Annotated in this window: 30 protein-coding genes and 1 pseudogene; 15 read left to right on the top strand and 16 right to left on the bottom strand. The window is 74.1% G+C overall.

What is annotated here, in order from left to right; translation table 11 throughout:
- From B5D80_RS26285 to B5D80_RS26270, 4 genes and pseudogenes are all read right to left on the bottom strand, one after another.
- A pseudogene (locus B5D80_RS26285) lies at positions 1–257 on the bottom strand (hypothetical protein); the annotation flags it as partial.
- The gene (locus B5D80_RS26280; RefSeq protein ID WP_088646632.1) at positions 254–967 is read right to left on the bottom strand and encodes a hypothetical protein; all 714 of its coding nucleotides are present in this window, start codon (positions 965–967) and stop codon (positions 254–256) included. The gene B5D80_RS26280 and the pseudogene B5D80_RS26285, both read right to left, overlap by 4 nt.
- Positions 964–1482 (bottom strand): phage tail protein, encoded by a 519-nt coding sequence (locus B5D80_RS26275; protein WP_088646631.1) that lies wholly within the window; start codon positions 1480–1482, stop codon positions 964–966. Before B5D80_RS26275 ends, B5D80_RS26280 begins: the two co-directional genes overlap by 4 nt.
- A gap of 12 nt (positions 1483–1494) precedes the next feature.
- Positions 1495–3510 carry a phage tail sheath family protein gene (locus tag B5D80_RS26270; protein WP_088646630.1) on the bottom strand — a complete coding sequence of 672 codons (2016 nt, stop codon included), beginning with the start codon at positions 3508–3510 and terminating at the stop codon, positions 1495–1497.
- A 339-nt stretch (positions 3511–3849) separates the two neighbouring features.
- Between B5D80_RS26270 and B5D80_RS26265 the strand changes: the two genes are divergently transcribed.
- The 3 genes from B5D80_RS26265 to B5D80_RS26255 all read left to right on the top strand — a co-directional run bounded on the left by B5D80_RS26265 (position 3850) and on the right by B5D80_RS26255 (position 6375).
- Positions 3850–4590: a YqjF family protein gene (locus tag B5D80_RS26265; protein ID WP_088646629.1), complete on the top strand. Its 741-nt coding sequence runs from the start codon at positions 3850–3852 to the stop codon at positions 4588–4590.
- 86 nt (positions 4591–4676) lie between these two features.
- Positions 4677–5339, top strand: a complete 663-nt coding sequence (locus tag B5D80_RS26260) for a HEAT repeat domain-containing protein (protein ID WP_088646628.1) — start codon at positions 4677–4679, stop codon at positions 5337–5339.
- 22 nt (positions 5340–5361) lie between these two features.
- A complete protein-coding gene (locus tag B5D80_RS26255) occupies positions 5362–6375 on the top strand; it encodes a HEAT repeat domain-containing protein (RefSeq protein ID WP_088646627.1) in 1014 nt (337 codons plus the stop codon).
- Between the two features lie 94 nt (positions 6376–6469).
- Here the strand turns inward: B5D80_RS26255 and B5D80_RS26250 are convergent, their stop codons facing one another.
- Complete coding sequence (locus B5D80_RS26250; protein WP_088646626.1) at positions 6470–6688, bottom strand: hypothetical protein; 219 nt, start codon at positions 6686–6688, stop codon at positions 6470–6472.
- A 169-nt stretch (positions 6689–6857) separates the two neighbouring features.
- Between B5D80_RS26250 and B5D80_RS26245 the strand changes: the two genes are divergently transcribed.
- From B5D80_RS26245 to B5D80_RS26220, 6 genes are all read left to right on the top strand, one after another.
- The gene (locus B5D80_RS26245; RefSeq protein WP_088646625.1) at positions 6858–8084 is read left to right on the top strand and encodes a sensor histidine kinase; all 1227 of its coding nucleotides are present in this window, start codon (positions 6858–6860) and stop codon (positions 8082–8084) included.
- Positions 8072–8728, top strand: coding sequence for a response regulator transcription factor (locus tag B5D80_RS26240; protein WP_088646624.1), 657 nt, complete (start codon positions 8072–8074; stop codon positions 8726–8728). Before B5D80_RS26245 ends, B5D80_RS26240 begins: the two co-directional genes overlap by 13 nt.
- A gap of 110 nt (positions 8729–8838) precedes the next feature.
- Positions 8839–9636, top strand: coding sequence for an ABC transporter ATP-binding protein (locus B5D80_RS26235; protein WP_088646623.1), 798 nt, complete (start codon positions 8839–8841; stop codon positions 9634–9636).
- Positions 9633–12119 (top strand): FtsX-like permease family protein, encoded by a 2487-nt coding sequence (locus B5D80_RS26230; protein WP_088646622.1) that lies wholly within the window; start codon positions 9633–9635, stop codon positions 12117–12119. Before B5D80_RS26235 ends, B5D80_RS26230 begins: the two co-directional genes overlap by 4 nt.
- A gap of 84 nt (positions 12120–12203) precedes the next feature.
- Positions 12204–13310 (top strand): winged helix DNA-binding domain-containing protein, encoded by a 1107-nt coding sequence (locus tag B5D80_RS26225; RefSeq protein WP_088646621.1) that lies wholly within the window; start codon positions 12204–12206, stop codon positions 13308–13310.
- A 32-nt stretch (positions 13311–13342) separates the two neighbouring features.
- Entirely contained in the window at positions 13343–13939 is a 597-nt protein-coding gene (locus B5D80_RS26220; RefSeq protein ID WP_088646620.1) for a GNAT family N-acetyltransferase, read from the top strand.
- Between the two features lie 31 nt (positions 13940–13970).
- On the opposite strand, the gene B5D80_RS26215 is transcribed toward B5D80_RS26220, so the two are convergent.
- The 4 genes from B5D80_RS26215 to B5D80_RS26200 are packed head-to-tail and all read right to left on the bottom strand — an operon-like array spanning position 13971 to position 17375.
- A complete protein-coding gene (locus B5D80_RS26215) occupies positions 13971–14576 on the bottom strand; it encodes a response regulator transcription factor (RefSeq protein ID WP_088646619.1) in 606 nt (201 codons plus the stop codon).
- A complete protein-coding gene (locus B5D80_RS26210) occupies positions 14573–15727 on the bottom strand; it encodes a sensor histidine kinase (RefSeq protein WP_088646634.1) in 1155 nt (384 codons plus the stop codon). The genes B5D80_RS26215 and B5D80_RS26210 overlap by 4 nt, the downstream gene beginning before the upstream one ends.
- Before the next feature lie 21 nt (positions 15728–15748).
- Entirely contained in the window at positions 15749–16480 is a 732-nt protein-coding gene (locus tag B5D80_RS26205; RefSeq protein WP_088646618.1) for an ABC transporter permease, read from the bottom strand.
- A 1-nt stretch (position 16481) separates the two neighbouring features.
- Positions 16482–17375, bottom strand: a complete 894-nt coding sequence (locus tag B5D80_RS26200; protein ID WP_088646617.1) for an ABC transporter ATP-binding protein — start codon at positions 17373–17375, stop codon at positions 16482–16484.
- 344 nt (positions 17376–17719) lie between these two features.
- Between B5D80_RS26200 and B5D80_RS26195 the strand changes: the two genes are divergently transcribed.
- Entirely contained in the window at positions 17720–21085 is a 3366-nt protein-coding gene (locus tag B5D80_RS26195) for a M12 family metallo-peptidase (RefSeq protein WP_088646616.1), read from the top strand.
- Between the two features lie 216 nt (positions 21086–21301).
- Here B5D80_RS26195 and B5D80_RS26190 read toward each other — a convergent pair whose 3' ends face one another.
- Positions 21302–21496, bottom strand: coding sequence for a hypothetical protein (locus tag B5D80_RS26190; protein ID WP_088646615.1), 195 nt, complete (start codon positions 21494–21496; stop codon positions 21302–21304).
- A gap of 457 nt (positions 21497–21953) precedes the next feature.
- On the opposite strand from B5D80_RS26190, the gene recD2 reads away from it, so the two are divergent.
- Entirely contained in the window at positions 21954–24170 is a 2217-nt protein-coding gene (recD2, locus tag B5D80_RS26185; protein WP_088646614.1) for an SF1B family DNA helicase RecD2, read from the top strand.
- 87 nt (positions 24171–24257) lie between these two features.
- On the opposite strand, the gene B5D80_RS26180 is transcribed toward recD2, so the two are convergent.
- Positions 24258–25856: an arabinofuranosidase catalytic domain-containing protein gene (locus B5D80_RS26180; protein WP_211291656.1), complete on the bottom strand. Its 1599-nt coding sequence runs from the start codon at positions 25854–25856 to the stop codon at positions 24258–24260.
- A gap of 203 nt (positions 25857–26059) precedes the next feature.
- A complete protein-coding gene (locus B5D80_RS26175) occupies positions 26060–27892 on the bottom strand; it encodes an RICIN domain-containing protein (protein ID WP_211291655.1) in 1833 nt (610 codons plus the stop codon).
- 327 nt (positions 27893–28219) lie between these two features.
- Between B5D80_RS26175 and B5D80_RS26170 the strand changes: the two genes are divergently transcribed.
- Positions 28220–29950: an amylo-alpha-1,6-glucosidase gene (locus tag B5D80_RS26170; RefSeq protein ID WP_088646612.1), complete on the top strand. Its 1731-nt coding sequence runs from the start codon at positions 28220–28222 to the stop codon at positions 29948–29950.
- Between the two features lie 116 nt (positions 29951–30066).
- Here B5D80_RS26170 and B5D80_RS26165 read toward each other — a convergent pair whose 3' ends face one another.
- Positions 30067–31080: a LacI family DNA-binding transcriptional regulator gene (locus B5D80_RS26165; RefSeq protein ID WP_088646611.1), complete on the bottom strand. Its 1014-nt coding sequence runs from the start codon at positions 31078–31080 to the stop codon at positions 30067–30069.
- A 368-nt stretch (positions 31081–31448) separates the two neighbouring features.
- Here B5D80_RS26165 and B5D80_RS26160 point away from each other — a divergent pair, with 368 nt between their 5' ends.
- Positions 31449–32894: an arabinofuranosidase catalytic domain-containing protein gene (locus B5D80_RS26160; protein ID WP_245854990.1), complete on the top strand. Its 1446-nt coding sequence runs from the start codon at positions 31449–31451 to the stop codon at positions 32892–32894.
- Between the two features lie 257 nt (positions 32895–33151).
- Positions 33152–35389 (top strand): ATP-binding protein, encoded by a 2238-nt coding sequence (locus B5D80_RS26155; protein WP_158224241.1) that lies wholly within the window; start codon positions 33152–33154, stop codon positions 35387–35389.
- Positions 35390–35392: 3 nt separating this feature from the next.
- On the opposite strand, the gene B5D80_RS26150 is transcribed toward B5D80_RS26155, so the two are convergent.
- Both B5D80_RS26150 and B5D80_RS26145 read right to left on the bottom strand, forming a co-directional pair.
- Positions 35393–36520, bottom strand: a complete 1128-nt coding sequence (locus tag B5D80_RS26150; protein WP_088646608.1) for a helix-turn-helix domain-containing protein — start codon at positions 36518–36520, stop codon at positions 35393–35395.
- Between the two features lie 164 nt (positions 36521–36684).
- Complete coding sequence (locus B5D80_RS26145; protein WP_088646607.1) at positions 36685–38154, bottom strand: RICIN domain-containing protein; 1470 nt, start codon at positions 38152–38154, stop codon at positions 36685–36687.
- A gap of 482 nt (positions 38155–38636) precedes the next feature.
- Between B5D80_RS26145 and B5D80_RS26140 the strand changes: the two genes are divergently transcribed.
- Positions 38637–39527, top strand: coding sequence for a hypothetical protein (locus tag B5D80_RS26140; protein WP_088646606.1), 891 nt, complete (start codon positions 38637–38639; stop codon positions 39525–39527).
- A 73-nt stretch (positions 39528–39600) separates the two neighbouring features.
- On the opposite strand, the gene B5D80_RS26135 is transcribed toward B5D80_RS26140, so the two are convergent.
- A complete protein-coding gene (locus B5D80_RS26135; RefSeq protein WP_088646605.1) occupies positions 39601–41160 on the bottom strand; it encodes a class I SAM-dependent methyltransferase in 1560 nt (519 codons plus the stop codon).
- Positions 41161–41219: the final 59 nt, after the last annotated feature.

Here is a 41219-nt window from a genome sequence, read left to right as displayed (position 1 = left end):
GTCGCCCCCGGCCCGGCCGGTGCCGCCGCGACGACCGCCGGAGCACCCGGCGACGGCGGCAGCGGTGACGGCGACTCCGGTGCCGGCGGCGGGCCGGTCGGCCGGGCAGGCGGCGGGGCGGCCGGCCACCGCTCCTGCTCGGTCAGGAAGCCGGCCGGTTCCGGCTCCTCCGGCTCGAACCGGCCGAGGGCGCGGGGGCGCAGCCGGGGCGCGGTCCCGACGGCCAGGGCGGCCAGCGCGGCCAGGTAGCCGCTCACGGGACCCGCTCCAGGTACGCCGCCCGGCGGTGCGGGCCCAACGCCAGCACCTCCGCCTCGGACCAGCCGTACGCGCGGGCCAGCCGGTGCACCTCGTCGAGCAGCCGGCGCACCCGGACGTCGGCGGCGTGCCACGCCCAGGCCGGCACGTCCAGCAGCGCCTCGGTGCCGCCGCCGCAGCCCGGACAGGTCAGGGCGACCGCGACGACGCCGAGCGGGTCGCGTTCGGCCATCGCGGCGGACACCGCCGGCAGCGCGGCGGACGGGTCGGCAAGCGGCGGGTCGGCGTCGAGCAGGCAGGCGTCGAGCAGCCACCGTTCGGCCGCCGCCGCGTCACCGGCCCCTGCCGCGCCGGCCAGGTCGGCGGGGGTGGGCAGCCGCAGGGTGAGCCGGTGCCCCCGCCACCGCAGGGTGAACGGGCCGGTGGCCCGGTCGGCCCGCTGCGGCGCGGCGGCCAGCAGGTCGGCGACGGTGAGGGTGACCTCCAACTGTTCCGGGCAGGTCGGACAGTCCACCGTGGTCGCCACCCGGCCACCGGTCCAGTCGCCGGCCGTGGCGAGCAGCAGCGCCGTCACCTCGCCCACCGGCAGCCGGTCGGCGTCGGGCCGGCCGAGCAGCAGCAACCCCCGGCGCGGCGCGGGCTGACCGAGCGCGTCGTCCCAGGCGTGGACCAGCGCCACCTCGGTCGACGGCGGGCCCACGACGGTCACGACCCGAGCCGGGGCTCGGCCGGTTCGGTGACCGCCTCGTCGCGCTCCCAGCCCTCGTTCTCCAGCTTGATGTGTTCGATCGCCACCGCGTTGGCGTTGGCGTCCAGCTCCGGCAGCGCCTGGTACTCCGACACCCAGCAGCGGAACAGCCGGTACGACAGGGCGACCTGCCCGGCCTCGTTGAGCAGCTCGATGGTGATGTCCCGGCGGAAGTCGGCAAGCGACACCTCCGCGCCGGCCCCGGCGTGCAGCGCCCAGATCCGGCCCGCCCACTGGGCGAACTCGGCGTCGTGGGTCAGCCCCCGTTCCAGGGTGACCGCCTCGAACTCGGTCCGCCCCGGCGACTTGTGACTGGTCGACGCGTTGCCGCCGTCGCGGTGCTTGACCACCTCGGTGGTCCGCTTCAACGCGCTGACCTTGCTGACCCCGGCCACGTAGCGGCCGTCCCACTTCACCCGGAACTTGAAGTTCTTGTACGGGTCGAAGCGCGTCGGGTTGACCGCGAACTGCACCATGACTCACACCTCTCAGGACGGGCTCTGGCCGGCGAGCTGCTGGATCCGCACGATGACGAACTCGGCGGGTTTGAGCGGGGCGAACCCGACGACCACGTTGACCACGCCGCGGTCCCGGTCGTCGCCGGTGGTGGTCTCCGCGTCGCACCGCACCAGGTACGCCTCCCGGGGCGTCCGCCCGGCGAACGCGCCCTTGCGGAACAGGTCCTGCATGAACGACGTCAGGTTCAGCCGCAGCTGCGACCAGAGCGGTTCGTCGTTGGGCTCGAAGACCGCCCACTGGGTGCCCCGGTAGACGCTCTCCTCGATGAACAGCGCGAGCCGGCGTACCGGCGTGTACTTCCACTGGCTGGCCAGCGCGTCCGCGCCGGCGGTGGTGCGGGCCCCCCAGTTGACCGTGCCGGTCACCGGGAAGGTGCGCAGGCAGTTGAGCCCCAACGGGTTGAGCACCCCGTTCTCGGCGTCGGTCAGCGGATAGACCAGGTTGGTTACCCCGCGCAGCTGCGCCTCGGTGCCGGCCGGCGCCTTCCACACGCCCCGCTCGGTGTCCTGCCGGGCGTACAGGCCGGCGAGGGTGCCGCCGGGGGCGACGGTGCGGGGCAGGAAGCCGTCGGTCGGATCGGGGATGCGCAGCCGGGGGAAATGGGCCACCGCGTTGGGGCCCTTGACCCCGAGCTGGTTGATCCAGTCCAGGGCGCGGTCCGGGTCGTCCACCCCGGGCGGCGGGTCGACCAGCAGGACCGCCCGGCGGCGCTCGCAGAGGTCGTAGGCGGCCGACCAGACGGCCTCCGGGTCCAGCCCGTTGTCGACGGCGGCGGGGTCGCCGTGCCGGGGGCGGGTGGCGTCGGGGATGCAGAGCAGGTTGAACAGGTCGGTCTTGAGCAGCGCGTAGATGCCGGTGTAGGCGGCCTCGCTGCCGATCAGCGCGCCGGTGCCGGGCAGGGTGGTGCCGTCGGAACCGGTGACCAGGTCGCCCTGGCCGAGCCGCTTGACGCCGAGCGGGCTGAACCGGCCGACGTTGGCGGTCGTCCCGGCCAGGCCCAGCAGGGCCGCGCCGTCGGCGACGTCCCCGGAGGGGGAGACCCCCGCGACGGTGAAGGCCGCGTCGAGGGCCGCCGGGGCGACCACCGCGTCCACGTCGCCGAGGACGCGCAGCCCGCCGGCGGCGGTGGGGGTCACCCGTACCCGCAGCCCGGCCGCGCCGTCGGCGGCGCCCAGCGCGGTGTTGACCTTCCGTTGCAGCAGCGCGGCCACCCCGGCGGGTGAGGACGGCAGCCGCTCGCCCTTGTCCAGCACGGTCACGGTCACCGGGGCGACCGCCGGCACGGTCTTGGCCGGGTCGTTCGGGTCCGGCTTGGTGGGCCGGTCGGGCTGCACGGTGAGCCGGTAGTTCTTCGCGGCGTCGACGGTGGGGGTGCCGAGAGCGGTGCCGACCGTGCCGCTGGGCACCGGCCGGCCCGCCCCGGAGGCCCCGGCGCGCGCCCGGACCAGCGCCGAACCCCGGTCCGGGTCGTTGAGCAGGGCCACCGCGTACGCGGCGGCGGCAGGGTCGGCGGACAGTCCGGTGAACCGTTCGGTGTCGCCGGTGGCGGTGTCGGTGACGGTGAGGTTGAACGACTTGGCGTCGGCGACACCGTCGTGGTCGACGTCGACGAGCAGTCCGCTGCCCCACGCGCCGGTGCTCGTCGCGTCCAGCAGCAGCGCGGACTTCGCTCCGGCGCCGACCTTGTCCAGCAGGGTCACCGAGGCGGCGCGGGCGTCGGCCCGGGGCACCCGCACGACCAGGGCGGCGGCCCCGCCGTTGCGGAAGAACTGTTGCACGGCCAGGCTGAGTTCGGAGTCCCGGTCGACCCCGCCGAACCGGCGCTCGAACTCGCCGAAGGTGTTCACCCGGACGGCACGGTGCTCCGGTCCGGTCCGGACGTACCCGACGAATGCGGTCACCCCGGTCGCCACGCCGATCACGGGGCGGACGGAACTCGCGACTTCCTCGATGTACACGCCGGGATAGGTCGGGGTGACGGGCATGGCTACCTCGTCTCGCAGTGGCGGGTCGGCTGGTGTCACCCTCCGCTCACACCGCACCCGCCTCTAGCGGGCACCCGACTACGCCGCGTCCACTACCCGACATCCCCGACCACCCGTTCCCCGGTCGGACATCGACGGGTCGTACCGGTCCGGTACCCGGGCCGTCGCGGGGGGACATGCGGTGAGGTGGCCGCCGGCATCCGCCGGTGCCCTCCGCCGAGGAGGCAAGCCATTTTTCCTGGACGGGTGGGTCCGTCGTCCCCCGCCGCCGGGGAAACGGCCCGCCGGACCCTCCGCCGACCGTTCCGCCGGCCGGTGGCGGTGGCGCAGGATGGGTGCGTGCAGATCGAGCCGGTCGACCCCGCACCCGCTTCGACGTTCCCCCGTACGCTGCTGCGCCAGCGTTGGGCCGACCTGACCTTCCTGCACTGGGCGGTCGACCCGGAACTCGTCGCGCCGCTGCTGCCGGCCGGCACCCGCCCGGACACCCTCGACGGAACCGCCCACGTCGGGCTGATCGGCTTCCGGATGGTCGGCGTCGGTTTCGGCCGGGGGCCGGCCGTCCCGTACCTGGGGACCTTCTGGGAGACCAACGTGCGGCTCTACTCGGTCGACCACACCGGTCGGCGGGCCGTGGTGTTCCGCTCCCTCGACGCGTCCCGGCTGATCCCGGTACTGGTCGCCCGGATCACCCTGGGGCTGCCGTACCTGTGGTCGGCGATGCGGCTGGACCACGACGGTGACCTGCGCAGCTACCGGTGTCGGCGGCGCTGGCCGGGGCCGGTCGGCACGACCAGCGAGATGGTGGTCCGGGTGGGTGCGCCGATCCGCCGGCCGACTGCGTTGGAGCACTTCCTCACCGCCCGGTGGGGCCTGCACACCCGGGCGTACGGGCGCACCCTGCACCTGCCGAACTGGCATCCGCAGTGGCCGTTGCACCGGGCCGAGCTACTGCACCTGGACGACGAACTGGTCACCGCCGCCGGCCTGCCGACGCCGACCGGACCGCCGGTCAGCGTGCTGTACTCACCAGGCGTGCCGGTCCGGTTCGGCCCACCGGTCGCCGTGCGCCCCCGGTGACCCCACCGGGTCGGGGGAACGCGGCGGGCCGCCGGTTGACCCTGACACGGTGTCAGGGTCGACACTGCGTCGGGGAGGTGGTCCGGATGACCAGATCGGAAGCGGACACGACGCGGGCGCTGCGGGGGCTGGCGAGTGGCGACCCGTCGGTGCGGCTGCGGGCCGCGCTGGCGATCGGCACCACCCCCGACCCGGCGTTCGTCGACCCGCTCGTCGACCGCTGCGCGACCGAACCGGACTTCTCCGTCCGCGAGATGCTGACCTGGGCGCTCACCCGGCACCCGGCGGAGGAGACGGTGCCCCGGCTCGTCGCCGCCCTGGGGTCGACCCGGGCACAGGCCCGCAGTCAGGCGTTGCACACGCTGTCCAAGATCGGGGACCGGCGGGCCTGGCCGGCGGTCACCCGGGCCCTGCTGACCGACGCCGACGACGAGGTGGCGCGCAGCGCCTGGCGGGCGGCGGTCGCCCTGGTGCCCGACGGCGCGGAAGCCGGACTGGCCGCGGTGCTGGCCACCCAGCTCGGGCGGGGTGACCGGGCGACGTGGCTGAGCCTCAGCCGGGCGTTGACCGCGCTCGGCGAGGTCGTCGCGCCGCTGCTGCACACCGCCGGGACCGACCCGGACCCCCGGGTACGCGCGCACGCCGCCGCCACGCAGCGGCTGGTGCGCGACCCGGACGCCGGATTCGAGTTCTCCCTCGGGGAGGCGACGCGCGTCGTGGCTCTCGGCGGGACCGGCGGGCCGGGGTGAACCGACGGGCCGGGGTGAAGCGGTGCTGATCGGCGAGGTGTCACGGCGCTGCGGCGTCAGCGTCCGGATGCTCAGGCACTACGAGTCGCTCGGACTGCTGAGACCGACCGGTCGTAGCGGCGTCGGGTACCGTGAGTACTCCGGCGCGGACCTGCGACGGATCTTCCACATCGAGAGCCTGCGTTCGCTGGGGTTGTCGCTGCGGGCGGTGGGACGGGCGCTCGACGATCCCGCCTTCACCCCCACGGAACTCGTCGACGACCTCATCCGGCGGACGCGGGAGCGGATCACTGCGGAGCAGGAGCTGCTGACCCGCCTCCGGCGGATCGACGCCGCCGGGCCCGCCGACTGGCAGGACGTCCTGCAGGTGGTCGCGCTCCTGCGGGACCTGGGTTCACCCCGCGCGGACCAGCGGCAACGCGCGGCGCTGGCCTCGGTCGGCGAGCTGCCGGTGCCGGTGGAGGCGCTGGTCACGGCGGCGCTTGACGAGTCCGACCCGAACGTCGCCGGGGCGCTGCGCTGGGCGCTGGCCCACGCGGGCGTCGACGGTCTGCCCCTACTGGCGGAGGGGCTCGACGCACCCGCGCCCGAGGTGCGGGAACGGGCCGTCCGGGCCATCGTCGAGATCCCGGGTGGGGACGCCACCGCGCTGCTCCGCGAAGCCCTGCGCCATCCGGACCCGGTGGTCGGCAGGTACGCCGCGCTGGCGCTCGGCGGCCGTGGCGAGCCCGCCGCCGTGCCGACGCTCATCGACATGATCGTCGCCGAGGTGAACGACGTCGACGCCGCCGACGCGCTGAGCGCGCTGGCGACCGATCCCGCCACGGCGGAGCGGATCGCCACGCGCCTGATCGACCTGATCACCCACGGCGACCCCGGGGCGTCGGCGCGGAGCCGGCTGACCCAGGCGCTCGCGGGTATCCCGGGGGACACGACGTCCCGGGCCCTGGCCGGGCTGACCGGGGACGACGACCGGGTCGTCGCGCTCACCGCGAGCTACCTGCTCACCCTCCGCAGCGCCCCCGACGGCCGCTGAGCGCCGGCCGGTGGTGGGCCGGTCCGCGGAGGCGGCGGCGACCGGCCCACCACCGGCCCCGCGCCGGGAACGGGCCGGCCGTCCCGTGCGTCGGTCACCGGGTGCGGCGGTGCCGGGCGATCAGCGTCCCGGCGCAGATCACCGCCAGCAGGCCGCACGCCGAGCCGGCCCACTGGTTGTCGAGCACGGTCGTCAGCACCACGTTGGCGGCGAGGCTGACGACCAGCACCAGCCACAGCAGCGGGCGGAGCCGGTCGGCCGCCGGCTGCGGCGGGTCGGCCGGGGCATCGGCGACACGGTACGGATCGGTCATGGCTGCCTCCTCGGGCGGCGGGAGTTCGACCAGGTCGACGCTAGGCGCGGCGGCGGGTCGGACACGATCCCGCCAGCACGACCGGCGGCGGTACAGCAGGCGCCACTTTCCGCACCGACGGTGCCGGGCCGCCCGCCCGGTGGCCTATGTTGGCGCGGGAGGTCTTCCGATGACACACCTGCGGCACCGGGCCCGTGCCACGGTCGACGGCGTCGCCCACCTCGTCGGCGGGCTCGGCACCGCGCTGCTGGCGCTGGCCACCCTGCTCCGGGTGCTCGTCGTGGCGACGGCCTGCCTGGTCTGGGTGGGGCTGCCGGCGGCACCCGGCACGCTGCGGGCGGTACGCGCGGTGGCCGACCGGGAACGGGCCCGGCTGTCCCGCTGGGGCGCGCCGGTCCCCGCCCCGGGTCCGGTCCCCGCCGAGCTGCGGGTGGCGGTGCGCGACCCGTTCGTCCGCCGGGAACTCGGCTGGGTCGCGGTGCACGCGGTCACCGGCCTGACCGGCGGACTGCTCGGCCTGTCCCTGCCGCTCTACGCCGTGCAGGACATCACGTTCCCGCTGTGGTACCGGCTGGTGCCGCCCGAGTTCGGCGCGCCGGGGATCGTCTGGTGGCGCATCGACGGGCTGACCGAGGCGCTCCTGGTCGGGCTGCTCGGCTTCGGGTGGCTGGTCGCCACGGTCGCGTTCGTGCCGGCGCTGGCCCGGCTCCAGGCCCGGCCGGGCCGGTGGCTGCTGCCCCCGCCGCCGGGCTTCGACCTGTCGCTGCGGGTCGCCGAGCTGACCGCCACCCGGGCGGCGGCGCTGGACGCCCACGCGGTCGAACTGCGCCGCATCGAACGCTCCCTGCACGACGGCACCCAGAACCGGCTGGTCGCGGTCAACGTGCTGCTGGGGGCGGCCCGCCGGGCGGTACGGCGGGACCCGGACCGGGCCGACGAGATCCTCGGGCGGGCGCAGGACGCGGCGGAACAGGCGCTCGGCGAACTGCGTACGGTGGTGCGGGGCATCCTGCCGCCGGTGCTGGACGACCGGGGCCTCACCGGTGCCCTGGCTGGCCTGGCCGGCGGCTGCGCGGTGCCCTGCCGGCTCACCGTCGACGTGCCGGTACGCTGCGCCGTCTCGGTGGAGGCCACCGCCTACTTCGTGGTGGCGGAGGCGTTGACCAACGTGGTCCGGCACAGCGGCGCCGGGCGGGTCGACGTTGCCGTCCGCCGCGAGCGGGACCGGCTGCTGGTGACCGTCACCGACGACGGGCACGGCGACGCCGACGAGGCCGGCGGCTCGGGGCTGACCGGCATCCGCCGGCGGGTCGGGGCGTACGACGGCCGGATGACGCTGACCAGCCCACCGGGAGGGCCGACGAGACTGGAGGTGGAGTTGCCGTGCGGATCGTGATCGCCGAGGACGACCCGCTGCTGCGGGAGGGGCTGGCGCTGCTGCTGCGGGCGGAGGACCTGGACGTGGTCGCCACGGCGGGCACCCCGGGTGAGTTCCTGGCCGCGGTCGACGCCCACACGCCGGACGTGGCGATCGTGGACGTCCGGATGCCGCCGACGCACACCGACGAGGGCATCGTGGCCGCGGTGGAGGCCCGCCGCCGCCGGCCCGGCCTCGCGGTGCTGGTCCTCTCGGCGTACGTCGAGCAGGCGTTCGCCACCGACCTGTTCTCCGTCGGCGCGGTCGGGCTCGGCTACCTGCTCAAGGAACGGGTGGGTCGGGTCGAGGAGTTCCTCGCCGCGCTGCACCGGGTCGCCGACGGCGGCAGCGTGATCGACCCGGAGGTGGTGGGGCAGCTGCTGGCCCGCAACCGCCGCCCGGACACGGCGCTGGGCGAGCTGTCGCCACGCGAGCGTGAGGTGCTGGGGCTGATGGCCGAGGGGCTCGGCAACACGGCGATCGCCGAGCGCCTGTTCGTCACCGACGGGGCGGTGCACAAACACATCCGCAACATCTTCGCCAAGCTCCAGCTACCGCCGGACGACCGGGTCGACCGCCGGGTCACCGCGGTGCTGCGGCACCTCGACGGCGGCCGGGGGTAGCGCCTGCGGTACCGCCGTCCGGGCAGCCCGCTGGATGGTTCCCGGTCCTGCACCTGCATAGCGTTCCTGGTGCGCGCAGCCCACACCCGCTGACCCGGAAGGCCACCAGGATGCCAGTCCATCCGGCACACCCCCTCGACCCCGTACGGACCGTCGACCCGGCGGGGCCCGTCGGCACGGCGGTGCGCGTCACCCGGCTCACCCGGGTCTACCCGTCCGGCCCCACCCCGGTGACCGCGCTGGCCGGGGTCGACGTCGGTTTCGACCGGGGCACCTTCACCGCCGTGATGGGCCCCTCCGGGTCCGGCAAGAGCACCCTGTTGCACGTCGCCGCCGGGCTCGACCGGCCCACCTCCGGCCGGGTCGTCCTCGGCGACACCGACCTGTCGACCCTGTCCGAGACCCGGCTGACCGAGCTGCGGCGGACCCGGATGGGGTTCGTCTTCCAGGCGTTCAACCTGATCGGCGCGCTCACCGTCGAGGAGAACATCGTGCTGCCGCTGCGGCTGGCCGGGGTCCGCCCCGACCGGGCCTGGCTGGGTCAGGTGGTGGCGCGGGTCGGGCTCACCGACCGGCTGCGCCACCGGCCGGCCGCGCTCTCCGGCGGCCAGCAGCAGCGGGTGGCGATCGCCCGCGCGCTCGCCACCCGACCCGAGGTGGTTTTCTGCGACGAGCCCACCGGGGCGCTCGACTCGCACACCGCGGCCCAGGTGTTGACGCTGCTACGCGCGATCGTCGACGAACACGGGTTGACCGTGGTCATGGTGACCCACGACCCGGTCGCCGCGTCGTACGCCGACCGGGTGCTGGTGCTGGCCGACGGCCGGATCGTCGCCGACCTGCCGCGGTCCGGGGCGGCCCGGATCGCCGAACGCCTGGCGGCGCTGGACGGGCGGGCCGTCCGGTGACCCGGCTCGCCGTCCGGCTGCTGCGTCACCGCGGCGGCCCGGCCGTCGCGACGCTGCTCGCCCTGCTCGCCGGGGTGACGATCCTGGTCGCCATGGGCACCCTCGTCGAGTCCGGGCTGCGGTGGCGGCCGGAGCCCCGGCTCTGGGCGACGGCCGACCTGGTCGTCGCCCACCGCACGCTCAGCCAGCAGACCCGGGAGTTCGGCGGCGACACCACCACCAGCACGGTCGCCCTGCCCGAGGGTGGCACGGTGGACGCCGCCCTGGTGGACCGCGTCCGTCGGCTGCCCGGCGTCGCGGACGCCACCGGCGACGACCGGGTGCCGATCGGCGTGCCCCCGGCCGACGGGCACGGCTGGGCCACGTACGCCTTCGCCGGCCGGCCGGTCAGCACCGGCGTCGCGCCCCGCGCCGACGACGAGGTGGCGGTCGACGTCCGGCTCGGCGTGTCCCCCGGCGACCGGATCGACCTGGTCGTCGGCGGGGTCGCCCGGTCCTACCGGGTGAGCGCCGCCGTCGACACCGGCACCGACGCGGTGTTGTTCACCGACGCGCAGGCGGCCCGGCTGTCGGCCCACCCGGGCCGGGTGGACACGGTCGGCGTGCGGCTCGCCCCCGACGCCGACCGCGACGCGGTCGCCGACGCGGTCCGTCGGGTCGCCGCGCCCACCGGCGCCACCGTCCACGTCGACGCCGACCGGGGCACGGTCGAGCAGCCGGCGGAGCTGGCCGCCCAGGGCCTGCTGGTCAGCGTCGGCGCGGCCTTCGGCGGGTACGTCGTCCTGCTGATCGTCTCCGTGGTGGCCGGCACGATCGGACTCTCCGTCCGGCACCGTCGCCGGGACCTGGCGCTGCTGCGCGCGATCGCGGCCACCCCGGGGCAGGTGCGTCGGATGCTGCTCGCCGAGGCCGCCCTGCTCGCCCTGGTCGCCGCCGCGCTCGGCGGGCCCGCCGGTCTGCTGGCCGCCCGCTGGGTGCAGGGGGAGCTGGTCGACCGGGGCTTCGTGCCGGCCGGCTTCCCGATGACCGGCGGCCTGCTCGCGGTGCCGGCCGCCGCCGGCACGGCGGTGCTGGTGGCGGTGCTCGCCGCCCTGGTCGCCGGGCGTCGGGTCACCGCGATCAAACCGGTCGAGGCGCTCGGCGAGAGCGCCGTCGAGTCCCGCCCTCCGGGCCGGGTGCGGCTGGTCGCCGGTGGCCTGTCGCTGGCCGGCGCCGTCTCGTCCGGGGCGGTCGCCGCCGGCGGTACCGGCTCGACGGGCGCGCTGGCCGGCGCGGTCGGCATGCTCTACCTGTTCGTCGTCGCGGTGGGGCTGCTCGCGCCGTGGATCAACGGGTACGTCGCGCGGCTGCTCACCCCGGCGCTGCCCCGCCTCTGGGGGGTCGGCGGCTACCTGGCCGCGGCCAACCTGCGGGCCACCGCGCGGGGCACGGCGACGGTGCTGACCTTCCTGGTGCTGGCCGTCGGGCTCGGTGGCTCGGTCTGGTTCTTCCAGACCAACCTGGAACGGCAGACGCTCGCCCAGAGCGGCGCGGGGACGCTCGCCGGGCGGGTGCTGACCGCGCCGGGTGGGCTGCCCGCCGACGCCGCCGGTCAGGTCCGCGCGCTGCCCGGGGTGCGGGCCGCCACGGGTGTGCGCCGGACCCAGGTGGTGGTGCGGTCGTCGCTCGACGGCATCACGCCGGTCCCCGCGCAGGCCGTCGACCCGGTCGGCCTCACCGACACGATGGACCTCGACGTGCGCGACGGTGACCTGGCCGACCTGGCCGTGGGCACGGTCGCGTTGTCCACGACGCAGGCGTCCGCGTCCGGGTGGCGGGTCGGCGACCGGGCGGACCTGTGGCTGGGCGACGGCAGCCCGGTGACCCTGCGGGTCGTGGCGGTCTACGGCCGGGGCCTCGGTTTCGGTGACGTCACGCTGGCCACCGGGACGGTCGCCGGGCACACCGCCGGGGCCACCGCCGACGAGATCCTGGTCCGCGCCGACCCGAACGCCGACGCGCCGCTGGCCGCCTGGGCGGCCGGGCAGCCGGGCGGGCAGGTACGCGACGCGGCCACCCGGACCCGGCAGATCGGCACCGACCTGGCGCTGGGTGCCTGGCTGAACCGGCTGCTGATCGGGGTGCTGGTGGGCTACGCGGCGTTGGCCGCGGCCACCACGATGGTGCTGGCCGCGCTGGCCCGCCGCCGTGAGCTGGCGCTGCTGCGGCTGGTCGGGGTCACCCGGCGGCAGATCCGCCGGATGGTCCTTGCCGAGCAGGCCGGGCTGCTCGGCAGCGCGGTGCTGATCGGCGCGACGGTCGCGGCGCTGACCCTGGGTGCGATCGTCGCCGCGTTGACCGGCAGCCCGGTGCCGTACGTGCCGCCGCTGGGGGCGGTGGTGGTGCTCGGCGGTGTCGCCCTGCTGTCGCTGGCGACGACGGTGTGGCCGGTCCGCCGGCTGCTGCGGGTCCCACCGGTCGACCACGTCGGGCTCCGGGAGTAGCGGTGTCCGCCCGTCGTGGCCGGCACCCCGGGGTGCCGGCCACGACCGGCCGGGGTTGTCGGGGGTGACACCTAGGCTGGTCGGATGATCGACCGCCGTCAGGTGATGCAGTTCCGGGTCGGGGCGCAGCAACTCGACCGGGCCGGGGGCACCCCGGCGGACACCGCCGTGCTCGACATCGGGGTGCAGGACACCGGCCCGGACGGCGGCCGGTGGGCCCTGGCCCTACGCGGTGTCGAGGTGACGGCACCCGTCGCGGACGACCTGGTCCTGCTCTGGACCGTCCGCGCCGCGCCGCACCTCTACCGTCGCGCCGACGTGGCCGAGGTGGCGGGGGCGGTCGCGCCGTACTCCGACGCGGACGCGGGCAAACGCATCTACGACGCGGCCCGGCCGCTGAAGGCCGCCGGCATCGGCAACCTGGCCGCCCTCGACGAGGTGGCGGCCCGGATGCGGGCCGTGGTCACCACCCCGACGGTCAAGGGCGACGTGTCCGGGCGGCTGGCCGAGCTGCTGCCCGAGCCCTACCTGCGGTTCTGCCGCCCCTGCGCCGCCACCCACCTCTACGAGATGCCGTTCCGGCTGGCGGCCGTGCGGGCCGGGCTGGAGCTGCGCCCCGGCACCTCGCCACCGGTCCTGCACCGCATCCCCGGGTTCACCCGGGCCGCCCCGCCCGGCGACCGGTTCGACCTGGTCCGCGCCTACCTGCGGCTGCTCGGTCCGGCCACCCCCAGGCAGGTCGCCGACTACCTCGACGCCCCGGTCAGGGACGTGCGGGCCCGCTGGCCCGAGGACGTGGTCGAGGTACGGGTCGACGGGGAGGTCCGCTCGCTGCTCGCCGCCGACGAGCCGGCGCTCGCCGGTGCCGCCGACACCACGGCCGTCCGCCTGCTCGGCCCGTTCGACCTCTTCCTCCAGGCGCGGGACCGGACGACCCTGGTGCCGGACGCGGCCCACGCCAAGCAGTTGTGGCCGGTGCTGGGCCGCCCCGGCGCCGTCCTGGCCGGCGGTGAGATCGTCGGCACCTGGCGTTCCCGTAAGGCCGGCCGGACACTGACGCTCGCCGTCCAGCCGTGGCGGAAGCTGCCCGCGGCCGTCCGCGACGGCATCGTCGCGCAGGCGGAACGCCTCGCCGAGCACCGGGGCGTCCCCCGCGTCGACGTCGACGTCGCCGCCCCGGGCGGGGTTTGACACCGGCCCACGGCACCGGGGGAGGATGAGGCGTGCGGGTCCCTCTCTCCACGCCACCGGCCATTCCCGCCGGGGCCCTCGCCGCCGGTGCGCAGCCGACCCTCGCCGCGCCGGGGGGCCTGGTCCTGCGGCCCTGGGAGGCGTCCGATGCCCCGGTGTTCCTGGCCGCCTACCGGGACCCGGAGATCCGGCACTGGCACACCCGTCATCCGGCCTCCGAGAGCCAGGTCCGTGCGTGGTTCGAGGGCTATCACCGGGCCTGGGCGGGGGAGACCGGCGCCAGTTGGGCGGTGACCCGCGACGGCGTCGAGGTGCTCGGCCGCATCGCCCTGACCAGCATGGATCTCGATGACGGCGTCGCCGGGTGCGCGTACTGGGTGCTTCCGGCCGCCCGCCGGGCGGGGGTGGCCTCCCGGGCGTTGACGGCGCTGGGCGGTTGGGCGCTGGACGAGGCGGGCTTCCACCGGCTGCACCTGGACCACTCGACCCGCAACGTCGCCTCCTGCCGGACCGCCCTGCGCGCCGGTTTCCTTCTGGAGGGCACCAAGCGCAGCGACGCCGTGCACGCCGACGGCCGGCACGACATGCACCTGCACGCCCGCATCCGGGGCGATCGACCAGCCGTCTGAACCCGGCCCCCCGTCCAGGACGGGGGGCCGGTCAGAGCCAGCCGTTGGCGCGGGCGGTGTGGGCCGCCTCGATCCGGTTGCGGGTGCCCGTCTTGCCGATCGCCGCCGACAGGTAGTTGCGGACCGTGCTCTCCGACAGGTGCAGCCGGGCAGCGACGTCAGCCACCGTGGCACCGTCCACGGTGGCGGCGAGCACCTCCCGTTCCCGTTCGGTGAGCGGGTTCGGGCCGGTCGCCAGGGCCGCCGCCGCCAGCGCCGGATCGATCACCCGCTCACCAGCCAGCACCCGCCGGACCGCCACCGCCAACTCCTCCACCGGCCGGTCCTTGACCAGGAATCCTCGCGCCCCGGCCTCCATTGCCCGGCGCAGGTAGCCGGGTCGCCCGAACGTGGTGAGGATCAGGACCCGGCAGGAGGGCAGTTGCTGCCGCAACGCCGCTGCGGTGTCCAGCCCGCTGCCGGCGGGCATCTCGATGTCCAACAGGGCCACGTCGGGGCGGACCCGCAGGGCCGCCGCCAACGCGGCGGTGCCGGTGCCGGCCTCGGCCACCACCTCCATGTCGGGTTCGAGGTTGAGCAGCAGGGCCAGTGCGCCGCGCATCATGCCCTGGTCCTCGGCGAGCAGCAGCCGGATCATCCGCGCGCCGACCCGCCCGTGCCGGTGGGAATCCGGGCGGTGAGCCGCACACCGCCGCCACGGGCGGAGGTGACGTGCAGTTCCCCGCCCGCCCGTGCGAGCCGTTCGGCCAGACCCCGCAGGCCGTTGCCCGGCTCGACCCGGCCACCGACACCGTCGTCGCCGATGGTCAGCACCGACTCCTCGACGTCGGCGCGCACCTCGATCTCGCAACGGGACGCACGGCTGTGCCGTAGCACGTTCGTCACCCCCTCCCGCAGCACCCAGCCGAACGCGTCGTCCGCCTCCACCGGCAGCGGCCGACCGGGTTGCCGCACGGTGACGGTGATTCCCCCGTCGGCGAGGGCGGTCCGGGCACCGTCCAGTTCCCGTCCGAAGCTCCGGTCCCGGTAACCGGTGACCGCCTCGCGTACCTCGGCGAGCGCGGTACGGCCGATCCGCTCGATGTCACGGGCCTCTGCCGCTGCCCGCCCCGGATCGGTCGGGGCGAGCCGGCGCACCACCTCCGCCTTCACCACCACGAGTGACAGGGTGTGGCCGAGCAGATCGTGCAGGTCCCGGGCGAACCGCAGCCGTTCCTGCTCGACCGCTGTCCGGGCCAGCTCCTGCTGGGTGCGGCGCAGCTCCGCCACCAGTCGGGCCGTCCGGGTGAACGCCAGGGTCATGGCGCCCGCCAGCACCGTGATCAGTGCCGAGGCGGCGGTGTCGCCGACCGGTACCCGGTGCGCCGCCCCGATCATCAGGACGGCAGCGGCACTGCCGCCGACCCAGGCGAACCCCTGGACCGGTCGGACCAGCCCGACCGCACCGGCCGTCGCGACGTACGTCAGTAGGATCAGCCAGCCCTCGGGGCCGCCGGCGTACGCGCCCGCGAGGCCCACCCCGAGCGCCGCGAACACCAGCAGGCCCAGGTGGGACAGCACGGGCGGGACCACCAGGTCGGCCACCGGAACCGCCACCAGCGCGAGGTACAGCAGCGCGAAGGTGACGAGCCCGGCCGCCGCGACCGCCGTCGGGCGTACCTGCCCGTGGGCGATCGCGGTGGACGGTGGCAGCAGCAGCCAGAACCAGAGCGTGTGCGACGCCACGAGCAGGAAGCCCCGCCGGTGGCGGCGGCCGGTGGCGGGGGCCGCGATCGTGGCACCGGGCATGGTCGACACCGTAGCGGGATCTCAACGATGCGCGGTCGACCGGTGGTACGCCACCGCGGCGAGCACGCCGAAGGCCACCGTCCACCCGGCGAGCACTGCCAGTCCGGTCGGGTCGGGGGCCAGGCCGGCCGCCGTACGCCAGCCGAGTTCGGCGAACCGGTACGTCGGCAGCGTGTGCGCCAGGTGCCGCAGCAGGTCGGGGAAGTACGCCGTCGGCACCAGCAGTCCGCCGAGCACCGACAGGCTGAGGAAGGCGAGGAAGTTGACCGGCTGGGCGAGCTGCGGGGTGAGGCCGTACCCGATGGCGAGCCCGAGCAGCGCGAACGGCACCGTGCCGACCCACATCAGCACCAGCAGGGCCACCCACCTGCCGGCAGGTAGCTCGACGTGGTGCTGGAGGCGTCCGGCGATGCCCACCGCGACCAGCGGCGGCACCCCGCTCACGGTGCTGACCAGGGCCTTCACCGCGACCACCCGGCGGGGGGACAGCGGGGTGACCCGCAGTTGGTGCAGCCAGCGCACCGCGCGCTCCTGGGCCACCGACGAGCCCACCGAGAGCACCCCGGCCATCGCGCCGTAGCCGGCCAGGCCGACCATGAGCGCGGCGGCGGCGGTGACGCCCTCCAGCCGGTCGCCCGCTGGAAGCAGGCCCGAGAAGATCACGTAGGTGACGACCGGGCCCAGCACGGTGAACATCGCCAGCCGCGGGTCCCGGGCCAGACGGCGTAGCTCGAACTGCAGATAGGCGCGCATGTCAGTGGTTCCCTTCCGTGCCGGTGAGGGTGAGGAAGGCCGCCTCCAGCCCGACGCCGGTGACCTCCAGGCCCCGGAAGCCCCGGTCGGCGGCCAGCGCCAGCACGGTGGCGTCGGCGTCGTCGGTGGTGAGCGCCACCCGACCGCCCCGGACCTGTACCGAACGGACGCCGGGCAGCAGGTCGAGGCCCGCCACCGACCCGTCGGCGAGGTCGAAGGCCACCGTACGGCCGCCGGCCACCGCCCGGACCTGTGCGGGCGAGCCGTCGGCCACCACCCGCCCGCCGGCCAGCAGCACCACCCGGTCGGCGTACTCGTCGGCCTCGTGCAGGTGGTGGGTGCTGAACAGGACGGTGTGACCGTCGGCGGCGTACCGGCGGATGGCCGCCCAGAACGCCTGCCGGGCGGCGACGTCCAGCGCCGCGCTGGGCTCGTCCAGGACCAGCAGGTCCGGGCCACCGGCCAACGCGAAGGCGAACCGCGCCCGCTGCGTCTCGCCGCCGGAGAGCCGGTCCAACCGGCGGTCGGCCAGGTCGGTCAGCCCGGCCAGGGCGAGCACCCGGGCGGTGTCCAGCGGCCGGGGATACAACCCTCGGGCGAGTGCGACCAGGTCCCGCACCGTGGCACCGGGGACGAAACCGGCGTCCTGCACCATCGCCCCCACCTGGCCGGCCCGGACCGCCTCGCCCGGTGGCCGGCCCAACAGCGTCACCGTGCCGGCGTCGGGTGGGGCGAGGCCGAGCAGGAGCGAGATGGTGGTCGTCTTGCCGGCGCCGTTGGGACCGAGCAGGGCGACCGTGCTGCCCGACGCGATGGTCAGGTCGATCCCGTCGACGGCCCGGACGGGGCCGAACCGCCGGGTGAGCCCGGTCAGGCGTACCGCGGTGTCGTTCATGCCTGTCACGCTAGGCAGCCGGGGCCGGCGGGGGCAGAGCCGACGATACCCGTCCGGCCAGGACAAATGTCCCGGCTGCGCCCGGGGCGGCGAGCCGGTGGCACCCCGCCACGGGTCAGCGGGCGTCCGACCACGACGCACCGGTCCCGGTCACCTGCCCACCGCGCCGGGCTCCATCGAGGACCGCCTACACCGCCGTGCTTCGCCGCCGCGTCGACTTTACGGATGATGTCTGTCGACAGGGGACCCGTCATAGCGTGTGCTTCCCGGGACAGCCAGGCGTGGCCCACGAACGCCACGCCATCCGGCCCGTTCCCCTTACCTGGTGAAGTGAGGCCCACTCGATGACGGTTCCACCCCCCGATCCCGCCGGTCGCGGTCGCCGCCGACTGGCCGGGCTGCTCGCCGCGGTGCTGGTCGCCACCACGCTGCCGCTGACCGGCGGCACCGCGGCGGTCGCCGCGCCGGCCGACTCCGGCCCCTGGCGGCAGCTGCCCGGCGAGCTGTCGGCCAACGCCCGGGACGGGCGTACCCCCGACATCCGCGCCGAGCGGTTCGCCGCGTACACCCTCGACCGGGCCGCGTTGGCCGACACCCTGGCCGACGCCCCGGCCGAGCGGGCCGGCACGGCCCGGCGGTCGCAGCCGGCGCTGACGGTCGCGCTGCCCACCCCCACCGGGGGCTTCCAGCGGTTCAGCCTGGTCGACTCGCCGGTGATGGAACCCGGCCTCGCCGCCCGGCACCCCGAGATCAGCACGTACGTCGGCCGGGGCCTGGACGACCCGACGGCGACGATCCGGGCGGACCTGACCCCGCTGGGTTTCCACGCCTCGGTCCGGTCGACCGGCGGCAGCTGGTACCTCGACCCGTACTACCACGGCGACCAGAGCGTCTACGCCAGCTACTATGCCCGCGACCTGGTCGACACCGACCCGGCCATGGTGGAGCGGGAGGACGTCGCGGCGGCGGCCGGGGCGCTGACGCCGGAGGTGGCCGCGGACGAGCCGGCGGGCCCGCCGGTCACCCTGCGCACCTACCGGCTGGCCCTGGTCACCGACCCGTCGTACGCCACCTTCTTCGGCGCGGAGAACGTCACCGCGGCGAAGGTGACCCTGATCAACCGGGTCACCCAGATCTACGAGGACGAGACGGCGATCCGGCTGGTGCTGGTCAACGACACCGACAAGACCAACCTGAACACCGCCGCCCTGGCCACCGAGCCGAACGGTCCGTGCGGCGCGGCGGCCTGCTACACCCCGACGCAGATCTCCTCGTGCACCAGCTCGCTGCTCAACCGCAACCGGATCGTGCTCGGCCAGCTCGTCGGCGCGGGCAACTACGACGTCGGGCACATCGGCCTGGGCCTGCCCGGTGGCGGCGTCGCCGGCCTCGGCGTGGTCGGCCTGGACGGCAAGGCGCGCGGCTGCACCGGCCTGCCCACCCCGGTCGGTGACTTCTACGCCGTCGACTACGTGGCGCACGAGATCGGCCACCAGTTCGCCGGTAACCACACCTTCAACGGCACCCAGTACAACTGCTCCGGCAGCAACCGCAGCGCCGCCAACTCCTACGAGCCGGGCAGCGGCTCGTCGATCATGGCGTACGCGGGCATCTGCCAGCAGGACAACCTCCAGCCGCACAGCGACCCGTACTGGTCGCAGCGCAGCTACACCGAGATCAGCACGTTCGTCACCGGCACCCGCCCGGCGCTCAACGAGGTGCAGACCGTCTCGCTGTCCGGCTTCGACACCGACGGTGACGCGTTCAACATCAGCTACGCGGGCCAGTCGTCCGTGCCTGTGGTGCGCGGCGGCAACTACACCGCGGCCGGGATCAGGGCGGCCATCGAGTCGATCGCCGGCTGGCCGGCCGGTGCCACCGTCACCGTGACGGCCTTCGGCGGGCTCGGCGCGCCGAACGACACCGGATTCCAGGTCACCTTCGGCGCGGGCCCGCTGGCCGGGGTCGACGTACCGGCGCTCGAACTGACCGGCCTCGTGGGGGCGTCCGGCTTCGTCGGTGAGACCGCCCGGGGCGGCGCGGCCGGCAACAACGGTTTCCAGACCGCACTGACCGGCAACCGGGCCCCCGTGGTCACCGTGCCGGCGGCGGCGCACACCATCCCGGCGCGGACCCCGTTCGCGCTGACCGGTAGCGCCACCGACGCCGACGGGGACACCGTCAGCTACCTGTGGGAGCAGAACGACCGGGGCGGCAGCACCGGCACCGCGCTGGTCAACAACACCAAGACCAACGGGCCGCTGTTCCGGCAGTTCGGGGAGGCGGCGGCGGTCAGCCCGACCGACACCCTGGAGTACCACTCGCCGGGCGAGAACGCGGTGACCACCGATCCGACCCGGCACTTCCCGAACCTGGCGCAGATCGCGGCGAACAACACCAACGCCGCCACCGGTGCCTGCCCGGCCGCACCGGCACCGCCGGCCACCGGCGGGGCGAGCAACGTGCCCGCCGCGACGGTGGACTGCTTCTCGGAGTTCCTGCCCACCGCCGACTGGGTAGGCGTCACGAACGACCGGACCCTGCACTTCCGGCTCACCGGCCGGGACCACCACCCGGGCGGCGGCGGCATCGGCAGCGCCGACGTGGCATTGACGGTCGCCCCGGCGGCCGGCCCGTTCCTGGTCACCTCGCAGGCGACGCCGACGGCCCACCTGGGCGGCGGCACCATGCCCGTCACCTGGGACGTGGCCGGCACGGACACCGCCCCGATCAGTGTGGGCGAGGTGCGCATCTCGCTGTCCACCGACGGCGGGGCGACCTTCCCGTACGTGCTGGCCGAGCGCACCCCGAACACCGGGGCGGCGACGGTGACGCTGCCGAACGTGGACACCGCCCGGGGCCGGCTGAAGATCGAGGCGGTCGGCAACGTCTTCTTCGACCTCAGCGACGCCGACCTCGCCATCACCCAGGTACGGGCGGCCACCGTCACCTACACCGGTGACGCCCTGGCCTCCCCGGTGGACGACGCGGACTCGACAGGCGTGCTGCTGCGGGCCACCGTCCGGGGCGGCGGCGGTGACGTCCGCAACGCGACGGTGACCTTCACCGAGGGCGGCGAGACCCTCTGCACGGCGGTCGCGACGCCGTTCGGTACGGCGGCGGACGACGGCTCGGCCAGTTGCCGCGCCGTGCTGCCGCACGGCGCGCACCCGGTCACCGCCACGGTGTCCGGGGCGTACACCGGCAGCGCGACGGCCACCGTCACGGTGGCCGGCGGGTACGGCCGGTCGGTCGCCGGCTCGGGCTACCTGAAGGGCGGGGCCACCGCCGGCGGCTATCCGCTCGACGACGACCGGCGCATCGAGGTGACCCTGGACGGCCGGATCAACAACGGCAAGAAGCTGGTCGGCAGCGCGAAGGTCGGCTACAAGTCGGGAGGGAAGCGGTACAAGTTCCAGAGCACCGCGCTGGAGTCGTTCGGCGTCGCCACGACGACCGGGGAAGCGGTCGCCGACCTGCGCTACCAGGTCACCCTGTTCGACATCTCCACCGCACAGAACCCGGTCCCGGTGGCCACCGGGCTGACCATGCGGGTGACCGCCACCGACCGGGGCGAGCCGGGCCGGCGCGACGGGATCGGCATCACCGTCTGGGACGGTGACCGGCTGCTCTTCTCGTCGGACTGGACCGGCGCGTCGACCCGGGAGAGCACCCTGACCGCCTCCGGCGGCAACCTCACCATCGGCTGAGACCCGGACGGCCTCCCCCGCCCGACGCGGGCGGGGGAGGCCGTCCGGCGTGGTCCTCGCCGGCACCGGCCGACGATCGGCTGATGCCCGCGCCCCGCAGCGGCACGCCCGGTCGGCCGACTCGTACAAGGCGGCTCACGTCAATTTGGGGCCACGGCGGAATGCTGAACGGTCAGCCGGACGCGTTACTGGGTCAATTGACCGCTCAGTGGAGGGTCAGCCCAGCAGGCGATACTGGTAGGGGCCGGTCGAGCCGCAGACGCTGGTGGCCCGGAGCGAGTCGTACGACCAGCCGAACGGGATCGCACAGGCCCACAGGCCGTTGACGGGGGTGCGCAGTCGGTAGCGGTACGACAGTGACCCGCAGGTGCCGGTGGGCTCCACCTGGTCCCAGGTGTAGCCGCTCGGCACGGAGCAGGCCCAGGTCCCGTCGAGCCCGAGTGTCCCCGGTGCGGAATTCCCCTGCGGTGGGATTTCCGCCGACACTGGACTTGCCTGGGCGGGAATTGTCGCCGGAACGATGACAAGCGAGACGACGGCCAGCGCGAGAACTGTGGTTATTCGACGCAGCACGGCATTCCCTTCGATCGTCGTGCATCTGTCCGGGCCCTGCTGAAATCTTCCCAGAACCACTGTCGTGCGTCTATTTTTCGATATTGGTTTCCCGGCCAGGGGTCGGCCTTTCCGTCGTCATCGTCGAGGGGTGCCGGTCGGCCACCGGCCACCTTCCCGCCGTCGACCGGGGCGGCGGTCGACCTGCACCGCCGTCGACGACCGGTCACGCGTGCCGCGTCCGGCGCTGCGGGGTGACGACGGTAGCCGTCCGGGCCGTTGGCGAGGCGGGACGGGCACCCGGCACGATGAGGGGGTGACCGCCCCCGCCCGCCCGCCGCTCGCCACCCTGGACGCGGTCCTCGAACGACTCACCTACGTCAACGAGGAGACCGGCTACACCGTCGCCCGGGTCGCCACCGACCGGGGCAGCGACCTGCTGACCGTGGTCGGCGCGTTGCTGGGCGCGCAGCCGGGGGAGAGCCTGCGGCTGTCGGGACGCTGGTCGTCGCACCCGAAGTACGGCCGGCAGTTCGAGGTCGACTCGTACACCACCGTGCTGCCGGCGACCATCCAGGGCATCCGCCGCTATCTCGGCTCCGGCCTGGTCAAGGGCATCGGGCCGGTGTTCGCCGAGCGGATCGTGGCGCACTTCGGCCTGGACACCCTGCGGATCATCGAGGAGGAACCCGCCCGGCTGGTCGAGGTCGCCGGGCTCGGGCCGAAACGCACCGCGAAGATCACCGCCGCGTGGGAGGAGCAGAAGGCCATCAAGGAGGTGATGGTCTTCCTCCAGGGGGTCGGGGTGTCGACGTCGCTGGCGGTGCGCATCTTCAAGCAGTACGCCGACGCGTCGATCGAGGTGGTGACGAAGGAGCCGTACCGGCTGGCGGCCGACGTGTGGGGCATCGGCTTCAAGACCGCCGACACCATCGCCCAGGCGGTGGGCATCCCGCACGACAGTCCGCAGCGGGTGATGGCGGGCCTGCGGTACACCCTGTCCGAGGCCACCGACTCGGGCCACTGCTACCTGCCCGCGCCGGCGCTCGTCGCCGACGCCACGAAGATCCTCGACGTTCCCGGTGACCTCGTCACCCGCTGCCTGGACGACCTGATCGCCGAGGAGGGCGTGGTCCGGGAGTTCCTGCCCGGCGACGACGGCGAGCCGGTGCCGGCGGTCTACCTGGTGCCCTTCCACCGTGCCGAGCAGTCGCTGGCCGGCGCCCTGCTGCGGCTGCTGCACGACCGGGCCGACCGGCTGCCCCACTTCGCCGACGTCGACTGGCCCCGGGCGCTGACCTGGCTACGGGCGGTCACCGGCAACGACCTCGCCCCCGAGCAGGAGCACGCCGTCCGGCTGGCGTTGACGGCGAAGGTGGCGGTGCTCACCGGCGGTCCCGGGTGCGGCAAGAGCTTCACGGTGCGGTCCATCGTCGCGCTGGCCGCCGCGAAGAAGGCCCGGATCACCCTGGTCGCGCCGACCGGGCGGGCCGCGAAACGGTTGTCCGAGCTGACCGGGCACCCCGCCGCCACCGTGCACCGGCTGCTGCAACTGCGTCCCGGCGGGGAGGCCGTGCACGACCGGGACAACCCGCTCGACGTCGACCTGCTCGTCGTCGACGAGGCGTCCATGCTCGACCTCATCCTGGCCAACAAGCTCGTCAAGGCGGTGCCGCCGGGGGCGCACCTGCTCCTGGTGGGCGACGTCGACCAGTTGCCCAGCGTCGGCGCCGGGGAGGTGCTGCGCGACCTGCTCACCGCGCCGGCCATCCCCCGGGTGCGGCTGACCCGGGTGTTCCGCCAGGCCGCCCAGTCGGGCGTGGTCACCAACGCGCACCGGATCAACGCCGGCCGACCGCCCCTGCTCGACGGCCTGCCGGACTTCTTCCTGTTCGCCTGCGAGGACACCGAGGCCACCGCCGCGCTGACCGTCGACGTCGCCTGCACCCGCGTCCCCGCCCGGTTCGGCCTCGACCCGCGCCGCGACGTGCAGGTCCTCGCCCCCATGCACCGGGGGCCGGCCGGTGCCGCCGCGCTCAACACCCTGCTGCAACAGCGGCTCACCCCGCACCGCGAGGGGCAACCCGAGCGGCGGTTGGGCGGGCGGGTGTTCCGCATCGGCGACAAGGTCACCCAGATCCGCAACAACTACGACAAGGGTCAGGCCGGCGTCTTCAACGGCACCCTCGGCATCGTCACCGCCATCACCCCCGAGGAACAGACCCTCACCGTACGCACCGACGAGGACGAGAACCTCGACTACGAGTTCGACGAGCTGGACGAGCTGGCCCACGCGTACGCGATGACCATCCACCGCTCGCAGGGCTCGGAGTACCCGGCGGTGGTCGTACCCCTGACCACCAGCGCCTGGATGATGCTGCAACGCAACCTGCTCTACACCGCCGTCACCCGGGCCCGGCAGCTCGTCGTCCTGGTCGGTTCCCGCCGTGCGTTGGCCGCCGCCGTGCGTACCGTCGGCGCGGGTCGCCGGCACACCGCCCTGGACCACCGCCTCGGCGCGCCGGCCGGATAGCGCCGGCCGGGCCGGGCATCCGGTGTCGACGGCCGCCGCGCCGGCCACCGTGGACGGTGACCGGCGCGACGAACCAGCGGAGATCCGTCAGCGGTAGCCGGCGGCGGTGATGTTGGCCTGCACCGCGTTCTCGGTGGCGTCCGACGGGTAGCCGGCGACCATCGCACCCTCGTAGAAGGTGCCGGCGCTGAGGTTCGCGCCGCCGTCGGGCTTGCAGCAGTCCCCGCCGCTGCCCAGGATGATCGCGCCCTGCTTCTTCATCGGGCTGTAGCCGGGCGGCAGCGAGCCGTCGTAGAGGGTGTAGAGGCTGCCGGACTGCGCGTTGCTGCCCTTGATGGCGAACCGTGAGGTGCCGTTGTTCTTCAGGGTGGCGGTGACGAACTTGTGCGGGAATGCCCGCTGGTTGGGGTTCCACGAGCTGCTGCCGCCGGGGAACAGCCCCCACTCCAGGTCGGCCTGCACCCACGGGCCGGAGCCGGAGCAGCCGCCGAACCAGCACTGGGTGCTGAAGTTGATCGCGTCCATCGCGCCGGCGGCGTCGGCCTTGCGGGTGGTCTCGCTGTTGCCGTAGTCGAAGCAGCAGCCGTTGTTGACGTGGGTGCCGCTGGTGACCATATACATGCCCTCGGGCGCGGACCCCGTCGGTACCCCGGTCAGGTGACCGTCGCGCCAGTAGCTGTTGCCCGGGTTGATGTAGAGCGAGTACGCCTTCGCGCCGCCCACCGTCAGCGACTCCGACGTCGCGACCGCCGGCCGGCTCTGCGGCGACCCGGGCACCACGCTGGAGCCCTGGTACCACAGGTCGTTGCCGCGACCGGACTGGTCGAACACGACGGTCACCACGCAGGTGGTGCCGGCGCAGAACGAGTCCTGCGTGGCGGCGTTGGCGGTGCCACCGGTGCCGGTCAGCCCGATGTTGCGGGTCGTATTGTCCGAGGAGCGGCGGACCTGGTAGAGGTTCCCGGCGTAGGCGGCGTAGAGCGCCCGGGTGGTGCTGTGCGCGGCCACGCACGGGGTGCCACCGGCGGCGTAGATGTCGCAGGGCAGGGCACCTGCGGGCGGGGGAGTGGTCGGCGGCGGCGTGGTCGGCGGGGCGGTGGTGGGCGGGGTGGTCGGCGAGGTCCACTGCTGGTTGGCCTGACCGTTGCAGGTCCACAGCAGGACCTTGGTGCCGTTGGCGGTGCCGTTGCCGTTGGCGTCCAGGCACAGGCCGGACTGCACGCCGACGATGGTGCCGTTGGCGTTGACGTTCCACTGCTGGTTGGTCTGGCCGTTGCAGTCCCAGATGATCGCCGCCGTGCCGGCGGTGGTGCCCCGGCCGGAGGCGTCCAGGCACTTGTTGCCGTAGACCGTGAGTTGCCGGCTGGCCGTCCAGGTCCAGGTCTGGTTGGCCCCGCCCTGGCAGTCCCACAGTTGGGTCTGGGTGCCGTTGGTGGTGCTGGAGTTGGGGACCTCGAGGCAGCGCCCGGAGGCGGTGCCGACGATCCGGGTGCTCTGCCCCGGCTCGATGGCGGCCAGCGCGGGTGCGGCGGCGGCCCCGGCGACCGGCGCGGTGAGGCCGGGTGTGGCCCCGGCGACGACGAGGACGCCGGCCAGCGCGCCGACCAGCATGGTCAGCCGGTGCAGCCGGCGGCGGGGGAGGGGGTCGCGGACCTGTCCTGGTTCGCTGGGGGACGGGGTGCGCACGAAGCGGCTCCTTGGTTCGTCGGCGGCGCACCGGGGCGCATCCGCCTACGGTCGGTGGTGGTGGCGAATCGGTTCGGACCTTCTCAGGATCACGGACCAAACGACATCAATCAATGGCTTGCGGTGGTTCGTCCCCGTCACCTCCGGCGGCCAGCCGGGTCGGGCGCCGGCCTTGCGGCACCCGACCCGGAGGCGGGGCGGGTCTACCGGCCCCAGACGCGCCAGGTCTGGTTCAGCGGGCTGCTCTGGCCGACCGGCTTGCAGGTCCACTGCAGGATCCGCGCCCCGGCGGCGGTCGAGACCCCGTTGACGTCGACGCACTTGTTGCTGTGCCGGGCGACGAGCTGGTAGTCGTGGGAGTCGTTGCCCCCGTAGGTCACCCGGCGCAGGGTGAACTGCTGGCTGGGGCCGTTCTGGCAGGTCCACTGCTGCACGGCCGCGCCGTCGGCGGTGGACGCCCCGCTGACGTCCAGGCACTTGCCGCTCTGCTGGTTGACCACGGTGTACGTGTCGGCCACCCCGGCGACCGGGCGGAAGTTCCAGAGCTGCTGGTCACCGCCCTCGCAGGGGAACTGCTGCTGGGGGTTGCCGTCGGCGGTGCCCGGGCCGGTGTTGTCCAGGCACTGCTGGGAGTGCTGGGCCACCGCGACCGAGGTGAAACCGGTGTCCGAGGGCGGCAGCACGGTGACCGTGTACGTGTCGTTCTGGTTGCCGTACGGCAGGGTCACCGAGGCGGCGTTGTTGGTCAGCGTGAGCACGGTGTTCGACACCGTGACCGGTCCCTGCACCGCGCCACCGTTGTTGTACGGGATGCGCTGGGTGAGCACCCGCACCTGGTTGTTCTGCACGATGCCGCTGGTGGCGTCCAGCCGTTGCAGGTTGACGGTCAGGTTGCCGGTGGTCCGACCGCCGCCGACCAGCACCTTCGCCACCCCGGTCGCCCTGGTGGCGAAGGCGTCGTAGGACGGGCTGGGGGTCACCGCGACGATCTGTCCGGTCTGTGCGGCGTAGTAGCGGTAGACCCACCACTCGCCCTTGGGCTGGTGCTGGCCGGCGGCGTTGCGCACCAGCAGGTTGCCCAGGTCGTTGTGCAGGTTGCCGGCGCTGGCCCAGTTCGCCCGTAGCCCGTCCGCGCGGGCCCGTTCCAGCCGGGCGACGTACCAGGCGCCGTCCGCCGGGTTCTGCTCGTTGGACGCGCCGTACTCGTTGATCTGGTACGGCCGGGGGTGGGCGATGCCGCGTGGGTCGAGGGTGGCGTTGGCGGCGGCGACGTTGGCGACCGGGTCGCCGGGCAGCGCGTGCCAGCTGACGATGTCCGGCACCGTGTTGGTGGAGCGGACGAAGTCCAGGTACTGGTTCCAGAACGCGTGGTTGGTCGACGGCACGCAGGCGCAGCTCGGGCCGACGATGAGCTGGTCGGGGAACTCCGCCCGCAGCCGCTGGTAGGTGCGTCGCCACAGTTCGAGGTACTGGGAGATCGGGCGGTTCCAGAAGATGGTGATGTTGGGTTCGTTCCAGATGTCCCACTGCACCCTCAGCCCGGCCGCCCGGACGTCGCCGATGAGCCGGGTCAGGAAGGCGTCGTAGTCGGTCCAGTTGCCGTTGTCACCGGGGAACCGGGAGATCCCCGCGCCGTCCGCGCCCCACAGGTCGTGCGGCAGGATGATGAACTGACCGCCCAGGGCGGCGGTGCGCCGGGCCTGGGCGAGCGTGGCGTTCCACCGGCGGTCGTAGTTTCCGCCGACCCAGCCGCTGCCGGGCAGTTGTGCGCCGCCGGCCCGCATGTACTGGAACCTGACGTCCCGGTAGAAGTGGTCGGCCGGGCCGCTGGCGTTCTCGGTCATGCCGTAGATCCAGCCGGAGGCCCGGTAGGTGGGGGTGCCGTCGGCGCTGGCGAAGTTGACGCTGATCGACTCGTCGGCGGCCCGGGCCGGGGCGGCGGCGACGGTGGTGGCGGCGACGACGAGCAGGCCGACGGCGATCCGGGTGGCGATCGCGCGGGCTCGTCCGGGCCGGCGGTGGGACGGGGTGTTCACGGCGGCTCCTTGTGGGGCGTGGGGACGCTCTCCGGGAGGGCTTCGCATGCGAATCGATTCGCAGGGATCGTAGGGTGACACGATGAAGGATGTCAATGTAATGACGGTCCGGTGAAGTGGATGTTTCCGCCGGCGATCTGCCCTCAGGTCACCCCTGCCGCCCGGCTGCTCCGGGCCGGCCGGGCAGCTCCTTGACCGCCGGGCGCGGGCGGACCTAATGTTCGTGCGAATCGATTCGACAACTCGGTTCCGTCGTGCGCCCCCGGCGACCCCGACGTGGCACCGTCGAAGGCTGACCACCCGAACCACGAAAGGGCGTCACCCGACATGACCGTCGCACCGTCCGGCCCGGAGTTCTCCCTCCAGGACGTCCCGTTCAGCTACCGCGGCTCCTGGCTCGGCATCTCCCCGGTGGTGGCCGAGAAGACGTACGCCGACGACCTGCACCTGGTCTCCCACCAGACCGGCATGCACCCGGTGCTGCGCCTGGCCCCGCACGCCGACGCCACGGTCGTCGCCACCCCCGCGCTGCTCACCTGGCGCGCCGGCGACGGCCGGATCGACGTCTGCTACCAGGGGCCGGACACCCTCCGGCTGCGGGGCCGGGGGCTCGGCCTGCGGATCGCCGCCGCCGCGGGCACCCTCACCCCGTTCAGCGGCACCTACCTCTACCGCGACCCGGTCGACGGATCGGCCGTGTTCACCTCCTACGAGACGGGCCGCCGCTACCGGGTCACCGGGCTGTCCGCCCGGCTGCCCGACGTCGTGGGCGGCGAGGCGCTCGGCGTCGCCGACCGGTGGCTGGACCTCCCCGCCGACCGGCCCTGGGAGATCGCGATCGAGGAGTACGCCACCGCCCGGCCCCCCTACCGGCCGGCCGGCACCTTCGACGAGCTGTGCCGCGAACGCAGCGCCGAGTTCGCCACCTTCGTCGACGCGGTCGCCCCCTGGCGCGACGCCGACACCCCCGCCGCCGAACTGGCCGCGTACGTGCTGTGGTCGGCCACCGTCGAGCCGGCCGGCTTCGTCACCCGGCCGGCCGTGCTGATGTCCAAGCACTGGATGGACAAGGTGTGGAGCTGGGACCACTGCTTCAACGCGATCGCCCTGGCCGCCGGCGAACCCGACCTGGCCTGGCACCAGTTCCACCTGCCGTTCGACCACCAGGACGCCGCCGGTGCCCTGCCCGACTCGGTCACCCACTCCGAGGTGCTGCACAACTTCGTCAAGCCACCCGTGCACGGCTGGGCCCTGGGTCAGCTGCGCCGCCGGCTGCCCACCCCGCCGGACCGAACGGCGCTGGCCCAGACGTACGACCGGCTGGCCCGGTGGACCCGGTTCTGGCTGGACGCCCGTCGTGCCCCCGGCAGCGACCTGCCCCACTACCAGCACGGCAACGACAGCGGCTGGGACAACGCCACCACCTTCGACGACGGCCGGGTCCTGGAGACCGCCGACCTCGCCGCCCTCCTGGTCGTCCAACTGCGCTGCCTGGCCGACCTCGCCACCGAGCTGGGCCGGCCGGCCGCCGGCTGGTCCGCCGAGGCCGACCGGGTCCGGGCCGCCCTGCTGCGCGACCTGTGGGACGGCGAACGCTTCACCGCCCGCAGCCCGCACACCGGGCGACGCCGGGCCAGCCGCAGCCTGCTCGACCTGATGCCCGTCACCCTCGGCGACGACCTGCCCGCCCCGGTCGCCGGGGCACTGGCCCGGGGCGTCGCGGCCCACCTGACGACCCACGGGCTGGCCACCGAACCGACCGACTCGCCGCACTACCTCGCCGACGGCTACTGGCGGGGCCCGATCTGGGCACCCTCCACCATGCTGGTCGAGGACGGGCTGCGCCGGGCCGGGCAGACCGCGCTGGCCGACGAGATCAGCAGGCGGTTCCTGGCCCTGTGCGAGAAGTCCGGGTTCGCCGAGAACTTCGACGCCGAGACCGGCGCGGGGCTGCGCGACCGGGCGTACACCTGGACGGCCAGCAGCTACCTCAGCCTCGCCGCCGCGCAGCAGGAACGCCGGGCGGCGTCGGCGGGTCCGGGGCCGTGCGGCGCGTGAACCGCGCGCCGGGCCCGGCAGGGCGGGGTCCTGGCGCGGGGACGTCCGGCGTGCGGTGTGACGGCTGCCCCGGCCCGCGACCGGGACGGCTGCGGCTGCGGGAGGCCGGAGTCGGGTCAGCGGGGTCGGACCGGGCCGGTGCTGGAGCGCAGCGAGACGGGTGGCGCGTAGAGCCGGTGCCGGGGCGGGCCGCCGGGCGCGGCGATCAGCTCCAGCAGCAGCGACACCGCCTCGGCGCCCATCTGGCGCATCGGCACGTCGGCGGCGGTCAGCGGGGGGTGGAAATCCTCCGCCCAGTGCTGGGCGGCGACTCCGGTGACGGAGAAGTCGCCAGGCACCGAGAGGCCGGCGGCGCTCAACGCCCGCTGCATGCCGGGCAGCGCCGCCTCGTTGATGGTGGCCACCGCCGTGACCTCCGGATGCGCCGCCAGCAGTTGCGCCACGCACGCCTCGCCGGAGGGCGTGTCGTCGCCGCAGCAGACGTCGACACCGGTCAGGCCCCGCTCGGCGACCGCCGTCCGGAAGCCGGCCAGGGCGCGGTGGCTCGGGCCGTAACCCGCCGCGACCAGCTCGGCGGACCGGTTCACCAGGGCCACCTGGCGGTGTCCCAGGTCGGCCAGATGGTGTACGCAGCGGGAGATCAACGTCGCGTAGTCGACGTCGATCCAGCTCATCGCGCGCGGGTCGGCCGTCCGACCGATCGTCACGAACGGCACTCCCGCCGTCGCCAGCCGGGTCACCCGGTCGTCGGTCAGCCGGATCTCCATCAGCACCACCCCGTCCACCCGCCGCCCGGTGACGATCCGCTCGAAGGACCGGTCGTGGTCGCCGCCGGACGGGGAGAGCAGCACGTCCAGATCGTGCCGGGCCGCCGCCTCGACGACGCTGGCGACGAAGCCCAACTGCATGTCGGTCAGGCGCTGGCTGGCCGGCGGGATGACCAGCCCGAGGGTGCGGGTGCGCCCCTCCTTCAACGCGCGGGCGCTGGCGTTCGGCCGGTAGCCCAGCTCGTCGATCACCGCCTGGATCCGTTGCCGGGTCGTCGCCGACACGGCCCGCTTCCCACTCAACACGTAGGACACGGTGCTGCGGGACACTCCGGCCCGCCGGGCGATCTCCCCGATGTTCATGCCCGCCCTCAAGCCGAATTCCGCCACCGACGCGGGAATGCGCCGTGTTTCCCGTGGAGCATAGCCGTACGGCAATTCCCCACGGGGCAGGAACAGTTCCGCCGCCACCCCCGGCGGCAATCCGCCGACGCCCGGCGTTCCGTGGGGCGCAGGTCGGAGCGGACAGGGCCTGCGGGGTGGCGCAATATATCGACGGAAGTTAATGTTAAAGATCTGACGTTTTATGTCAGGAGTAGGCACGGCTGACTGATCGGTTCCGTACCCCCGGTCGTTCGGACGCGAAGCGCAGCCGTGCCGCAGGCAGCCACCACCGCACCCGTACCGTTCCGGAGAGGGATTCGATGAAGGTGAAGAGAAGGCCCAGTCGTATGACGATCGCCGTGGCGACGATGGCGACCCTCGCCGTCGTCAGCGGCGGCTCCGTGGTGGCCGACGCGCCGGGCGCGCGGGCCGCGACCACCGGCCCGTGCGACATCTACGCCGCGGGCGGGACGCCGTGCGTGGCCGCGCACAGCACCACCCGCGCCCTGTACGGCGCGTACAACGGGCCGCTGTACCAGGTACGCCGGACGTCGGACAACACCACCCGGGACGTCGGGGTGCTGAGCGCGGGCGGCGTCGTCAACGCCGCGACCCAGGACTCCTTCTGCGCCAACACGAGCTGCGTGATCACGATCATCTACGACCAGTCGGGCCGCAACAACCGCCTCACCCAGGCGCCCGGCGGCTACTGGCCCGGCCCCGCGCCGGGCGGCTGGGACAACCTGGCCGACGCGAAGGCGGCCCCGATCACGGTCGGCGGCCAGAAGGCGTACGGCGTCTACGTCTCGCCCGGCACCGGCTACCGCAACAACAACACCAACGGCGTCGCCACCGGTGACCAGCCCGAGGGCATCTACGCCGTCGTCGACGGCACCCACTACAACCAGTGGTGTTGTTTCGACTACGGCAATGCGCAGACCGACGGCCAGGCCGACTCGCCGGCCATCATGGAGACGGTCTACTTCGGCGCCAACAAGCAGTGGGGATACGGTGCCGGCGCCGGCCCGTGGGTCATGGCCGATCTGGAGTGGGGGTTGTTCTCCGGGGTGAACGCCGGTTACAACAACATCGCGTCCATCAACCACCGTTTCGTGACCGCCATGGTCAAAGGCGAGCCGAACCACTGGGCGATCCGCGGTGGCAACGCACAGTCGGGCGGCCTGACGACCTATTTCGACGGGCGGCGGCCCAACGGATACCACCCGATGAAGAAGGAGGGCGCGATTCTGCTCGGCATCGGCGGCGACAACAGCGTCTCCGGCCGGGGCACCTTCTTCGAGGGCGTGCTGACCTCGGGTTACCCGTTGCCGGCCACGGAGGACGCGGTGCAGGCGAACATCGCCGGGGCGGGATACGCACCGGCCGGTGGCGGCACCCCGGCGCAGAGCGTCCAACTCGTGGGCACCCAGTCGGGCCGCTGTGTCGACGTGCCGAACGGCAGCACCACCAACGGCACGCAGGTCCAGCTGTGGGACTGCACGGGCGGGACCGCGCAGCGCTTCACCCGCACGGCGGGTGGGCAGCTCCAGGTCTCGGGCAGCAAGTGTCTCGACGCCTCCGGGCAGGGCACCGGCAACGGCACCAAGGTGATCATCTGGGACTGTCACGAGGGTGCCAACCAGCAGTGGAACGTCAACGCCAACGGCACCGTCACCGGCGTGCAGTCGGGTCTCTGCCTGGACGCCGCCAACGCGGCCACGGCCAACGGCACCAAACTCGTTCTCTGGGCCTGCAACGGGCAACAGAACCAGCAGTGGAGCCTGCGTAGCTGACCGCCACGCCACAACCGGCAGGTCGGGCCGGTGTATCGAGATGGGGGAGTACGGCGGCCCGCAGCAGCACGCCCATCCGTGCCACGGCGGCCGGTGGCAGTCGGTCGAAAGCCACGGTCCGCGCGGGAACCAGGTGTCGCTGCGGCTCGACGACGAATACCAGACGTGGCGGTTACATGGTCGGTGATCCGACCCATGCGGTAAGTCACTGGTCCATGTCTGGCACCGCGGGTCGGTGATCTGTGAGGGTGTGCCCGGTGAACCCGATACCGAGCACACCCGCACAGCCGTCGCTGGGCACCGTGCTGCGGGCCCACCGGCTGGCGGCGGGCCTGTCGATCGAGGGGCTCGCCGAGCGCTGCGGGATCAGTGTCCGGGCGATCAGCGACATCGAGCGCGACCGGGTCCGCCGCCCGCAGCGGCGTACCCTGACCGTCCTGTGTGACGTCCTCGACGTGCCGGACGACGCCCGCCGCCGGCTGGTCGAGGCCACCTCCGCCCGACCCGCCGGCTGCGAGCCGCCCGACCCGCCGCGCCACTTCACCGGCCGTTCGGCGACGCTGGGTGCCCTCGGCGACCTCGCACGCCGGCCGCCGGGCGACCGGCAGCAGGCCACCGTGGCCGTCGTCACCGGGCCCGCCGGGGTGGGCAAGACCAGCCTCGCGGCACGGGCCGCGACCGACCTGGCCCCGGAGTTCCCCGACGGCCGGTTCTTCGTCGACCTGCGCGGCATGGACGACGTCCCCCTGCCGCCCGGCGAGGCGCTGCACCTGCTGTTGCGCGCCCTCGGGGTGCCCGAACGGCGCATTCCCGCCGGGCTCGACGAGCGGGCCACGGCCTACCGGTCGGTGCTCTGCCAGCGCCGGGCCCTGGTGGTGTGGGACAACGCCGCCGACGAGGCCCAGGCGAGGCCGCTGCTGCCCGGGGCCGGGCCGGGTCTCGTGCTGTTCACCAGCAGGCGACGGCTCAGCGGCCTGGACGCCGCCCGGTGGCTGTCCCTGGAACCGCTGCCGGCCGAGGAGTCGACCGCGATGCTGCGGGCCATCGCCGCGCCCGACGCCGTCGCCGACCCGACCGGGTGGGCGGAGCTGGCCCGGCACTGTGGACACATGCCGCTCGCCCTGCGCGTCACCGGGCAACGGCTGTCCGACGAGCCGGGGCTGTCGGTGGGGGAGCTGAACCGACGGTTCACCGGCGAACAGGCCCGGCTCACGGTGATCGACGCCGGGGCCGCCGGCATCCACACCGCGCTGAGCCTGTCGTACCGGCGGCTCGGGGTGGACCTGCGGCGCACCTTCCGGCGGCTGTCCCTGATGCCCGGCCCGGACTTCGGCCCGGACCCGGTCGCCGTGGTCGGCGACGCCGACGTCGAGGAGACCGAGCGGCGGCTGGAGGCCCTGGTCGAGAGCGGCCTGGTGGCCGCCGTGCCGGCGGACCGGTACGGGCTGCACGACCTGGTCCGGGAGTTCGCCGCCGACCGGATGACCGCCGAGGAGCCGGCGACGACCGGCCCGTTGCGGACCACCCTGATGCGCTGGTGGCTGGCCCGCACCACGGCCGCCGGGCAGCACTTCGAGCCGGGCGGACCGGCGTCGCCGACGGAGTTCCCGGACCGGACGGCGGCGGCCGGCTGGCTCGACGCCGAGCGGGGCAACTGGTTCGCGGCGCTGCGCTCCGCCGCCGCCGAGGGCCTGCACGGGCAGGTGGTGGACACCGTCGACGCGCTGCACTGGTTCTCCGACAGCCGGGTGCACCTCGACGTCTGGCCGGAGGTCTTCCGGTGGTCCGCCGACTCCGCCGCCCGGCTGGGCGACCCCCGCACCGAGGCGGTCCACCTCAACTACCTGTCCTGGGCCCAGGCGATCTGCCAACGCGAGTACGCGCGCAGCGTCGCCACCGCCACCCGGGCGCTGGACCGGGCCGTCCGCGCGGGCGACCCGGCCCAGCAGGGCTGGGCACTGCTCTACGCCGCCAGCGGCCACACCGGGCTGGGCGAGCACGCGGCGGCGCTGCGGCACCGGCAGCGGGCCTGGGTGATGCTGCGCCGCGCGGCCGACCCGGAGGGGCTGCCGCAGGCGATGGCCTCCCTCGGGTCCTCCCTCCTGGCGCTGGGCAGACCCACCGAGGCGCTGCGGGTGCACGAGCGGACACGACGGTTGCTGCGCGATCCGCGCCACCCGATCGCGGCCTTCGCCCGGGCCTCCACCGACGCGTTGACCTGCCGACGCATCGGCGACGACCTCGCCGCCCTCGGCCGGTGGCCGGAGTGCGTCGCGGTCCGGCGGGAGGCCGTGGCCGGGTTACGCGCGAGCGCGATGCCGGCGATCGAGGCGCTGGCCCTGGTGGAGCTGGTGGAGGCGCTGCGCCGTACCGGGGCGACCCGGCCGGCCCCGGCGTACCTGGCGCGGGCGATCGGGTTGGCCGACGACTGTGACGACCCGGATCTGGCCCGCCGGGCCGGCGACCTGCTCGCCGAGTTGTCCGGGGCCGGTTGAGCGTCAGGTGCCGGGCACCACCCGGGCGAAGGCGTTGACCAGCGGATGCGGCCGGTATCGGTGGTCCCGGCCGGGGGTGAGCCAGCCCCGTTCGGCCAGATCGAGGAACCCCGCCTCGGCGGGCGCGGGCCCGACCAGCCGGGGCAGCAGCCGCAGGGCGCGCCGGGCCGGCGACGGCAACCCGGCGTACGCCCGCTCGAAGGCGTCGCGGACCGACAGGTCACCGGCGACCAGCGCGCCGAGCACCCGGTCCGGCCGGGTCAACCGGTCGATGAGCCACTGCGCGCTCCACTGCGGCCGGGTCAGCAGCCGGTTCGCGGTCACCCGCAGGGCCAGCGGCAGGCCGGCGCAGCAGGCGGCCAGTTCGGCCACCGCCGGGGCGGGGGTGCTGCCCTCCACCATGGCGGTCAGCGCGGCCCGCGCGTCGGCCGGCGGCAGCGGCGGCACCAGCCGTCGGTCGGCCTCCGGCAGTTCCGCCAGCGGCGGGCCACCGGTGACCAGGGTGACGGCGGCGGCGTCCGCGGGGAGCAGCGGCCCGACCTGGCGGGTGGCCCGGACGCCGTCCAGCACCACCAGCATCCGCCGGGCGCGCACCAGGTCGCGGTACGCCCCAAGGGCCACCGGGTCCGATCCGGTCGACGCCGGCGCGGCGGCCGGTAGCAGCCGTCGCGCGATCGTGGCGGCGGTGGCGTCCCCGACCGGGCCGAGGAAGCGCACCCCGTCGGGGAACCGGTCGGCCAGCCGGGTGGCCGCCTGGACGGCCAGCGTCGTCGTGCCCACCCCGGGCAGGCCGATCAGCTGCACCGCCCGGCTGTGGCCCAGCCGGGCGGTCAGCCAGGCGAGGTCGGCGTGGCGTCCGGTGAAGTGGGGCGTCACCCCGGGCAGCCCGGTGACCCCGCCGACCTGCTCGTCGGCGGCGCGGAGCCGGCCGGTGCCGGGTCCGTCCAGGCCCAGGGCGGTGCCCAGCGCCCGCAGGGTGCCGGGGTGCGGGCGGCGGATCGTGTGTCGCTCGATCCCGCCGATGGTGCGGACGCTCACCCCGGACCGGGCGGCGAGTTCCTCGATGGTCAGTCCGGCGGCGGTCCGCAGTGACCGGAGCCGGTGGAGCTGTTCCTGCGTGTTGTCCCGCACCCCGTACCCCCGCGAGGACGTCTGTTGTCCGGTCCAGTAGACGTCGCCGGAAGACCACGCGGGGTGAGGGAATCGTCACACCGGGTTCCGGTGCTGGTGGGGTGCGGGGCGGTGGTCGTCCGCCGTCCCGGCCTGCGGGAGGCGGGACGGCGGACGGGGCGTGCTCAGGCGACGCCGACGCGCTGCCACTGCTGGTTGGCACCGGTGCCGCAGGTGTACTGGATCACCCGGGCGCCGTCGGCGGTGGAGTAGCCGGTGACGTCGAGGCACCTGCCGCTGTGCCGGGCCACGAACTGGACGTAGCCGGAGCCCGCGTCGCGGACCTGCCACTGCTGGTCGGTACGCCCCGACTGGCAGCCGAACTGCTGCACCGCGGCGCTGTCGGCGGTGGACCCGCCGGCCACGGTGAGGCACTTGTCGCTGTGCCGGGCGACGATCTGGACGTAGCCGGAGCCGGCGTCGCGGAGCTGCCACTGCTGGTTGGTGCCGCTGTTGCAGGCGTACTGGGCCACGGCGGCGGCGTCGGCGGTGGACCGGTCGAGCACGTCCAGGCACTTGCCGCTGTGCCGGGCGCGCAGTGAGTCGAAGGCGTAGCCGCCGTTGACCCCGGAGACCACTCCGGTGGCGGTGTCGATGGTGAGTTGCGGGTACCAGCTCATGGTCAGCGAGGTGGCGGTGGGGAAGTTCAGCGGCAGCCAGACGTACCGGGACTGGTTGACCGGGCCGCCCGTCGCGCCGGCCCACCGGTCGCCGAGGTAGAGGTACGAGGTGGCGGCGCTGCCCTGCACCGGCAGCACGTACGCCGACTGGGAGTCGTAGGTGGTGCCGTCGGCGAAGTTGGTCGGGTTGGTCCAGGTGCCGCCGACGCTGCTGGCGGTGGCGTACCGGCCCTGGTTGGGCGACCAGCCGGTGGCTCCCGAGGTGACCAGGAAGTAGACCCCGTTGCGTTTGAACATCGCCGGGGCCTCGCGGTAGTTGTCCGGCCACAGCGTCCGCACCAGCGACGCGACCCCGGTGTAGTCGGCGGTGAGCCGGTAGATGTTCAGGTCGGCGTTGTTGCGGGTGGCCGAGATCAGGTACGCGGTGCCGTCGTCGTCGCGGAACACCGTCTGGTCCCGGGAGTCGTGGCCCAGCGGCCGGAAGCTGCCCAGGTAGCGGTAGTTGCCGTCGACCGTGCTGGAGGTGGCCACGGCGACCCGGGCCTGGTTGTAGTCGACGCCGTTCTCCCAGTGCATCCAGAGCACGTACTGGCCGGTGCCGGCGTTGTAGATCACCTTGGGGCGTTCGATGTTCGCCGTCGCCAGCTCACCGGCCGAGGACTGGGTGAGCACGTTGTTGCGGAACTCCCAGGTGCGCAGGTCGGTCGAGCGGTAGACCGACACGTACCGGAAGGTGTTGTTGTCGTTGCGGTTCTCGCCGAACCAGTAGTAGTAGTCGCCCACCTTGATCATGCCGCCGCCGTGGGCGTGCACGCCGGCGCCGGCGGTGTCGGTGAACTGCGTGCCGTTGACCACGGTGACGGGTGCGGCCCGCGCGGCGGGGGCGGTGAGGGTCAGCGGGGCGAGCACGGCCACGCAGGCGGCGAGGGCGAGGACGATCCGGCGGAGGGTGGTGGGGTGGGGCGCGGCAGGCATGGGCCGCCTCCTCGTGCGGTGGACGTGGGGTGCCCGCCGGGACGTGCGGGACCTTTTCATGAGCCTCACGATAAGCCGAGCCACCGCTACATGCCCATACTTCGATGTGATGAACATCGATATGTAGCGGGTGGGTGGGAGATCCGCGCCACGTCGGCGGTTGGAGTGGTCGTCGCGCTTGTCGAGATCGTGATGCATGATCTACGTCACATTGTGAACCCTTCTCGCGGTCTCCGGCACGGAAGGCGCGTTCCGGGCGGAATCCCTTTTCCGCGCCCCACATTTGCTGCCGAAGCCACCCGCGACGGGCCGGTGGGCGGCCGGACGGATCGCATCTCGCCACGGAACGTAGCCGGTGCCCACCCGCCCGTGGTCGGCCGGGGTTCGTTGCCGTCCGACAACGAGCGCCTCGGTTTGTGCCGCTCACTACCCTGACCGATGATCCAGTGCCTGGGTACCGTCGACAGCGATAAGGGCTTCAGATGAGCAACAGTCACCCTCCGTACGGAGAACAGCCGGATCCGAACGTCACCCCGTGGAGCGGGCCACCGGCCCCGTCCGCCGGCTACCCGGCGTACGGCCAGCCCGGCCAGGCCCCGCAGTACGGTCAGGCCCCGCAGTTCGGCCAGGCCCCGCAGTTCGGTGTTCCCGTGCCGCCGCAGAAGTCGAACCGGGGCCTGGTCATCGGCCTCATCATCGGCGCGGTGGTCCTCATCCTCGCGCTCTGCGGCGCCGGCATCGGGCTCGCCCTGGTCGGCAACGACGACGAGCCCGACCCGACCCCGACGCCGAGCGCGACCGCCGCCGACCCGGGGCCCGGCACGGACACCTCGTCCACCCCGCAGCCGTCCGAGCCGCCCACCGAGCAGCCGAACAACAACAACGCGGTGACCGCGCGCTACTCCAGCGACATGTCCGCGGTCTGCGACGGCAGCCCGATCCTCAACGCGGCCACCTACAGCGGCCCGGCCACCGCCAAGGCGTACGTCTTCTCCAACAACCCGGAGCGGCCGACGTTCTGGTCGTCGAAGATCGTCGGCTCCGACAAGCGGTACTACGCCAAGTCGGCCGACTTCGCCACGGTCTCGGTGGTCGGCTGCATGTCGATGGTCCCGGGCAGCGAGGGCGCGCCCAAGCAGTGCGACTACAAGGCGAGCGACGGCAAGAACGTCAGCGTCTCCTACATCTCCTCGCGCTACCAGCTGACCTTCTACGCGGCGAAGACCGCGGAGAAGATCGGCGACGGCGGGGTCGTCAACGCCCCGGCGACCCGGTGCCCGAGCTTCATCTCGTACAACAAGACGACGATGAAGGCGTACGCGGCGCCGGACAGCGGCACCATCGAGGCCGCGCTGGACAAGTTCCTGTCCTGATCCGGCCCCTGACGGCGGTGCCGGGGGCGGGGGATCCCTCCCGCCCCCGGCCTTCCGTCCCTCCGCCGCCTGATCAGGTGTTGACCGGCCGGCGGGCGACCAGCAGCACGTGCGTCACCGGCCAGTCCAGCGGCGCCCCCTCCACGGTCGACAGCGCCGCGGTCGGCGCGAGCCGGTGGGTGACGATCCAGTCGTTGCGGTACGGACCGCTGGCCGGGTCGACCTCGAACCCCACGTCGGCCAGCAGGGCCTTCCAGTCGGCCCACTCCAGCCCGCAGAACTCCTCCTGCGTCTCGGACAACCAGTTGTCGGTGTAGTCCTTGCGGGTGAGGAAGTCCATCGCCGCGCCGAGCGGCAGCTCGACCACCGCGCCGGTGCCGTCGTCGACCGGGCGGAACCCGAACGGGAACCGGTAGTCGACGGCGAACTGGTCCAGCCGGGCCCGCGTGGACAGCCCGGCGAGGTGCGCGGCCACCTGGTCGGCCGGCAGTGACGCCAGATCCTCGCGGGGCCGGGCCGGGTTCGCCCCGTCGGTCGTCGACAGCCGCAGCCGTACCGTCAGGTCCCGGCCGTCCGGCCCGCAGACGTCACTGTTGATCCACACCCCGCCGGGCACCGTGTGGTCGTAGATGGCCTGCACGAACCGGCGCAGCGACGCCATCCGGTCGCCGTAGGACCAGATCTCGTGGGTCAGCGCGAAGGTCATCGTGGTGTCCACCGAGCGGGGCGCGAACACCGCCCCGCCGAGCACGTTGCGGCGGTAGAAGAAGACGTTCGGGTTGGTGAAGACCCCCTGCGCCTTCTTGTGCACGCACTCCTCGTACAGGTGCCGGGCCACCTCGACCCCGATCAGGTCGCTCTCCCGCAGCGCCGGCTCCCGGTCGGCCAGCTCCAGCACCGCGCCCGCGCCGCAGCCGACGTCGACGATCCGGCCGGGCCGCACGTGCTCGCGCACCGCCGCCCACTTGCGCTGCGCCGCGTCGGCGAACGCCTCGGCGTACGTCCGGTAGTCGCGGGTGGCGGTCAGCCCGCCCTCGTCCCCGACGACCGGATCGTTGACCACCGAACGGACCAGGTCGTCGAGCCGGTAGCGGGAGTACACGTCGAGGGTCGCCGGGTGGGCCAGCTCCCGCCAGGACGGGTCGTCGGCGGCCAGCCGCAGCAGCACGTCCCAGGGCCGGGCCGGTGCCGGGTCGACGTCGGCCTCCACCCCGGCGATGGGGAACCCCAGCCTCGCGTACATGGCGGCGACCTGCGGCGTCGAACAGGCGACCACGGTGTTCGCCGGGGTCAGGTCCAGGCCGGCGGCGGCCGCCACGTTCTTGAGCGTCACCTCGGCGAACCTGTCGGTCTCGGCGGTGTCGAAGACCGGCACCACCACCGACCGCAGCCCGGCCAGCACGCTGAACCGTTCGATCGCCGCCTCCCGCCGGTGGTAGGGGACCGGGTTGCGGCGGGTGTTCTCGTGGTTGGCCGAGGTGACCGCCCACACCACGGTCACCCCGTCGTCCCCGGTGGCCCGGTCGCCGTCCGGGGTGTCGTGGTCACCGGCGGTGGCGAGCCGGTGCAGATAGTCGGCCTGGAACCGGGTCAGCAGGTGATGTCGGCCGGGAAACAGCAGGTAGCGGGGCATGCGATGTTCCTAGCCGACGCGTCCTGCCCGGCGTCGCGCGGGGTGCCGGGACGGTCGGG

The sequence above is a fragment of the Micromonospora wenchangensis genome (assembly GCF_002210435.1).
GTDB lineage: Bacteria > Actinomycetota > Actinomycetes > Mycobacteriales > Micromonosporaceae > Micromonospora > Micromonospora wenchangensis.
This window is presented reverse-complemented; position numbering and strand designations above follow the sequence as displayed.

Bases quoted from the DNA above. Each gene is read 5' to 3' on its own strand.
- B5D80_RS26275 (WP_088646631.1), bottom strand. From the start codon at position 1,482: ATGGTGCAGTTCGCGGTCAACCCGACGCGCTTCGACCCGTACAAGAAC.
- B5D80_RS26270 (WP_088646630.1), bottom strand. From the start codon at position 3,510: ATGCCCGTCACCCCGACCTATCCCGGCGTGTACATCGAGGAAGTCGCG.
- B5D80_RS26260 (WP_088646628.1), top strand. From the start codon at position 4,677: ATGACCAGATCGGAAGCGGACACGACGCGGGCGCTGCGGGGGCTGGCG.
- B5D80_RS26250 (WP_088646626.1), bottom strand. From the start codon at position 6,688: ATGACCGATCCGTACCGTGTCGCCGATGCCCCGGCCGACCCGCCGCAG.
- B5D80_RS26245 (WP_088646625.1), top strand. From the start codon at position 6,858: ATGACACACCTGCGGCACCGGGCCCGTGCCACGGTCGACGGCGTCGCC.
- B5D80_RS26235 (WP_088646623.1), top strand. From the start codon at position 8,839: ATGCCAGTCCATCCGGCACACCCCCTCGACCCCGTACGGACCGTCGAC.
- B5D80_RS26225 (WP_088646621.1), top strand. From the start codon at position 12,204: ATGATCGACCGCCGTCAGGTGATGCAGTTCCGGGTCGGGGCGCAGCAA.
- B5D80_RS26215 (WP_088646619.1), bottom strand. From the start codon at position 14,576: ATGATCCGGCTGCTGCTCGCCGAGGACCAGGGCATGATGCGCGGCGCA.
- B5D80_RS26210 (WP_088646634.1), bottom strand. From the start codon at position 15,727: ATGCCCGGTGCCACGATCGCGGCCCCCGCCACCGGCCGCCGCCACCGG.
- B5D80_RS26205 (WP_088646618.1), bottom strand. From the start codon at position 16,480: ATGCGCGCCTATCTGCAGTTCGAGCTACGCCGTCTGGCCCGGGACCCG.
- B5D80_RS26200 (WP_088646617.1), bottom strand. From the start codon at position 17,375: ATGAACGACACCGCGGTACGCCTGACCGGGCTCACCCGGCGGTTCGGC.
- B5D80_RS26195 (WP_088646616.1), top strand. From the start codon at position 17,720: ATGACGGTTCCACCCCCCGATCCCGCCGGTCGCGGTCGCCGCCGACTG.
- B5D80_RS26170 (WP_088646612.1), top strand. From the start codon at position 28,220: ATGACCGTCGCACCGTCCGGCCCGGAGTTCTCCCTCCAGGACGTCCCG.
- B5D80_RS26165 (WP_088646611.1), bottom strand. From the start codon at position 31,080: ATGAACATCGGGGAGATCGCCCGGCGGGCCGGAGTGTCCCGCAGCACC.
- B5D80_RS26160 (WP_245854990.1), top strand. From the start codon at position 31,449: ATGACGATCGCCGTGGCGACGATGGCGACCCTCGCCGTCGTCAGCGGC.
- B5D80_RS26145 (WP_088646607.1), bottom strand. From the start codon at position 38,154: ATGCCTGCCGCGCCCCACCCCACCACCCTCCGCCGGATCGTCCTCGCC.
- B5D80_RS26140 (WP_088646606.1), top strand. From the start codon at position 38,637: ATGAGCAACAGTCACCCTCCGTACGGAGAACAGCCGGATCCGAACGTC.
- B5D80_RS26135 (WP_088646605.1), bottom strand. From the start codon at position 41,160: ATGCCCCGCTACCTGCTGTTTCCCGGCCGACATCACCTGCTGACCCGG.